This is a genomic window from Streptomyces sp. NPDC005752 (assembly GCF_040630715.1).
GTDB lineage: Bacteria > Actinomycetota > Actinomycetes > Streptomycetales > Streptomycetaceae > Streptomyces.
Genome location: NZ_JBEXYB010000008.1, coordinates 173,015 through 220,835, shown reverse-complemented (window position 1 = coordinate 220,835; position 47,821 = coordinate 173,015). Strand labels below are relative to the sequence as shown.

The following is a 47,821-nucleotide window of genomic DNA, read 5'->3' as shown; positions in this document are numbered from 1 at the left end:
GCCAGCAGTCCCCGCAGAAGAGCGAACCCGGTCCCCTGCGACGTCGCGACCAGGACCACCGGACCCCGTGAGCACGGGGTCCGCCGCCGTGCGACCTGTCACCGCAGGGGGCGGGAGCGAGGGAGGTGACTCAAGGTGCGAAGCCGGCCTGGGCTCACCAGCCGGCGGGGGCGTAGTCCTTCAGGAAGCAGCCGTACAGTTCCTCGCCCTGTTCACCGCGCACGATCGGGTCGTAGACCCGGGCGGCCCCGTCCACGAGGTCGAGCGGGGCGTGAAAACCCTCCTCGGCGAGGCGGATCTTGTCGGGGTGAGGCCGCTCGTCCGTGATCCAGCCGGTGTCGACGGCCGTCATGAGGATGCGGTCCTTCTCGAACATCTCCTGGGCGCTGGTGCGGGTCAGCATGTTCAGCGCGGCCTTGGCCATGTTGGTGTGCGGGTGTCCCGCGCCCTTGTAGCCACGACCGAAGACCCCCTCCATAGCGGAGACGTTCACCACGTAGGCGCGGTCCGCCGCGGCCCTGGCCATCGCCGGGCGGAGGCGACTGATCAGAATGAAGGGCGCCGTCGAGTTGCAGAGCTGGACCTCGAGGAGCTCGATCGGTTCGACCTCCTCGACGGTCTGGATCCAGCTGTTCGTGTCGTGGAGGTCGGGGACCAGACCGCCGGCGTCGATCGCGGTACCCGCGGCGATGCGGGCAGGTGAGGCGGAGCCGGTCACCAGCGCGAGATCCGTGACGTCCTGCGCGCTGAGGCCTTCGCCCTCCTTGCGGGCGGCCGGCAACGCCGCGACGCGGTCGACGGTGCCGCTGCCGAACGTGCCGATCACCTGGGCGGAGGGCAGCTCGCCCGCGGGCAGCGGGGCCGACTCCGCGGCGAGCAGTTCGCCGTAGGCCTCCGGAGAGCGGCGGACGGTCTGCGCGGCGTTGTTGATCAGGATGTCCAGCGGACCCTCGGCGGCGACCGAGTCGGCGAGCGCGACGACCTGGGCGGGGTCACGCAGGTCGATGCCCACGATCTTCAGGCGGTGGATCCAGTCGTCGCTGTCCGGCATCGCCTTGAAGCGGCGGATGGCGTCGCTGGGGAAGCGTGTGGTGATGGTGGTGTGCGCACCGTCACGCAGCAGCCTCAACGCGATGTACATGCCGATCTTGGCGCGGCCGCCGGTGAGCAGAGCCCTGCGTCCCGTGAGGTCGGTGCGCGCGTCGCGCCGGCTGCGGTTCTCCTTGGCGCACTGCTGGCAGAGCTGGTGGTAGAAGGCGTCCACCTCCACGTACCTGGTCTTGCAGATGTAGCAGGACCTGGGGCGCTGCAGTACCCCCGCGATCTCGGCGGTTGCCGAGGAGGACGGGAGGACGCCCTGCGTCTCGTCGTCGATGCGCTCGGCGGAACCGGTCGCCGTGGCCTCGGTGACGGCCTTGTCGTGCGCGGTCTTGGCGGCGCGCCGCTCCTGACGGCGACGCTGCTTCACGGTGCGGTAGATACCGGCGGTCGCCCGCCGCACGGCGACGGCGTCCGGGTGGTCGACCTCGATGGTGTCGAGCTCGTCGAGCACACTCAGGCAGACGGCCAGCCGCTCCGGGTCGATACCGGGACCGAACTCGTCGATACCGGGAGCGAACTCCTGGCTGTCCTCTGTCACCGTCATTGCCGTTCCTCTGTCACTCGTCACTCATGCCGCTGCCGGGCTTCGAAGTGGGGAGTGATCCGGCCGGGAGCCGGCGAGGGCAGGCGCGCACGGGCGGAATGCCCCGGTCAAGTCTGCCACGAGTCGCGCGCTGCTCCGTTCGGCTGCCGCCCCCGGCTCCCGCCCGCCCGGGGGAAGCCGCTACGCGCCCGCGGTCGTACCAGCGGGAGCAACGCCGGAGGCGCGACCCCGATCACGGAAAGCCCTCGGGCGAACACCGAGCGTCATGACCGACGGTGCCCATCCGGCCCTCTCTGGGATCTCCACAAAAAACTTCGGCATCCGGTGGCATTACTTCCGGATTCCCGGGAATGCGCTCGTCACTGCAGTGGACACCAGGGAGGGCGACATCATGACGGCCATGTCAGCGCGAACCACCGAAGCGATCGACACGGCGGCCACGCGGTGCAGCGAGGCGGAAGCGGTTTCCGACACGGCTGCGCTTCCCTGGATCGAGGACGCCGGCAAGGTGGCCCCTCAGGACGCCCGGGCCATGTCGAAGCTCTTCTTCGACCGGCTCCAGGTCCTCGAGGAGGGCACGCGCGAGCACCAGTACGCGCGGAACACCCTCATCGAGATGAACCTCTCCCTGGTGCGCTTCGCCGCCTCGCGGTTCCGCAACCGGGGCGGTGACGACACCGAGGACATCATCCAGGTGGGGACGATCGGCCTCATCAAGGCGATCGACCGGTTCGACCTCTCGCGCGAGGTCGAGTTCGCCACCTTCGCGGTGCCCTACATCGTCGGCGAGATCAAGCGCTTCTTCCGCGACACGACCTGGTCCGTGCACGTGCCGAGGCGGCTGCAGGAGCTGCGGGTCGAGCTGGCCAAGGCCAAGGAACAGCTGTCGGCGAAGCTCGACCGCGACCCGACGGTCGCCGAGCTCGCGGCGCACCTCGACCTCCCCGAGGAGGAGATCATCGAGGGCCTGGTCGCCGCCAACGGCTACTCCGCCGGCTCGCTGGACACCCCGAACGCCGACAGTGAGTCGGGCAGCGACCAGCGCGCCTACGCCGACCTCCTGGGCGAGGACGACCCGGGGATGGAGAGCGTCGAGAACCTGCACGCACTGGCCCCTCTGCTGCGCCAGCTCGACGAGCGGGAGCGGAAGATCGTCAACATGCGCTTCGGGCAGGAGATGACGCAGGCGCAGATCGGCGCGGAGCTCGGCGTCTCCCAGATGCACGTGTCGCGCCTGCTGAGCAGGATCGTCCAGCGTCTGCGCGCGGGCATGAGCGTCGAGGCCTGATCAGCGGCGTACACACGGATCAGCGGAGGCCCGGCCTGGTGCCGGGCCTCCGTCACATATGCTTCCTGCCGATACGGCCATGGGTGAGCCGTCCGTCGGAAGGGGTGGAGTGTGGCCGAGTCGCCGTTGGACACCTCTGCGCGCGTGCAGGAACTCAACGGGATTCCCGGGCAGCAGAGCGTGACGACCGCCACCGACACGTCCGTCTGGGACGTGGACGCGGTCCTGCTCCTGGTCGAGGACGACTCCGGGGACGCCCTGCTGGTCGAGGAGATGCTCACCGACAGCGAGCTGGACGCCCCTCTCACGTGGTGCAAGACGCTCGCCGAGGCACGGCGGTTCCTGCTGGGCCGCCACACACCCGTCTGTGTCCTGCTGGACCTGCATCTGCCCGATGTGAACGGTCTCGACGCCGTCCGTCAGCTGGTCGAGTCCGCCCCCGACGCGGCGGTCATCGTCCTGACGGGGCTGGACGAGTCGGAGACCGGGCTGTCCGCGGTGGCGCAGGGCGCCCAGGACTACCTCGTCAAGGGCCGGATCGATCCCGAGGTACTGGGCCGCGCGGTCCGCTACGCCCTGCAGCGCAAGCACGCCGAGCGGTCGGCCGCCGCGATGCGGACCAGTCGGCTGATCGCCCAGGAGAACGCCCGCCTGGAGCGCGCTCTACTGCCGATCCCGCTGCTGCTGGACGACGGCTTCCAGGTGGCCGCACGCTACGAGGCCGGACGTGCCCACGGGCTGCTGAGCGGCGACTTCTACGATGTGGTGCAGACCGCCGACGGTGCGGTGCACGCGGTGATCGGCGATGTGTCCGGGCACGGTGCGGCGGAGGCCGCCCTCGGCGTATGCCTGCGGGTCGCCTGGCGCACGGCCGTACTGACCGGTGTCTCGCAGCGCGAGAAGATCAGCCTCCTGGAGGGCATACTCGTCGCCGAGCGGTCCGATCCCCATGTGTTCGCCACGCTGACCACGCTCGTCTTCCCGCCCGGCAGGGACAAGGTGTTCATCGCACGGGCCGGGCACCCCGGACTGCTGCTGCGGCGCGGCACGGACGTCAGCTGGGTCGAGCCTGACGCGGGCATGGCCCTCGGTCTCCTGCCCGGCGCCGGCCGCTGGTCGATCACTGAGCTGGAGCTCCTGCCGGGCAGTGAGCTCATCCTGTTCACCGACGGTCTGTTCGAGGGGCGTACGGGGCCCAAGTCCCGGCTCGGCGAGGACGGCCTGCTGGCCATGGCAGGCAGGCACGGCGCCTTGGAGCCGCGCGCGTTCGTCGACGCGCTGATCGCCGAGGCCACCGAGAGCGCCTCTCCTTATGGCGGTCTGGCCGACGACGTCGCCGTTCTCCATCTGGGCTGGAAGGCCGACTCATGAGCACGACGCGTACGACCTCCGAGCGGCCCGGACGGATAGCCCGGCTGTCGGTGCAGAACTGGGTCCATCTGATCCTGGCCGGCTTCGTCCTGGTGGTCTGCGGGTGCCTCGTCGTGGGCGGGCTCGTCCTGTCCCGCATCTCCGACCGGACCACGGACCTGGTGGACCGGATTCAGCCCGCCCGCTCCGCCTCGTTCCAGTTGCAGAACTCGCTCCTGGACCAGGAGACCGGTGTACGGGGCTTCGCGCTCACCGGTGACGCCTCGTTCCTCGAACCCTACGAGTCGGGCATGCGGGCAGAGCGGGAGCGGCTGGCCCGGGTGCGTGCGCTGGTCGGGAACGAGCAGCCGTACGCCGACGACCTGGACCGGATCGAGAATGCCGCGCGGGAGTGGCGGACCCTGCAGGCGGAGCCGCTGATCGCCGCGGTGCGGGCGAACGGACCCACCCGTGCGTCATCCGCTCCGATCCTGCGGAGCAAGTCGGAGTTCGACACGCTGCGCGCTCTGTACACCGTCGAGCAGCGTCATCTGGACGACGCCCGGGACGACGCACGCGCCCAGCTGGATGACGCGCGCACCACTCGGGACCGGGTGCTCATCGCCCTGGTGGCAGGCTTCGTGCTGGCGGTCGTGTCCCTCAGTCTGCTGCTGCACCGCATGGTGGGCCGGCCGCTGGACGCTCTGAGAGCGGCGTCGGACAAGGTGCGGTCGGGTGCCTTCACAGGAAAGATCGAGGTCCGCGGCCCCTCGGACGTCAGAGCGGTGGCGGCGGCGGCCGAGGACATGCGCCGGCGCCTGGTGGCGGAGCTGGCCGAGTCCCAGGACCGGGAGACGCTGCTGGCCGAGCAGACCACGGAGCTGCGGCGGTCCAATTCCGAACTCGAGCAGTTCGCCTACGTGGCTTCGCACGACCTCCAGGAACCGCTGCGGAAGGTCGCTTCCTTCTGCCAACTGCTGGAGAAGCGGTACGGCTCGGTGCTGGACGACCGCGGCCGGCAGTACATCGACTTCGCGGTCGACGGCGCCAAGCGGATGCAGGTACTGATCAACGACCTGCTCACCTTCTCCCGGGTGGGCCGGGTGCAGCAGAGCTGGAAGCCGGTCGACCTCGACGTGGCACTGGACAGGGCCCTTTCCAACCTCACGCTGGCCGTCGAGGACGCCGGGGCCGTCGTCGCACGCGAGGAACCGCTGCCGGAGCTCCTCGGCGACTCGACGTCGCTCACCATGGTGTGGCAGAACCTCATCGGGAACGCCGTCAAGTTCCGCCGCGCCGACGTGCCGTGCCGGATCACCGTCGGGTGTGTCCGGGAGGACGACGTCTGGCATCTGACGGTCGCCGACAACGGCATCGGGATCGCGCCGGAGTTCGCCGACAAGGTGTTCGTCATCTTCCAGCGTCTGCACGCCCGCGACGAGTACGAGGGAACCGGCATCGGGCTCTCCCTCTGCCGCAAGATCATCGAGTTCCACGGTGGCCGGATCTGGCTGGACCCGGAACCGGCCGAGGGCACACTGATCCACTTCACCCTGCCCGTACTTCCTGAGGCACCCACGCACACCACGGCGGAGCTGCTCGCCCCCGCCCCACCCACCCCCCGGTCGGGAGACACCCAGTGAACGACGACGTCAAGCCCATCGAGGTCCTGCTCGTCGAGGACGACCCCGGCGACGAACTGATGACCCGTGAGGCGTTCGAGGACAACAAGATCCGCAACACCCTCCATGTGGTGCGCGACGGACAGGAGGCGCTGGACTTCCTGTACCGCCAGGGTGAGTACGCCGATGCGCCGCGCCCCGACCTGGTACTCCTCGACCTGAATCTGCCGAGGTACGACGGCAGGCAGGTGCTCGAGCGGATCAAGACCGACCCCGACATGGCGCTGATCCCGGTGGTGGTGCTCACCACCTCGTCGGCCGAGGAGGACATCCTCCGGAGCTACAAGCTCCACGCCAACGCCTACGTCACCAAGCCGGTCGACCTGGAGCAGTTCATCGGGGCGGTGCGCCAGATCGACGACTTCTTCGTCAGCGTGGTCCGGTTGCCTCCGCGTGCGTAAGATCTGGAGGGATCCCCCGGAGTGGGATCTCTCGACGCGGGTAGACGAACGGCGAGAAAAGGTCTGAGACCTCCCCTGCGGCGCTTTGGCTGGAGCACATGAACGAACAGGCCACCTCACGGTCGGACGGCCCCCTGCGGGGGCCCCCGTCCACGGAGGTTCTGCTCACCGCCGAGGTTTTCGACGGCGAGCCGGGGTGCATCGCGCAGGCCCGGGCGCTCGCCGACCGCTTCCTCGCGCGGTTGGTGGCGGAGTGGCTCGCGGTCCTCGGGGAGCACACCCGCAGCGACCTGATGCTGGCGGTCAGCGAGCTCGTCACCAATGCCGACCGCTACAGCCACGGTCCGTACCTCCTGGAGCTGGAGGGCGACGCCCGGCGCATCAGTGTCACGGTGTACGACAGCAGCACGGCGCTCCCGGTGCTGTACTCACCGGACCCCGCACGCCTCGGCGGTCACGGCATGGAGATCGTGGTCGCCCTGTGCGACCGGGTCACGGCCGAGCGGGTGCCCGTCGGAAAGCGCATCCGCGCCGAGTTCATGCTCAGCACCTGATCGACTCCTGGGCCCGTCCCCGGCACACTTCCGGTTCGACGGCGTTCCGGAAACCCCGCGCAGCGGGAGAACAGCACCGGGTGACCTCCGCGACGAACTTCTGAGCCTTCGGGCCAGGAGGACTACCGTCGAGAGGAGGACCCAGGAGTGCTGGACGTACTACTGGAGCAGTACGCCGAATCGCCGCCTCAAGGACGACGACGCGGCGGCTTTGACGGGACATCGTGGTGTACATGAGTTCCCTCGCGTTTTCCGTGCTGCTGTCCCTGGTCTCCGCGGTCGCCTACGCGGCCGGTGCGATCGTGCAGGAGCGCGTGGCCGCGGCCGGTGACAGCCGCCCGTACGCACCGCTGCGCAACGGCGCCTGGTGGGTCGCCGTGGCACTCAACGGTGTGGGAGCCGTGCTTCACGTCGTGGCGCTCGCCTACGGGCCGCTCAGCCTCGTGCAGCCTCTTGGGGCCCTGACGATCGTCTTCGCGCTGCCGATGGCGGCGATCTTCGTCCGCCGCAGGGCGGGGCGGACCGCGTGGCGTGGCGCCCTGATGGCCACGGTCGGACTGGCCGGGCTGCTGGCCCTCACCGGGAGCGCCGGATCGCACACGCTGGCCGGGCCGGAGCAGCTGGTGCTCGCGGCCGGGACCTTCGGCGCCGTAGCGCTGCTGATGGTCCTCGCCCGGGGACTGCACCGGCCGATGCTGCGCAGCGTGGTGCTGGCCACCGGCGCCGGCGTCGCCTTCGGCATGGCGTCGGTGTTCACGAAGACGGTGGCCGTGGAGTGGACCTCCGGCTCGGTGACCTCCGGTCTGCCGACCCTTCTGGTCATCGCCGGGCTCGCGGCGTCGGGGCTGCTGCTCTCCCAGGCGGCGTACCGGGGCGCAGGGCTGACGGCGCCGCTGGCGACGGTCACCGTGGTCAACCCCGTCGTGGCCGCAGCCGTGGGCATCACCATGTTCGGGGAGCAGTTCCGCTACGGCCTGACGGGCACCCTGCTCGCACTCGGCTGCGGGGCGCTGGCGGCGGCCGGCCTGGTGCTGCTGACCACGGAGCGGGTGGGTGCGGAGCGGCGCGGTGAGGAGGGGCCGGTAGCCGGGCGACGGACGGCGGAAGGAGCGGGGGCCGGGAAGGGTACGCGGGAGGGGCACGCCGACGTCCCGGCCGAGGGCGCGGGGGTGCCGGTGCCTCGCACGGTCGTGCTGCCCGAACCGGCCAAGCCCGCCGTCCCTCAGGGGGCGGCGGTGCTGCCGGACCCTTTTCCGGCGCCCACGGCGCTCTCCCTCCCACTGACCCTGCCGTTGGACCACGGCGGCGGGCGCGTGGAGTTCGGCGCCGGACGGCCCGCTGCCGACTCGGCCCGCCGGGGTGACTTAGAGGGCCCGGCGGGAAGCGTTCAGACGCTGGCGCCGCCGGCCCTGAGGTAGGCCAGCGGGTCGATGTCGGACCCGTACCCGGGACCGGTTCGGATCTCGAAGTGGAGATGCGGGCCGGTGCTGTTGCCGGTGGAACCCGAGCGTGCGATGCGCTGACCGCTGCCGACCTGCTGACCCGCGCGCACGTGGAGCGAGGAGAGGTGGGCGTACTGGCTGTACCTGCCGTCGCCGTGCCGGACGACTATCTCGTAGCCGTAGGCGCCCGCCCAGCCGGCGGAGACGACCTTCCCGGACGCCACGGCCTTCACCGAGGTGCCGGTGGGGACCGGGAAGTCGACGCCCGTGTGGTAGCCGCTGGACCATGAACCGGCCTGATGGTACGGAGTCCCGGTGCGGGCCGACACGGGAGCGGTGAAACCGGAACGCGGCTTGGACGCCTTCTTCTCGGGCTTGGCGGCGGGCTTCGCCGCCTGTTCGCGAGCGGCGGGCGCGGGCTTCTCCTTGGCCCTGGGTGCGGCGGGCGCGGGGGTCGCCTTCTCCTCGGCCCTGGGTGCGGCGGGCGCGGGGTCCGCCTTCTCCTTGGCCTCGGGCGCGGCGCTCTGTGACTCGGCCTTCTCCTGAACCTTCGGGGTGGCTCCCTCGGGCTGGGCCTTCTGCCTGGGGGCCGTGCGGGGCGCGGCGGCCACGTCGAGGGTCAGCCGCTGTCCCGGGAGGATGAGGTCGGGGTCGGCACCGACCACGGTGCGGTTGGCCGAGTACAGCCGCTCCCAGCCGCCCTCGACCCGCTCGGCGGACGCGATGCCGGAGAGGGAGTCGCCGCGCGCGACGGTGTACGAATCACGCGGGCCGGGCACAGCGGTGGGTGATGCCTTGGACGCCACGGCACCACGGGTGGTCCTCTCCGAATCTCCGGACTCCCCCGCCTCGTCCTGACGGGCGTCGGCGGCCACCTGACGCTTCGACTGCGGGGCGAGGCCGGGTGTGCCGCCGCCCTGCTTCAGGCCTGCCCGCACGGAACACGTCGGCCAGGCTCCCGGTCCCTGCCCGTCGAGCACCTTCTCGGCGACGGCCACCTGCTGGTCCTTGGTCGCGAGATCGGCCCGCGCGGCGAACGCCGTACCTCCGTAGGCCGCCCAGGTCGACCGGGTGAACTGCAGTCCCCCGTAGTGGCCGTTGCCCGTGTTGACGTGCCAGTCGCCGGTCGACTCGCAGGCGGCGACCTTCTCCCACACATCGGTCGTGGCAGCACCTGCCGAGGCAGCCGTGAGAAGCGGGAGCGCGATGCCGGCGCCTCCCACCGTCACCGTGAGCGAAGCACGGTTGATACGGCTGGGCTGGTATCTGCGGTGCCGTCCGGTCGCGGCCATGATCGGGCTCCCCCACTGCTGTAGGACACGTCGCAAGCGGCCAACTTATGTGCACACAAAGGGTGATGACAAGTGAACAGTCAGCACGCGCCACCCGTGCACCCGGCGCACCACCCCGGGGGGCGAGCCCCGCGGGCCCTCGGCCGGACCTCGTCGTGCTCTCCGGGAGAGCGCTCCATCCCGTCTGCTCCCCTCCTGTCTAAATGCGCTCATGACGGATGCTCTGCGACCGCCCGGTGCGGCTCCCACCCTGGAGGACGTGGCGCGGGCCGCCGGTGTCGCGCGCGACGGTCTCAAGGGTCGTGAACCGGGTGCGCAACGTCGACCCCGCGATCCGGGAGACCGTGCTACGGGCGGTCGCGGTCACGGGGTACACCCCCAACCGCGCGGCACGCTCCCTGGTCACCCGGCGTACGGACGCCGTCGCGCTGGTGGTGTCGGGCGCCGGGGTGGAGCCGGACGGACAAGGACCCGCTCATGCGGGGTCCTTCACCGCTCAGGTCTTCGCCGACCCGTTCTTCAGCCAGGTGGTGACAGGGGTCGTCGACCATCTGCGTCCGCGGGGGATGCACCCGGTGCTGATGTTCGCAGAGACCTCGCGGGCCCGCGACGAGGTGCTGGCGTATCTGCGACAGGGCAGTGCCGACGGGGCGCTGATCGTGTCGACCCACGCACTGGACCCGCTGCCGGGCCTGATCACGGAAGCCGGACTGCCGGCCGTGCTGTACGCCCGCCCGGCCGGACCGGTGCGGATCAGTTACGTGGACCTGGCTCATCGGGACGGCGCCGCGTTGGCCGCCGACCACCTGCTGGCACGCGGCTGCCGCAGGATCGCCACGATCAGCGGGCCGTTGAACATACCGGCGGGGCAGGAGAGGCTCGCGGGCTTCCGGAACAGGCTGGAGCGGCATGGCCGTCTTGATGTCCCGGTGGCCGAGGGTCAGTTCACCCAGGAGAGCGGCGAGGCCGCCATGGAGCGGCTGCTGGCCGAACACCCCGACCTGGACGGAGTGTTCGCCGGGAACGACCTGATGGCGACAGGCGCGTGCCATGTACTGAGGGAACACGGGAGGCGCGTACCCGAGGACGTGGCCGTGATCGGCTTCGACGACAGCAGCGCCGCTTCGGCATGCCGGCCGCCGCTCACGACGGTGCGGCAGCCGGTGGAGGACATGGCGGCGGAGATGGCCGGACTGCTGCTCGACCGGCTAGCCGCACCGGGCGGACCGGCTACTTCGGTGATCTTCGAACCGGTGCTGGTGGTGCGGGACTCGGCGTAGGGCCCGCCGGCCGCTCAGCCCCCCGTGGCCCGGCCGCGGGCCGGTGCCGCCCGGTCCGGGGCCGCGCCCGGCAGGGACGGCGGCGCCGGGCGGGTGCCGCCGCGGGCCAGGAAGTCGGAGAGGGGCAGGGTCGCGGCGCCGACGGTGACCGCGTCCGGGCCCAGGTGTCCCAGGTCGATCGTGGTGCGGGCGGCCGCGTGTTCCAGCGCGTACGCCCGGGCGTACCGGCGGATCTCGGGGAGCAGGTGCGGGCCGATGAGCAGGCCGGCCCAGCCACCGAGCAGGATGCGTTCGGGCAGGAAGAGGTTCACCAGGTCGGCCAGGGCCGCGCCCAGGCATTCGGCCGTCTCGTCCAGGATCGAGACCGCGACCGGGTCCGGGGCGGCGCCACCCCGTGGCGGGTAGGCGGCTGCGAGCAGCGCGGCGAGGGCGGTCTCGTCGTCGGTCTCCGGGGACAGCGGACCCCCGGCCTCCTGCCAGCGCTCCCGCATGGCCTCCGCGCCCGCGTACGCCTCCAGGCAGCCCCTGGAACCGCAACGGCACCGTCGGCCGCGTAGCTGCACCGTGGTGTGGCCCCATTCCAGGGCCGCGTTCGAGACGTCCTCGTCGAGGATGTCTCCCCGGTTCACGCTCGCGCCCACTCCCGAGCCGATCAGCGCCACGGCGGCCGCTCCGGCACCCCTGCCGCCGCCGAACCACATCTCGGCCTGCCCCAGCGTCCTCGCGCCGTTGTCGACGAAGAACGGCACTTCGGGCGGCACGTCCACGACTTCGCGGAGCAGCCGCTCGAAGGGGACGGCGCGCCATCCGATGGTCGGCCCGTGCACGATCGTGCACGGGCCGCCCGCGGCCGTCGGGGCCTCGCGCTCGATGATGCCGGGCACCCCGATCCCGATGCCGAGCAGCATGCGGAGGTCGGCCCCCGAGTCACGCAGGACGTCGGCCAGACCCGAGCGGACGTGGCCGACGATCCGCTCGACGTCGTAACCGTGCTGCGCGAGCAGGCGGTCGGTGCGGGCGAGTTCGGTCAACGCGAGGTCGAAGAGTTCGACGCGCACCCGGGTCTCGCCGATGTCAATGCCCACGAACAGCCCACCGCCGGGGGCGACCCGCAGCAGGGTGCGGGGGCGCCCGCCGTCGGAGTCGACGATGCCAGCCTCCTCCAGGAGTCCTTCCGAGGCCAGCTCGGTGACCACATTGCTGATGGACCCGGAGCTCAGCCCGGTCGCGGGCCCCAGCTCCTGACGGCTCAGCGGACCGTCGAAGTACAACCGTTGCAGGACCCGCGCCCGATTGCCCCTTCGCAGGTCACGCACGGTCCGTCTGCTGCGCTCAGCCATGTTGCTCCCTTCGCCCCGGCAACATACCCCGGCCACGGCTCTTGACCGTGACTTTCTTCACATCTTAAATTATGTCTTGAATTAGGGCAGGGATTCCAGCTCCCAGGGCTCCCGGTTCTCCTCCGGACCCGGCACATCGTCCTGCCCCTGGACCGTGCAGCAGTACGTCGACATCCGGGACATCGTCCCGCTCTCCGAGCACTTCGTGAACTCGCCGATCGTGGCGTGACAGGGGCGGCGAACGTCTGCCGGAGCCAGTTCATGGCCGCCTCGCTCGTCGTCGGCAGGGCCGTCGTCACAAGAATCCCGCCGTTGCGGCGCACCTCGTCGCCGCGCTCACCACAGGAGCCGTCAGGTGACCGGTACGGGACTGCGACGGCCCGGTGGACGATCATGGCGTGGGAGTTCCGGCGCCTATGCTCGCCGTATGGAGCAGAGTGAAGTCCTCAAGCGAGTGATCGGCATCCTCACGGAGGCGGGCGAGATGCAGCGCCATGCCGAGGAGGACGCGGGCGGCGACCTGGACGCCGGCGGGAACATGGTGACGACCCTTCTCAACGAGACGATGCCGCACATCGCCATTTCGGCCGACGCCACCGTCGAGGAGATGGCCGCCCTGGTGGGGCGCGAGGTCGGCGGCGCCGTCGAACAACTGGTCGGAGCGTTCACACTGGCCTTCATCGCGCTCGCACAGATCCACGACTCCGGCCAGGAGGACGTGACTTCCGCCGATGTGCTTCAGGACCTGGCGCTGCGTGCCGAGGAGCTGAGCTCGGGCGACGAGGGTACGGAAGGGCCCCTCTGAAGGTGCCGCGGAACAGGCGAGGCCGGATTCCCGGCGCAGGCGGCCGTCCTGCCTCTCGGAGTGGGCCACGCCCGGCGCGGTGGGTGCCGGGGTCCCGACGGGCCCGAAGCCTCAGGGCCCGGTAGGCCGAGGGCGGTGCGCGTCGAGGACGGGGCCGATGTGACCGTCACACGATTGGCTCGTTTGCCGAGGTGACGGTTCTCTTCCCACGGCTCGGAAGGCACACATCACCATGCCGCTCCATCCCTCGCCGCTTCGCCACCCCGGTCCCGATACCCGCATCGGTGTGAAGGAGGCCGAGGCCGCGCTCGTCGAGCACTACCCGCGTCTCGTGCGTCTGGCCTACCTCACGCTGCCACCGGGCCTCGGCCGTCATCGCAGGGTGCTCGCCGCTCACGCCGTGGTGCAACGTTCCCTGTACGGCAAGCCGCCCTCCGCACCTCGACCCGCGGAGGGCGTCCCCGCTCCCCGGTCCGGCGGTCCCGTGGCCGCCGCCACGCAGGCACCCGCGTACGCCGGGGTCCGCCTGCGGGTCGTACGGTCCGCGCTGGCGTACGGGCGGAGGCCGCGCTGGTGGCCGGGGCGGGTGCCCGCACCGGCGGCGCTGCGTCCCTCGGTGCCGGTGGTGCGGGGGCTGAGGCTGTTTCCCCGGGCCGGCGGGATGGACGAGTTCGCCCTGGACCGCGCCCTGGCGGATGTTCCGGCCCCCGTCCGTGCGGCGCTGGGTCTGCGGCTGCTGGAGTCGCTGCCCGCCGACGGTACCCGGCTGCTGCTCGCCGAAGCGGGCGTGGACGACCCGGCCGATGCCGTGCGGGCCGCCGCGCTCGTCGCCGGAAGCGACCACGAGCGGGTCCGGCGCATGCTGCGGTCGGGCGAGTTCGATCCCTGCACGGTGCAGACACGCCCCGGTGACCTGCTGCGCCGCCGGCACCGGGGACGAGCCGGCGCGGCCTGTCTGGTGCTTCTCGTGGTGGCCGGCGGGCTGGCGCTCTCCGCGGACGGTGGAGCCGAGGGGGCCCGGCCGCAGGTCTCGCCCCTGCGGAGAACGCTGCCTGGCGGCGCCCTTGACCCCGCGGGTCTGGTACGGACACCGCCCGCTCAGTGGGCCGACACCTCACGCGTGGACTTCAGCGCCTGGCCGCCACGTGGGGACCGCACCGACGACACCGGGCTTCTGGAGCGGGCTCTCGGCAACTGGGCCGGTCCCACGGCAGACGTCGCCGTGACCACCACCCCCGGCACGGCTGTCGTGCCCCCCGCCCAGCCCCCTCAGCTGCTGTTCGCGGGCGAGGTGGGTGACGAGGCCGTGGTGCTGTTCCACGACGGCGGGGTGCGCGTCGTCCGGTACGCCGAACCGCTGTCCGGAGAGGGAGCCCCCGACCTGGACTTCGCGCGGGTCGATGACGCGGACGTCACCACGGCAGCGGCACTCGCCGTCAGCCGCACCGGCACGTCGGTGCGGTATCTGCTGGCGCCCTGGGTGGCGGAGTCCGCGACGCGGGACCTTCTCGCGCCCGACGCACCGGCGCGGGCGCTGGACGTGGGCGGCGACGGAGTCACCGCGGCGGTGCCCCGCCCGGAAGGGGGCGGAGCATGCGACTCCTGGCCCGCGGTGCAACTTCGGTCGTCGGAGAAGATCGTGGAGAAGCACGCGTTCCTCGTCGCGGATCTCGGCGACCTCGCACCGGCGCACCTCACCCACACTCCCAGGCCCGGATCCGGCGCCCCGGCAAGGCAGCCGCGCGAGGCCACGGGCACCGATGGCCTGCTCAGCTGGGCCCGTACAGCGTGTTCACTACGGGATCTCAGGGATTCAGGGGTACGGGCGGTCAACAACTGGCAGTTCGCACAGCAGCGGTTGCCCGGCACCCGGTCCACGGCGGACTGGGTCTGCACGCGGGCGGACACCTGGCGCGGGCCGGGCCGCGTACTGGTGCAGTTCGTCCCGCCCTCCGCGTCTCCCTCCGCGTCTCTTTCGGCACGGGGCGAAGTGGTGTCCGACCGCCGGAACACGGCTCTGTGCAGCCGGTTCGGCCAGCACGTCGTCGCAGGCACCCACTGGAAGTCCCCCACCGGGGCCTGGTACGTACTCGCCGCCGGCAGCCGCGCTGTTCACCGGATCGAGGTCACAGGTTCCGCGCGCGGTGTGTCCGAAGGCCCGACGCTGGCGGTGCGCGCACCGCGGAACGCCGCGTACCACGTGAATGCGAGGCTGCACGACGGCGGCACCCTGTCCGCGTCCCCGTGACGGGGCTTCACCGACGGGCCCGCCCCTGCGCATGACCGCCGGTGTCCTGCCGCACACACGAGTCCGTGGTGGGCCACGGCCGCATTCTCTGAGGGTAACCGTGTGGCGCGAGGCGAGTGGAGACACTTTGTGCAACTCGGCGGACGGTGCAGATGACCCCATCGCGTGCAACACCTGTGGCGCTACTTGTGATTGAAGCGGCTGCCGGAACTCCCGAAGAGTAAGCCGCGGTCACCCACGCGGCGCGAAGGGCCTGACCGTGGCGCCGAGTGCATGGTCAAGTGGTGCGGCACAGAGCGTGGTCGATGAGGTTGCGCAGTGCGTCTTCCTGACGGGCGGCGGTCCGCGGGTCCGCGGTGCGGCTGTGCGCGGAGACTGTGATGGTGCGCCGGCCGTCCGTGGTTGTCGCTGTCCGGATGACATATCCGAAGCCGCTTCCTCCGTGCCCCAGGTAACCGCCGCCGCAGGACAGGGGTGTGAAGAACAGGCCCAGGCCGTCCTGGGTGCCTGCCGGGTGGCCGCTGGCCTGCGGCACCGGGACGGTGGTCCGCATGGCAGCGAGCTCGGTGGGCTTCAGCAGCTGCCCGTTGACCAGGGCGGTGAAGAAGCGGTTGAGGTCGCGGCCTGTGCCGGTCATCGAGCCGTCGGCCCCGCTGTCGAAGGGACGGTAGGGGGTCGTGGTGTCGACCATCGGGCCGTCCACGGTGAACTGCTGATAGTTGGCCGTGCGCGGTTGCGGGAGGAAGGGCCAGGTGCCCGGGGTGTCGGTGTCCCGCAGGCCGAGGGGGCGCAGGATGCGGTCGTGGACCTGCTGTTCCCAGGTGCGGCCGGTGATCTTCTGGATGATCATTCCGGCGAGTACGTAGTTCGTGTTGGAGTACGCCCAGCGGGTGCCTGCTGGGAAGGCAGGCTCATGGCGCATGGCCAGGGCGACCAGCTCTTCGGGCTGGTAGGCACGCCACCGGTTGGCGAAGTAGGTCTGTGCACTGGGGTTGGGGAAGACGTCGTAGATGTAGTCGGACAGGCCGCTGGTGTGCTGCAGCAGGTCGCGGACGGAGATAGTCCTGCCGTCGTTTCCGGCTCCGGACACCACCCCGGGCAGCAGTTGCTCCACCGTCTGGTCAAGGGAAATCCGCTTCTCGCCTACCAGTTGCAGCATGGCGGTGGCGACGAACGTCTTGGTGGTACTGCCCAGACGTAGGTAGCCGTCCGTCGAGACCGGGCGGCGAGTGACCAGGTCCCCCACCCCGGAGCGGGCTGTGACTGTCCCGCGCGGGGTTTCCAGGCGGACTGCTACGCCGGTAACCCCGGCAGCGTGCAGCGCGTCAGCGTCACGCTGCACGGACCAACCCGTGCCCGAGGGGTGCGGTGCGGCCGACGCCGCAGCGGACGGCAGAAACGACACAGCCAGCGCCAGCACTACAGCTGATAACCGTAAACGACGAGAGATCATGACCCGAGGCTAGGAACCGCAAGGGCCACCAGCCATCCGGGATACGCCCTTCTCGGACGGGTGCCAGCCGGATGGACAAGCGTGCCAGGCACCTGCCACATCCACTGGCCTCAGCACCTGATAATGCCCCGGAACAGTGGAAAGAGGACCTAGCTTCTGACTCAGCCGCGTTGGTTCAAAGCTCTGGTCAGGTCCCGGTTGGACTCACGCGCGGCGGCGATGTCGGACTGAGCCTCCTCCGACACGGCGGTCAGCTCGACGTGGCGCTGTTCCAGCCGGGTGATCTTTCGTTGCAGTTCGTCGATGTCCGTCGGGGCTCCGAGCCCTGACTCTCGCCATGCTTGGGCTCCCAGCGCCTGCGACAGCCGTTTCTCCAACTGCTGGACGCGGGTGGCAAGGCGGGTGTTGCGGGCCTGGGGGTTGGCGAGGTCCGCCTGGAGCGAGGACCGGCTCACCGGTGAACCGCCCTCGGGGTCCTGAGCTGCCGGTTCGAGCTCAGCGGCATGGACGAGTTCCAGGAGGTCGCGGTGACGGTAGAGGAACGTGCGGTCTACTCCGGCTTGCCGGGCGATGGCCGAGACACTGAGCGGGGTGCCGTTCTTGGCGGCGCTCTTGATCGCGGTCGCCACTCGCTGGCGGCGACGCTCGGTGTCGGCCCGGCGGCCGTCACGCATGGTGAGGATCACGGCAGTCTTCAGGGCCGGACGTCGGGAAATGGCTGGCCGACGCGAGGCATGCCCACGCCTGGTATGCCCAGCATCACCCTGCGGCCGCGGCGGACCACAGCGACGGCTTCTTCTATCTGGGAGCGTTCCTCGACGGACAAGCCGTCCAGATCCGCCTTGACCCGGTTGATGAGGCGGCGGACCCGGCGTATCTCTTCCTCGGAGGGCACGGCTTCGCTGCGGGCCCGGTCGTCGGCTTCCGACATCAGCCGCTCGCGGCTTTGCAGCAGGTCAGACATGTATCGTTCCAGGTCTGGAAGGTAGGAGACGTCGGTGCGGAAGTGGTTGCAGCCGACGCAGCGGAACCGGATCGGGCAACTCTGCCCCCGGCCCGCGACGTTGTGGGGCTCCAGTCGGTCGCCATAGGCCGTGGCGACCTCTCCGATAGCTCGCCGCACGTGCTCGGAGTCGGGCAGTCCCTGGACCTTGCGCCAGACGCGGTTGCCGTGCCGGTCGAACTGCAGGGCGGTGACCCGGTCGACCGCCTCGCGTCGTCGCTCCTGGCCGACCCGTAATGGTGGGCTCGGGTATGGGAACTCCCGGAATACTCGAGGTACCGACGATATGGGCCTCACCGAGTGACGAAACGCAGGCAAGGGCCGGTCGGGCACCGGCAGGATGTGCCTACGTTCGTCTACCGACCCTCGTGGAAGGGAATGCGGGCTCACCTGCGCGGGAACTCCACGCGTCGGAGCTCACGTTCCTGCAGGTCAACAAAATCCGTCGGTTGTCCGGACCCTGAGCCTCGCGGACACCCGGCGTCACGGCATGCCCGCACCGTGACGCCGCGGCTGCACACTGCGGACGGGCTACGTCATCAACTCGATGTGCGGATGCTCGGGCTTCGCCGGGCAGACGAACAGATGCTGCCGGTAGCCGCTGCCTATCTGGACCCCGGTCGCGTTGTAGCCGCGGTGGCCGGGGTACGGTCCAGCACCTGGGTGGGGGTATGGAGACCAGCTGTTCCCGGCGTCGTCCCCTTCCTCAAACGTGGCGACGGTCATCAGGACCTCCATGCCGGTGCCGCACTCGGAGCAGGGCTGCGGGCTGGGGTCGGTGGAGTTCCAAGCGGGCCAGCCGCCAACCTTCCAGCCGGGTGCGTTGGACAGCACACAGTCGTAATACGTGTCCGGGTCCATGTCTTCATCTGCTGTCTGCGGCACACTCCACTGCTTGAGCTGCTCCTGCAGTTCGTCGCTCAGGTCCAGATGGTCGGGGTACTCGGTGATCTGCTCCGGTTCGAGCACGCACGGTTCCGGTAGATAGCCGTCGAACTGCACTGCGGGCGGCTCGGGGGGCGCGTCGAGGATGTCGGTGACGGCGGCTGCGGAACGCCAGAAGAGCAGGGTCCTGGGCATGATCGGATGATCGAAGGGGCACCACAGAACCTGTAGCAGGTCCTTATCCTCCGGCGGGCTCAGATCGGGCACATCCCGTACGTATAGCTGCGCGACGGGCAGCATCGCTATGGGGCCGTCGTACGACTGGACCGCCAGCCTCACCGGATAGGTCTGAGGGGGCCGGATCCGCTCGAGAGTCTCCCGTTCCTCCGGAGTCAGGTCCCGGCCGTGCGAGGCGGCGAAGATCCGTCGTTGCAGCCGCAGATCCGCCGGGGACCGGGCTGGGTTGATGCCGTCAACCACATGCGGTTCCTCGCAGTGCGGCCATGGTTCCTCAGCGGGCCACAGCAGCGGCCCACCGATCGAGCTGTCGTGCCACGTCGGCGCCCCAGAGCGGGGGTGCAGGCGGGTCGCCGTGCGGGCCAGCGGGGCAAGTTGGGGAAAGACCGCGACAACGTCGATCGGCCGTGGCGGAGTGACAGGAGTGGCATTCATGGCCGCAACCTTGCCAAGCGTCTCTGACAACGGCCCTCGTGGCCGCCCCACGAAGAGCTCCGCCACGGGCGCCACCCGGGAGAGCCCTGCCGCCGGTCCGTCGCCGGTAGATGGCCCGCGGCCGGGAACTGCACCCACAGAGCTCGGGATCCCACACACGTGAATGGAGTCATCACAGCAGGTCAGCGCATTTCGTCGGTGGCCCTACCCCACTGTCAGGTGCTGTTCCGGCGGCTGACCTCGGCTGCGTAGGAATGTTGGGAGAGCGCTCTCTCCAACGCTGCCAGTGTTGCGTCGCCGCTGAAAGCATGTCAAGAGTTGGTGAACGGTACTCATTCCGGGAGGAGTTGACACTCGACGCACCGGAGCCGGGTCGGCAGTCGGCGCAGCGGACGGTGTTCGGCTGCCCCCTGTTCGGTGGTGGGCCGGCGGTGATCACGAGACAGTCGGCGGTGCTGACGTCCGGTTCGGCGCGACTCCCACCGGCCTCGCCTTCCCCGGCGCCGTGCATTCGACCTGCCCACGGCGGTGGCGGCGAACGCCGTAGCGCGCAGGACAGACACCACCGCGCGTCACATTCGAGCCGGCTGTCCCCGACGCCGTGGCGGCGGGCACAGGATCGTCCTGTCTCCACTGGAAAGCCGCTGAAGACAAGGCCGGCGCCACCCGGCGGAAGCACACGAAGGTCGGGCTACGCCTATGCGGGTCGGCCGCGATGACGGGGAGCACGTCCGTCACTCAAGGCGCCCCTCGCCCTCCACGTGCGCGTCGACCAGCGCGCCCAGGTCAGCGGTTACGAGGTCCGGCGGGGCCTTGACGGTGACCGGCTGATTGATCTCGAGGAAGGTGACAGTCATGTCGAGGGGGTCACCAAAGACTCGCTCGGGCAGCAGCCCCTCGGAGTTGTAGCGCGCCTTGAGGGTCTCGCAGCGCATGCGGAACTGCCTCGCACTGCCGTCCTCGTCGATCCAGAGGTCCATGGTGAGTGTCTCGTCGACCTGCAGCGCCATGAAACTGTCGAGGCTGTCGGTCCGACGGTCCCTGGACGCTTTGTCGGTGGCGTCCGCCTGGGCCTCTCGCAGACCGTCGAAGGGGACCGTTCCCCTGTAGTGCGTGGTCCGGGTGCCGCCGATCGCCTCGGCGCCGACCTCTTTCACGTCCTTCGAGCCGGACAGGATGGTGGACTGAACGACGGGGTTGCCCTCGATCTGGCGTGGCAGCACACCGTGGGTGTTGTTATCCGCCGTTCCACGACCCCAGGAGACGGCTCGGCCCGGAGCCAGCTCTTGCCGTCCAGTTCCGCGGCTTCCCCCACTCCGGCGCCCAGCGCATCGATGTCGAGTGCATGACCGCTCATATACAGCGACTTGCCGACGAACCGAATCTCCGTCGGACTGCCTGCGAGCCGGTCCGCGATGGTCAGATGCATGCGCATGGCCAACGGCGCGGTGCGCATGGATGCCGCGACCGTCAGCCGCCCCCCGTCCGGAACGCTGCCAGCGATCCGGTAACGAAGGGAGGTGGTGTCCTGAGCGCGTTGTGCAGCAGCCACCACGGCTTCGGCAGGTGGCCGAGAACCCGCCGTCGTCTTCTCTCCGGACGCGGCGGAGCCACCACTTCCGCCCTCCTCCCCACAGGCCCCGGCACCCCCACCCACCAGCACGGCTGCGCAGAGGACACTCAGCGTCCTCCGCGCCGATGAGCGGCGTACAGAGATCCCCATGGTTCCCCCCGGAACTGGCGGTTGATCACGCAAAGGCTGTGAGCGCATCCCGGGCGGAACCGTGTTCCGAACGATTGTGCGCAGGTGGCAGAAGCTCCGCGGGATGCCCACCCGCACGCCCCCGGGGCGGGGGCCCCGGGGTGCCTGGCGTCTCCGCGTACACCCATGGCCCGTGGTGCCGTCGGCCCAAAGCCCGGGCGCCCGAGTCCAGCGTCGTGGAACACACCGGCGAGCGTACGGGCACACGGAGGTCGCTTTGATCATCCTCCCTGTTCCACGCGGGTCGCGCTGTCTGCGCAGCGGGGGCTGGGATCTGCTGCGGCAGGGGGCCACCCTGCCGCAGCAGACCGGTGTTCCCGCCGATTCCAGCGGGTCTCGGCGGAATCAGCCGTCAGGCCGTGTGGAGGGTCAGACCGTAGCGGTTGAGGATCTCGTTGATCGGCTGGTGCCAGGTCTCACCGCCGCCGCTGCAGTTGCCCCAGCCACCCGATGTGACACCTTGGGCCTGGTCGCCGCTGATGAACGAGCCGCCGGAGTCGCCCGGTTCGGCGCAGACGCTGGTCTTGGTCATCTGACGGACGGCGCCCTGGCTGTAGTTCACCGTCTCGTTCTTGGCAAGGACGTTGCCGCAGTGCCAGTGTGTCGTGGAACCGGAGCGGCAGATCGAGGCGCCGATCGGGGCCTCGTTGGAGCCGCGGACCAACTGGTCGGAGACGGTGCCCCAGCCGAGGACCACGGGGACGGTCCACCAGCCGCTGCCCACGTTCACCCAGGCGTAGTCGTTCTCGGGAAAGGACGAGCCCTGGAAGGAGCCGATGGCCGAGCCGTCCCAGCCCCTGACCGCTCCGCCCGCCTGGCCGCAGTGGCCCGCCGTGACGAAGCCGCCGTGCACGGAGAAGCCTATGGAGCAGCGGACGTTGCCGGTGTAGTACGGGTCGCCGCCGACCGTACCCGCGGCGAAGGTCTGCGGCGCCTCGGCGGTCTGCTTCACCGTGACGGGGCCGGCCTCGCGCGCTTTCGCGACGAACACGCGGACATCGTTGTCACCCCGCTCGGAGGCGACGACGTTCACGACGACTTCGTTCGCCCGGGGGTCGACGTGCCAGCTGCTGACGCCGCTGGGTGCGGAGAGTGCGTCCAGCCGGCCCTTGGTCGCGTCGAGCTCCCGCGCCGTGTGGTCGACCACACGGACCTCGGCCCCGGCCGCCCGTACGGCACCGGCCTTCGCACTGTCCGTGACGGCGACCGTCAGCCGGCCACTGTCGGCGTCGAACCACGAGCCGCCGAACGACGTCCCGGCTGCGCTCCGCGCCTTTCCCTGCAGTGCGGTCGCCGCCTTCTCCGCGGTGAGCCGCTTCTCGGCCTGACTTTTCGTCAGCCCGAGGTCACGCTGCATGGCCGTGATGATTCCGGCCGAGGCCTGGGGTTCGGCGGAGGACCGGGGGTCGGCTGCGGCGGCCTGGGTCAGGCCGGCGGTCGCCCAGGTGCCGATGATGAGCAGTGCGGAGAGACCGGTCCGCACCATCGTCGTATGTCTCAAGGGAGTGCCCCTTCTGTTGTTCCAGCATCGTGGGGATGGAACAGGAAGCATCCGAGAGCCGTCTGAGAGCGCTCTCAGAGGTGCCGCCACGGACTGTAGTCCAGTTCGACAGGCAGGTCCATGCCAATGACGGGGCCGTGGGTTCACCTTCGGTGCCCCGCAATCGGGATGCGAGCGGTGGACGCCCGTCGGCCCACCGGCAGCCGTCGTGACATCCGCGCCCCTCCCCCGTGTGCGCATCACTCGGGGTACCCACGGCCTGTCGGACCCGGCGCCGCGCCTCCGGACGCCGATCCTGGGGACACCCGTCCCCTTCCGTCGCGCAGAAAGCCCGGTGACGCCATGACAACCGATCCGCCCCCGGCGGCCGGCGTACACGTGCCCGACACGGCGCTCGCGAGGGAGGCGACGGAGCTCGTACGCGACCTGACCGACGAGCTCGTCTACCACCATTCCCGCCGGGTCTTCCTCTTCGGAGCCCTGCGGGGCCGCCGGCGGGATCTCTCCTTCGACGCGGAACTGCTGTACATCGGTGCCATGTTCCACGACCTCGGGCTCGGCCAACGCTTCCGCTCCAGCGGCCGGCGCTTCGAGGTGGACAGCGCCGACGAGGCGCGCCGCTTCCTGCAGGCCCGTGGGGTGCCCGAGGACAGCGTGCGGCGGGTGTGGACGGCCATCGCCTTGCACACCACACCGGGCATCCCGGCCTTCATGGAGCCCGAGGTGGCGCTCGTGACCGCCGGCGTGGAGTACGACGTCCTCGGCATCGGCTACGAGGACGTCTCCGACACCGAGCGCGCTGCGATCGTCGCGCTCCATCCACGGCCGGACTTCAAGCGCCGGATCCTCGCCGCGTTCACCGAAGGCATCCGCCCGAAGCCGGAGACGACCTTCGGCAACGTCAAGGCCGACCTTCTCCAGCACTACGTTCCCGGCTTCGAACGCGGTGACTTCGTACGCACCGTTCTCGAATCGCCGTGGCCGGAGTGACGGCGGCCGGCCGTCAGAACCCGCCCCCGCCTCTTCGCCCTCGACGGCATCGACCACGCCGATCTGAAGGAAACAGGGCAGCGGTGTTCCGCCGGACCCGGATCCGGCGGAACAAGCACGGCCGATATTCGCTTGCGCACCGCCGTCACGCGGGTCAACGTCGCCTGACACCTCACAAAGGCAGAGAAGATGACCCCGCAGACCCATCACGTCGACCACGAACTCGTCGAGGCCGCGGCCCACGTCGCACGTACTCGCTGCCGGGGCGACAACCACACCATGGCGGCCGCAGCCCGGGCCCAGGACGGCCGGATCGTCACCGCGTTGAACGCCTACCACTTCACCGGCGGCCCCTGCGCAGAGCTGGTCCTCCTCGGCGCGGCAGCCGCCCAGGGCGCCTACGACCTGCACACGATAGTCGCCGTGGGCGATCGCGACCGAGGGGTCACTCCCCCGTGCGGACGGTGCCGCCAGGTGCTTCTCGACTACTTTCCGGCCCTGCGGGTCATCGTCGGGGAAGGCGAACGGCTCCGGACCGTCTCCCTCACCGATCTGCTACCCGAAAGCTACGTCTGGGCCGACCACCAGCTCGACACCCGGAACATCGGCAGTGAAGGCCCTGCCTGGCCCAGTTGAGGGAGCCTCTCAGGCGGGTGCGGGCGTACTCGGTGGACCAGGCGTCGATGTCGGCCTGGCCGCATGACGCGAGGGCGGTGCTCCGCTCGCCGAGCCATTGCAGCAGGGCGGTCGCGCACTTGATCTGTTCGCCGGCGATGCGGCGGACGCCGGGTGTGATGTGGCTCCGCTCGGCTCGGGCACGCAGTCCGGGGAGGACGTGCCAGGTCGTGAACGCCGTGCGCACCGACCGACCGAGTTCCTCGATCGCCCGGGTAGGCAACGGGCGCGTCTTCGACCAGCCGGCGACCTGGGACCCGGAGCGGTAGTCCGAGTCGATCGAGGCGGACACCATCCGCCCAGGTCCTCCTCGCCCACCGGCCGCCGCGCACCACCCGCCGGCCCTGGCTCGGGCTGACGGAGGCTGCACCGGCAGCCTCCTCGAGCACTCCCTCACAGCCTCGCTCCGGTCCGTCCGGACGGAGGGTCATGATTCCGTTTCAGGGACGTACGGCGGCTCCCCACCTGTGCGACGCACTGAGCAGAGAGACCGTGAACGGGTGCCGAGGCGCGGTCAGGATCTGTTCTGCGGGGCCCTCTTCGACCACCTCCCCGCCGTCCAGCACGGCGACGCGGGTGGCCGGTGCGGCGGTGTCGAGGTCGTGGGTGATGAGCACGACGCCGGGGCCGTCCTTCCGGCGGACCAACGTGGCGAGCTGGTCCAGCAGGGAGCGCCGGGTCACCGGGTCCAGCCCTGAGGTGATCTCGTCGCAGACCAGCACCCGCGGTCGCGCGAGGAGCGCTCTGGCGAGGGCCGCGCGCTGGAGCTCGCCGCCGGACAGCCGGCCCGGCAGCCTGCGGACGAGGCTGTCGTCCAGTCCCAGGTCCGTCAGCACACGTCGGGCCTCCGCCGTCGCCTCCTGGGTTCCTGCCCCGTGCAGGCGTACCGCCGTGCGCGCCACCTGGTCCAGGACCGGCCGGTGTTCGTCGAAGGCGGCGCGCGCGTCCTGGAAGACGTACTGTACGGCGGCGAGTTGCTCGCGGCTGCGGTCCCGCAGACTGTGCGGCAGCGGCTTGCCGTCCAGCAGGATCTGGCCGGTGTGGTCGCGGTGGAGGCCGGCGAGACAGCGGGCGAGGGTCGTCTTGCCGCTGCCCGAGCGTCCGACGACGGCGAGGCATTCGCCGCTTCGGAGGGTGAGCCGGTCCACGCTCAGCACCGGCACACGGGTTCCGCCGGTCCTGTGCCGGGCGGTGAGACGGCTGACCGTGAGCATTTCCGCACCGGCGTGCTCGGGGTCGGCGTACGGCAGGGCCCTCGGTTCGGCGAGGAGCTCCTTGGTCCACGGGTGCGCGGGGGCATCGAGGATTCGGTGGCCCGGGCCCTGCTCCACCACACGGCCGCCTCGCAACACCACTACCTCGTCGGCCAGTTCGCGTACGACGTCGAGGTCGTGGCTGAGCAGCAGCACGGCGATGCCCCGGCCCGCCACCTGTGCCAGCTGGTCGACGATGCGACGTTTGGTCAGGGCGTCCTGTCCGGTGGTGGGTTCGTCCGCGATGATGACGCGGGCACCGAGGAGCAGCGCCTGCGCCAGGACGACGCGTTGCTGCTGGCCGCCGGAGAGCTGGTGCGGGTAGCGGCTCAGCACCTCCTCCGCAGCGTCGAGTTGGGCATCGGCGAGTGCCTCGGTGACACGCTGCCGTGCAGCGGCACGGCGCCGTGAGCGGGGCAGGTCCCGCGCGTGCTGCCGCGCCAGATCGAGCAGCAGCGCCCCGGTGCGGCGGGCGGGGTTGAGCACCGCCGCGGGGTGCTGGGGGACGTAGCCGATCCGGGCACCGTGCACGGCCACCTCGCCCGTCACCCTTGCGCCGGCGGGGTATTCGCCGAGCAGGGCGAGGCCGGTCGTGGTCTTGCCGCTGCCGGACGCGCCGACCAGGGCGGTGACGGTGCCGGGCCGGATCCTGAGCGACACACGGTCGACGAGCGTCCGCCCCTCGACCTCGACGGTCAGCCCGTTGACGGTGACGATCACGGGGTCCTCCTTCATCGGCGACGGCCCTTGCGGGACGGTTCGCGGCTTTCCATCGCGGCGTCGACGAGCAGGTTGCTGCCCATGGTGAGCGCGACGATGAGCAGGGCGGGTACGACGACCGCCCAGGGCTGGATGAGCAGTCCGGTGCGGTTGCGGTCCACCATCACGGCCCAGTCGGCGGCGTCCGGGGCGACCCCGATGCCCAGGAAGGCCGCGGTGGCCACCAGGTAGAGCACCCCGGTCAGCCGGATCCCGGCGTCGGCTGCCAGGGTGCGCAGGATGGACCGGCCCACGTATCCCACGGCGAGGCGCCACCAGCTCTCCCCCTGCATCCGCAGCGCCTCCACGGCTGGTCGGGAGGCCGCCTCCGCCGCGGCCGCGCGCACGATCCGCGCCGCGTCCGGGATCGAGACGAAGGCCACCAGGAGGGCCAGGCCCGCTGCTCCGGGAGGGAAGACGGCGGCGACCAGCAGGATCATGAGAAGCGAGGGGACGGCGAGAAGCACGTCCGGTGGACGCATCAGCACTTCCTCCAGCCACTTTCGGTGGGTGAGCGCACTGATCAGTCCCAGCGGCAGAGCGACGAGGTACGCGAGCAGCGTGGCAGCCAGCGCGACGAGGACCACGGGCCGCCCGCCGAGCAGGACCTGGTGAACGACGTCCCGGCCCACGAAGTCCGTGCCGAGCAGGTGACCGTCGCCCAGGGTGAAGGAGGCGGCGCGGGCCGGAGGTTCCCCCACGAGCAACGGCCCGGCCAGGGCGAGGCCGAGCGGGATCGCGGCAACGGCCAGCCCCGGGCCGTATCCGCGGAGCCGCTTCACGCCGCGACCGCTCGGGCCGTATCCGCGGAGCCGCTTCACGCCGCGACCGCTCGGGCCGTATCCGCGGAGCCGCTTCACGCCGCCACCTCCGAGCGTGGGGCGAGCTGGTGGGTGACGAGGTCGGCGCCCAGGTTGAGCACGACGGTGGCGAGCCCGAAGACCACCGCGAGTCCCTGCACGACGGGGATGTCGCGGTCGGCCACCGCGTTCATGAGGACGGTGCCGAGTCCAGGGATCACGTAGAGGGCCTCCACGACGATGACGCCGCACAACAGCCAGTCGATGGTGCGGGCGAGTTGCTGTGTGGCGGGCGCGAGGGCGTTGGGCAGGGCGTGTGTGTAGCGGATGCGGGCCCCGGAGATCCCGTACCGCTCCGCATGGGCGGTGTAGGGGGCGGCGAGCGCTTCGATCATGCCGGCCCTGACCAGTCGGGCCAGTGAGCAGACGGGACGGGCGAGCAGCACCAGGACGGGCAGGACGAGCGCGGACGGATGCTCGAGCAGCCCGGTGCCGTACCCGACGGCGGTCGGCGGGAGCCAGCCGAGCCGCAGGGCGAAGACGCTCACCAGCAGGACTCCCAGGGCGAACTCGGGCACGGCGTAGACGCCGAGGGTCGCGGAGCTGATGAGCCGGTCGGTGAAGCGCCCTTCGTGGCGGGCGGCGAGGACACCGAGGCCCACTCCCACCGGGACCAGGAGCAGGACCGTGAGCGTGGCGAGGATCAGGGTGGGGCCGAAGCCGTCGGCGAGGTATCCGGACACGGGCCGCCCGGAGGTGAGGGAGGTGCCGAAGTCGCCGTGGAGAAGGCCCGTGACCCAGTCGGCCAGACGCTCGTGTGCCGGACGGTCGAGTCCCATCGCCTCGCGAACGGCCGCGATCCGCTCCGGGTCGGGCTGGTCTCCGGCGAAGGCCACCGCGGCGTCGCCCGGCAGTGCCTCGGTGAGCGCGAAGACCAGCAGCACGACGGCCGCGGTCTGCACGGCGCCGAGGATGAGCCGTCGGGCGATCCAGGGACGCAGTCCGTTCACGCCAGCCAGACCTTGTCGAAGCGCGCCCAGTCCAGGGTGTTGGCGGGTGCTTCACGGGCGACGCCCCGCAGGGAGCGTGCGGTGCCCAGGATCCAGTCGCCGAAGCCCCAGACGAGGAAGCCTCCTTCGGAGTGCAGCTGTCGCTGCATCCGCCCGTAGAGAGCGGCCCGTGCCGTCGTGTCCCGGGTGGACTGGGCCTGCCGGTAGAGCGCGTCGAAGTTCGCGTCCTGCCACTTGGTGGCGTTGGTGGTGGAGTCGGTGAGCAGCCGCTGGGAGATGTGGGACTCGATGGGCATGGCTCCGGAGCGGTAGCAGCACAGGGTGCCGGAGTCGAGGATGTCCTTCCAGTAGGAGTCCTTGCTGCCCATCCGTACGTCGACGGTGACTCCGGCGCGTGCCGCCTGGTCACGGAAGATCCCGGCGGCCTCGGTGAAGCCGGCGGCGACGGCGGAGGTGTCGAGGGTGACCTTCATGCCTTCCGCACCGGCCTGCCGGAGGAGGCGACGGGCACGGCCGATGTCCTGTTCGCGCTGCGGGAGTTCGTCCGCGTAGTACTCGTATCCCTTGCCGAAGAGGTCGTTGCCGGTCTCTCCCGCACCGGAGAGGGCTCCGTTCACCAGTTCCTGACGGTCGGCGATGAGGAAGAAGGCCTCACGGACCCGTGGGTCGTCGAAGGGCGGGCGGTCGGTCTTCATGGCGAAGGCCTGCATGGCGCTGTTACGCAGCCGGACGATCTCGATGCCGCCCGCCTTCTCGTGGGCGCGTCCGGTGGCGGGGGCGAGCTCGTGGGCGTACTCGATCTGGCCGCCGAGGAGGGCGTTGATCCGGGCGGACTCCTCGTTGGCGACGAGGAACTCGAGCTCGTCCAGGTGCGGGGCGCCGTCCCAGTGGGTGTCGTTGCGCCGTAGGACGGTGGAGCGCCCGGGGCTGAAGGAGACGAAGCGGAAGGGGCCGGAGCCGATGGGTGCGCGGTCGAACTCGGCCGCGCCGTCCTGGACGATGTAGGTGCCGAAGGCGGCAAGCACGTTGGGGAATTCGGCCGTCGGCCGCTTGAGGACGAACTCGACGGTCCGCTCCCCCGTCGCGCGGCTGGCCTTCAGGTCGACGGGTTCGAGGGACGCGCGGGCACGGTAGGCCTTGTCGGGGTCGGCGATCCGGCGGTAGCTGTACAGGACGTCGGCCGCGGTCACCGGTTTGCCGTCGTGGAACTCCGCCTGCCGCAGGGTGACGGTCCAGCGGTCGAGGCCCGCGTTCGGCTCCCATGTCCTGGCCAGACGCGGCACCGCGGACAGGTCGGCGCCGTAGTCCGCGAGCTTGTCGAAGAGCGCCTTGCTACGGGCGGCGTCGGCGAAGAGGTTGCCCAGGTGCGGGTCGAGGGTTTCGCTCGCGCCGCCACCGGCGAAGGCGGCGCGTACCCGTCCGCCGCGCCGGGGAGTGCCGGCCCCTTTGCCGGTGGAAGCCCCGGTGTCACTGGAAGCCCTCGTGTCGGCGCCCCCGGAGCATCCGGCGAGCGTGAGCGCGCCGAGGCCGGCCGCTCCCCCGGCAGCGGCGAGGAAGCCGCGCCTGCGCAGGCCGGGGAAATATGTCTGTCTGTCGGCGGATGCGGTCATGACTGCTCTCCTGTTGCTGGGTGTGCTGAATGGCCGGCGGAGATCCTGACCGTCTTCCGGGCGATCAGGTGGAGCCGGTCGCCGTCGGCAGTTGTCCCGGGGTCGGCTCCCGGCTGCCAGGCAGGTTCGGTGCGTGGTCCGGGGCCGTCGTACAGGGCGAGGACGTCGAAGCCGTGGACGGTGAGGAAGTGGCGCAGTTCCTGGGGCAGGAGCAGCCGCCACGCGGAGTGCTCCACTACGGGTGGAGTGCCGTCGTCGGCGGTCCAGCGGCGTGTACGCCGCAGGAGTTGGGCGGCCCGGTCCACGCCGAGCGTGGTGGTCGAGCGGTACGTCGTGCCCTGCCAGGTGAAGCGGGAGACCGCGGGCGTGCCGGGAGGTTCGTCCCGGCCGAGGAAGTACGCGCCGTTGCGCATCTCCGCGACGAGCAGGCCCCCGGGCACCAGCGTGCGGTGGCACGAGGTCAGGAAGCCGTCGAGCTGTTCGTTCGTGTGGCAGTACAGCATTGAGCTGTCCAGGCACACCACCGCGTCGAAGGTGCCATGACCGAAATCGAACCGGCTGAGATCGGCCTGTACGTACGTCGGCCCCGGGTGGTGGGCACGGGCATGGGCGAGCATGGCCCCGGAGAGGTCGGCGGCGGTGACGCGGCGCCCGGCGCTCTGGAGACGGGCGGCATCGCGGCCGGTGCCGCAGCCCAGGTCGAGGACGGCCGGGCCTGCGCCGTACCGTTGCAGGAGGTCCTCGGCCCAGTGCCCGGCGATGCGCTCGGGGTCGGGGAACCGGGCCTCGTAGAGTTCCGGACGGTCGGTGAGCAGGTTCCCCGTACGGTGCTTCACGCCGTCACCACCTCGGGGGCGGGCTGCTTCCGGGGCAGGGTGCCGTTGCGGTGCAGCCAGGTGACCGCTGCGGCCGAGGCGAGACCGGCGGCGACGCAACAGACCCAGGGGAGCAGCGCGGCCGGACCGTCCCCGCCCTGCCGGCCGGTGTCCATGGCCCAGCCGACAGCCGCGTTCCCCACGGCCGCGGCGATGCCCGAGACGGCGTAGAAGACTCCGAAGTACGTCCCCGTGAGCGCCTGCCTCCCGAAGCCGGGGATCAGCTCCATGACGAAGGGCTGCGCGGTCATGACTCCCAGGTGCAGCAGGAGGGCACCGGCCAGCACGGGCAGGGCGCGCAGGGTGGCGTCCTGGGCGCCGTCCGGGGGCGTGTCCGCGCCGGCGACGAGCATCGGCGGTACGAACGCGAGCCCCATCAGCACCAGTCCGGTGGCGATCCAGCGCCCTCTGCTCCCCCGGCCCTGGAGAGCTCGGGTGATCCTCAGCTGGAAGGCGACGCCCGTGATCGTCCCCACGAGCAGGACGAGTCCGGCGGCACCGTCCCAGCCGGTGGCCTGCCGGGCCGCGGCGGGCAGCAGCAGATAGAGCTGGTTCTCCAGGGTGAACATGCCGACCATGGCCAGTGCGAAGGCGAGGAAGGAGCGGTTTCCGGCAACCTCGCGCCAGTCGGCTGTCACGCTGCTCCCGGCCGGTGGCACGCGCCGGGCGGGGAGAACCAGGGCCTGGGCGACGGTGAGCAGGGCGAAGATCCCGGCGGCGGTGAGCGCGGAGGCCCTGAAGTCGACGAGCAACAGGGCGCTGCCCAGAACCGGGCCGATGAGGGCCCCGGTGGTCGCGAAGACGTTGAAGAGGGCGAAGGCCTCCGCCTTGCGCTCCCCCGCCTCCTGGGCGAGGTACGTACGGACAGCGGGGTTGAACAGGGCGCCGGCCACTCCGCTGAGCACGGAGGCGGCGAGCAGGACGGGCAGTCCGTCGCCGAGCGCGAAGAGGGCGAAGCCGACGGTGCGTATCGCGCAGCCGGCGATGATGACGCCTCGCGCGCCGAGCCGGTCGGCGGCGGAGCCGCCTATGAGGAAGAGGCCCTGCTGACTCAGGTTGCGTACACCGAGGACGATGCCCACGACGGCCGCCGACATGCCCAGGTCGTCGCCGAGGTGGGTGGCCAGGTAGGGGATGAGCAGGTAGAAGCCTGTGTTGACTCCCAGTTGGTTGACCAGCAGCAGGCGGACGGCGAGCGGGAATCCGCGGATCTCGTGCCAGGTCTTCATGAGACCGCCCTCCCGGCCTCGGCGCGGGGCCGCACGCCGAGCCCCGGCGATCCGTCGGCACCGACGAATCCGTCGTCGCCGCCGATTCCGGTCCAGGGGTCGTGGGCGAGCAGGAGGTGCCCGTCCAGGTCCGTCCACCGGGCGCGGTCGGCGATGTGGACAGCCGGCGCGATACCGAGGGTGCTGGCGGTCAGGCAGCCGAGCATCAGGTCTGTGCCACTGCCCTCGATCAGGGCGGCGATGCGGAGCGCGGCGTGCACGCCGCCGCATTTGGCCAGTTTGACGTTGATGCCGTGGACACGTCCGGCGAGCCGTCGGGCGTCCTCGTAGGTGACCGCGTCCTCATCCGCGATGACGGGCACGGGCGAGTGGGCGGCGAGCCGTGCGAGGGCTTCCGGGTCGCCGGGGGCGAGGGGTTGTTCCACAGCTTCGATACCGAGATCGGCGAACCGTGGCAGGAGCGCGCGTGCCTGTCCCGCCGACCAGGCCCCGTTGGGGTCGAGGAGGAGCATGGCGGCCGGAGCCGCGGCGCGGACGGAGCGCACCCGGTCCAGGTCGGCCTCCTGGTCCCGGTCGCCCGCCTTGATCTTGATGACGGAGAACCCCGCCTCGGCCAGGCCGCGGGCCTGGGCGGCTGCCCTCCCCGGGGAGGTGAGGGAGATCGTGCGGGCCGTGGCTGCCCTCGGCGCCACGGGGGCTCCGAGGAAGCTGTGGACGGCGGTGGCGGTGCGCTTGCCGACGAGGTCCAGGAGCGCCGCCTCGGTCGCAGCGGTCACGGCGCCCGGGGTGCCGGGCGGAAGGAGTTCACCGACGCGCAGGGCGTGCAGCGCGGTCTCCGGTCCGGCGAAGCGGGTGAGCCGCTCGCCGGTCCGGGCCGCGAGGCGTTGCAGAGTAGGTGTGTCGAGTCCGTAGAAGACGCTGGTGACGGCTTCGCCGTGGCCGCTGAGACCTTCGTGTTCGACGGTGAGGCGCACGGCGTCGCGGGCCGTCATGGTCGATCGCGAGATGCGCAGGGGCTCGGCGAGGAAAAGCCTCACGGTGTGCTGGGTGAGCTTCACGGCTGCCTGCCGCTTCGTTCGGCGAGCGGGTCGGTGACTGTGGTGCACCTGGTCCATCCCCCGGTCTGCGGGGTGCGGGGGTGCGGGACGTCGACGGGGTGGTCGGCCGCGCGTCCGGGGTCCAGGTGGTGGGCGGTCATGAAGTCGTCGTCGTAGACCGTGCCGAGATAGCGGTGGGGTCCGTCGGGGAAGACGGTGGCGACCGCTGCCCCGGGGTGGGTGCGGGCGGCCCAGGCGGCGACCCGCGCGACGGCGCCGGTGCTCCAGCCGCCGCTGACGAAGTTGCCCCGGGCGAGCCGCCGGCAGGCGTCGGCGGCTTCCGCGGGGCCGATCCAGTGGACCTCGTCGAAGGCGTCGTAGGCGACGTTGCGCGGATGGATGCTGCTGCCGAGACCGCGCATCAGCCGTGGGCCGGCGGTCTGGCCGAAGATGGTGGACCCGTCGGCGTCCACGGCGACGAGGCGCAGGCCGGGCCAGTGCCTGCGCAGCGGCCCGGCGATCCCTGCGCTGTGCCCTCCTGTGCCGACACTGCAGACAAGGATGTCGAGGTGGTCGAGCTGGGTCGCCAGCTCGGCCGCGAGTGATGCGTAACCCGCCGTGTTGTCGGGGTTGTTGTACTGGTCGGGCCAGTAGGCGCCGGGCAGTCGGGCGAGCACGTCGTGCAGCCGCTCCAGGCGTGCGCCCTGCCAGCCGCCGCGCGCGGCGGGACGGTCCACGAGCTCGAGACGCGCCCCGTACGAACGGAGCAACTGCCTCATGGAGGGCTCCAGTTCGCTGTCACCGACGAGCACGACGGGATGTCCGAGGGCCTGTCCCGCGAAGGCGAGTCCTACACCGAGGGTGCCGGAGGTCGATTCCACGACCGGTGCGCCGGGGAGCAGTTCGCCACGTTCCTCGGCACCCAGAAGCATGGAGACGGCCGCTCGCGCTTTCATTCCGCCGACGGCGTGTCCTTCGAGCTTGGCCCAGAACCCCGGGTGTTCGGTTGGCAGTCGGGTGGTGATCCTGGCCAGCGGGGTACGCCCTATGAGGGCGAGGAGCTCGCGGTTGGGGGCGAGGGCGGGCAGGGATGCCGTGGTCACGAGGTGCCTCCGTCGTCCGCGCGGTAGCGGTGGATGGTGCCGGGCCCGCCGTCGAGCCAGAAGAAGGGGTACGGCTCCGCGCACACCGCTGCCACTCCGGCGTCCAGGAAGCGGGGCAGGACAGCACTGCCGGTCTGGGCGAACATGACGAGTGGCTTGCGGTGCTTCCGGGCGCTGCGGCGCAGCGGGTCGAAGGTCCCGTTGCCGAGCGTCATCCCGGAGGCCAGCACCGCGTCGCAGCGATCGACCTCCCGGAGGGCGTCCGTCCCGATGGGCTCGCCCCACTCGGTGGTGCCGCCCTTCAGGTCACAGGGGATCCCGGTGAGCCCGCGCAGACGCAGCTCGGCCAGCAGGGAGTTGACGACACCGACGACCAGGACTGTGCCGCCAGGTGACACGTCCAGCAGGTCGACGACGGCCGCGGCCCGTGCCCGCGACCGCTCCAGCGAGCTTCCGGCGGGGACGGTCACCGGCTGCGCACCGTGGGCCGGTACGTGCGGCATGACATCTCCCAGATAGGCGTCCAGTGCCGCGACCCGTACCGGCAGCAGCGGGTGGGCGAGGAGCGCGGCCACATCCGCGCCGGCGCAGTCCTCGACGGTCCCGGCGGGGAGCGCGCCCGGTTCGACCGCACAGGAGCCGACGGCGCGGTCGACGCGGAGGCTGAGGACCTCGTTGCGGTATCCGCCGTGCCGCCCGTCGTGCCGTGCAGCCTGGGACGTCGTGAAGGCCACGGCGGTGCGGCGGGTGCTTGGGTCCGGGCCGAGTTCGCCGTGGAGGGCCTGGCCGAGGAGTGCGTCGAAGCACGGGGCCGGGGCGCGCGAGACCGTCGTCATGAGCGCACCAGGAGGGGGCGTACACCCGCGAGGAGCGTCTCGACGCGCTGCCGGGCGCCGAGCCCGGTGGTATCGCCGGCCATGACGTGTCCGAGATACGCGTTGTTGCTGTCCGCCGCTCGCACGGTGCGGCCCGCCTCGGCGACCTGCAGCTCCAGTACTCCGTCGGCGTTCCGCACCACCTCGAGGCCCTCGACGGACGTGAGTGTGCCCGCGGTGTCGGGGACCAGGAATCCGATGGCCGCGCTGCGCAGTCCGGTGTCGCGGCGGCGGAGGTCGGGTTCGCGGCCGAGCGCCACGTCGACGCAGGCGGCGGCGAGGTCGACCCCGGTGACGTGGCGGACCAGTTCGGTGATGCGATTGCCCGCGGGGCGGGGGTTCACCTCCACCACCCGGGGGCCGTCGGCTGTCAGCTTGATCTCGGTGTGCGCCACCACGTCGTCGAGTCCCAGCGCTGCCCCGGCGCGCACCGCGGTGCCGCTGGCGGAGGCGAGGTCGTCGGGGTCGAGGTCGGCGGGGAACATGTGCCCGGTCTCCACGAAGGCCGGCGCCCCACCGACGCTCTTGTCCGTCACCCCGACGACATGGGTGACTCCCCCGTACGTGACGGTCTCGACGCTCACCTCGGGGCCACGGAGGAACTCCTCGAGCAGGATGTGGGGCGCTCGCCGCTGCCCCCTGGCGTTGAGCGGAAAGGCCGCAAGAGCCCGGCAGGCGTCGGCCAGCTGTTCCGCGTCGTCGACCCTGCGTACGAACATGCCCGCACAGAGATCCACCGGCTTGACCACCAGCGGATACCCGATGCCGCGGGCGGCGACAGCGGCCTCCTCCCCGTCCGCGCACACCGCGAAGCGGGGGCCGGGGACGCCCGCGGCGGCCAGGACACGGCGGGTGGCGTCCTTGCGGCAGGCGTTCTCCACAGCCTCGGCCGAGGGACCGGGCAGGCCCAGCACAGCGGCGATCCGGGCTGCGGTCGGCAGATAGTAGTCACAGGAAGTGACCACACCGTCGAAGTGAAGCGCACCATGCAGTCGCTCCACCTGCGGAAGCAGCGAGCCGGTGTCATTGGTGGGCCCCGTGACGACATTACGCGCAGTGAGCAGTGGATGCCCCGTTCCCTCAGGCGCTGACCGGAGGTAGTGGTGCAGGTCGCGGGTGAGGAAGGTGAAGTCGTGCCCTCCTTCATCCAGGGCCCGCGGCAGCAGCCTGCTCATCGATCCGATCCAGCTCTCGACCACCAACAGATGAGCCACGAACTCCCCCTATGCACAGTGAGGTTGGGATTGCGGGCAGGCAGAGCCGACCCCGACAGGGGCCGTCCGGCCCGACCACACCCACGTTATCGATAATCGTTTTCATTGTCATCTGATGCCACGTCACTGCTTCCGGTGAGCCGTCTTCCGTTGCGCCCCTCGCCGGACCGGAGTGGAATTGCGTACAGGGGGACCCGGAGGAAGGGACACGCCATGAGCGACAGCGACCGGGGGGACGACGTCTACCAGCCGCAGGAGCCGGAGGCCTCCGACCCTGTTGAACAGCTGGACCTGGAGGACACCCTGGACACGTCCGGGATCGCCGACGTCCTGGATGAGGGCTATTCCCCGCCGGACCGCCCCGTGGCGGTCGACGACGAAGGCACCACCGCCTCCGAGCAGCACACGGGCGAGTCCCTGGACAGGCGCCTGACCAGGGAGGTTCCCGAGAACTCCGACCCGCCCCAGGACGGTCCCGGCGACCTGGCGGACGGCGACGGGGAGCTCTACGACACGGAAGTGGGAACGGACCGTGCGGGCAGGCTCACGCAGGAGGGCGACGGGCATGTACCCTCCACGCTCACCGCGCAGGACGTGGGAATCGACGGTGCGGCGGCGTCCGCGGAGGAAGCCGCGATGCATCTGATCCCCGAGGAGGAGGACCTGTTCGGGTAGGGCCAGGCGCGCCGCCCTCTACCGGCTTCGCCTCCTGCCTGGGCCGTCACCGGCTTCTCCTGCGGCCTGGGCCGTCATCGGCCTCTCCTGCGACCTGGGCCTTCGCATGCGTGCGCGTCAGCCGGGCGCCTGTCCGTCCGGGACCTCCGCACACGGGTGCAGATCCATCCCTTTTCCGCTTGCGCCGCGCGCCGGATGGTGCGACGGCGCGCGAAGGTGATGCCTGAAGACACCGGTGTACTGCCGTTGTCCCCGAAAACGCTTGGACGCCGACCGCACAGCCACGGAAGACTTCCTCCCCCGGGCCCCTTGCGGGTACGCGCGGTGAGCGCTTCCGCCCGGTGCTGTGCTGCGCCCTCGGGCGGAGACCACCACCGGGTCGGGCCCCGGAGAAACCGCCCGCGCAACGACATGAGGTCGGCATGGGATCGCAGCATCCGCAAGGCACCGGACCGGACAGGGGCCCGGTCCGGCTCGCACTCCGCCACTACCTGAAGGAACTGTCCCGCCAACGCGGGCTGTCGGCACCGGCACTCCTTCTCCCCGCCCTCGGCAACATCGGAATCACCTACCTGGCACCGCTGGTCGTGGCCAAGCTGGTGGGGCGGATCGCGGAGAACGGGTCCGTCGGCTTACGCGAAGCGCTCCCCTACGTAGCCGTGTTCACCGCCGTACTGCTATTGGCAGAGACCTCGTGGCGGGTGGGTGTGCACTGCCTCAACCGTGTCGACGCCCGGGGTATCGAGCACCTGTACATCACCGGCATGGACGCCCTGTTCGCCAAGGACGCCTCCTTCTACCAGGACAACTTCGCCGGATCGCTGACCAAGCGAGTGCTGAGCTTCGCCTCCCGCTTCGAGGAGTTCGTCGACACGCTCACCTTCAGCGTCGTGGGCAGCGTCGCCCCGTTGCTGTTCGGGACGGTGATCCTGTGGCACTACGACCCCCTGCTGGTCGTCGGGCTGCTGACGATGATCACACTGACCGCCGTGTGCGCCGCCCCTCTGATCCGGCGCCGGCAGAGGCTGGTCAACGAACGCGAGGAGGCGATCGCCAAGGTCTCGGGGCACGTGTCCGACGCCCTGACGAACATGGACACCGTGCGCGCGTTCGCGGCCGAGGAGCGGGAGGCCGCAGAACACCGGACCAGGGTGGCGGAGTCACGACGGCTGACGCTGCGCTCGTGGGACTACGGCAACCTGCGCATCGACACACTGGTCGCGCCCCTGTCCGTGCTGACCAACGGACTCGGGCTGCTCCTCGCCGTGTCGTTCGGCGCGGGTGCGGGCAACGTCGAGGCGATCGTGGTCGCGTTCACCTACTACACCGGTTCGACCCGCATCATGTTCGAGTTCAACCAGATCTACCGGCGTCTCGAGAGCTCGATGACGGAGGCCGCCCAGTTCACCGAACTGCTCCTGGATCCTCCCACCGTGCTCGACCCACCGACGCCGGAGCCGGTGCGCCACGAGTCCGCCGGCGTCCGCTTCGACCAGGTCACCTTCGCCCACAGCGGGAGCCGGCCCATCTTCGAAGGGCTCGACCTGGACGTGCCGAGCGGGACGAGGCTCGGCCTCGTCGGCCGGTCGGGCGGCGGCAAGACGACGTTCACCCGGCTGCTGCTTCGGATGGCGGACGTCCAGTCGGGGCGCATCCTGATCGGCGGTCAGGACATCAGCCGTCTGCGTCAGTCGGACCTGCGGAGCCTGATCGCGTACGTCCCGCAGGAACCGGCCATGTTCCACCGCACCCTTCGCGAGAACATCCTCTTCGCCCGCCCGGGAGCCACCGACGCAGAGATCCGCGCCGCCGCAGACGCGGCCCATGTGACCGAGTTCGCCGACGAACTCCCCGCCGGCTTCGACACCATGGTCGGCGAGCGAGGCGTCAAGCTCTCCGGCGGTCAGCGTCAGCGGGTCGCCCTCGCCAGGGCGATCCTGCGCGACGCTCCCGTGCTGCTGCTGGACGAGGCGACCAGCGCACTCGACTCGGAGAGCGAGACGCTCGTACAGCAGGCACTGTGGCAGCTGATGGAGGGCCGGACCGCACTGGTCGTCGCACACCGCCTGAGTACGGTCGCGGCGATGGACCACCTCATCGTGCTCGACCACGGCCGCATCGTCGAGCAGGGCACGCATCACGAACTCCTGCACACCGACGGCGCCTACGCCAAGCTCTGGCACCACCAGTCCGGTGGCTTCCTCGTCGACACCATGGGTGCGAAGAAGACGGTCACCGCGGCTGAACGGACCGGGTGAGACCTGGGAGTCCTGTCGCCATCACCGTGATCACGCCCGGTCCGGGTCGTCGGAAGCTTCCGGCGAGCCGGACCGGGCCCCCGCGAGCGCACGGCCGTCGCGGGAGGTGGTGAATCGTCGGGACACGCCCCGGCACGCGCCCGCGCGCATCGGCCGCTCCCGGGCCGGGCATGCGAACATGACCGGGCTGCGTACGGATACCGGCCCGGGCGCCGCCCGTCCGTCCCCGGCGCGGGCTCTCCCGGCGCAAGAGCTCGTCGATCGCACAGGAGTGGATCACCGCATGACCACCGCCCCCTCGTCCGAAGCCACCGCACAGATCGGCGTCACCGGACTCGCCGTGATGGGCAGCAATCTCGCCCGCAACTTCGCGCGTCACGGCCACACCGTCGCCGTCCACAACCGCACCGGGGCACGCACCCGGGCGCTCGTCGACGCCTACGGCAAGGAGGGGGACTTCGTCCCCGCGGAGACCGCCGAGGAGTTCGTCGCCTCGCTCCAGAAGCCCCGTCGCATCGTGATCATGGTCAAGGCCGGCGAGCCGACCGACGCGGTCATCGAGGAGTTCGCCGCGCTGCTGGAGGACGGCGACGTCCTCATCGACGGCGGCAACGCGCACTTCGAGGACACCCGGCGCCGTGAGAAGGCCATGCGGGAGCGGGGGATCCACTTCGTCGGGACCGGTATCTCGGGGGGCGAGGAGGGGGCGCTGAACGGGCCAAGCATGATGCCCGGCGGTTCGGCCGAGTCGTACACCTCGCTCGGGCCCCTCCTCGAGAGCATCGCCGCCAAGGCCGACGACGGAACGCCCTGCTGCACGCACATCGGGCCGGACGGCGCGGGGCACTTCGTCAAAATGGTGCACAACGGCATCGAGTACGCGGACATGCAGCTCATCGCGGAGGCGTACCACCTGCTCCGGTCCGTCGCGGGTTACTCCCCCGAACGGATCGCGGAGACCTTCCGCTCGTGGAACACCGGCCGCCTCGACTCCTATCTGATCGAGATCACGGCCGAGGTGCTCGCCCACACGGACGCGGCCACCGGCAAGCCCTTCGTCGACGTGGTGCAGGACCAGGCGGAGCAGAAGGGGACCGGGCGCTGGACGGTCCAGATCGCGCTCGACCTGGGAGTCCCGGTGTCCGGCATCGCGGAAGCCGTCTTCGCGCGCTCCCTGTCCGGGCACGCCGACCTCCGGGAAGCCGCGCGCGGCCTGCCGGGCCCCGCACCGGCCGCGCTCCCGGAGGCCGAGGCCGCGGCGTTCGCCGACCGGGTCGAGCAGGCTCTGTACGCGTCCAAGATCGTGTCGTACACGCAGGGATTCCACCAGATCAGGGCGGGCGGCGAGCAGTACGGCTGGGACATCGACCTAGGTGGCGTGGCCGCGATCTGGCGGGCCGGTTGCATCATCCGCGCAGCGTTCCTGGACCGGATCAGGTCGGCCTTCGACAGTCGCCCCGACCTGCCGAGCCTCCTGTCCGACCGGCAGTTCGCCCAGGAGATCGGCGCGGCGCAGGACGACTGGCGTGCGGTGATCGCCGAGGGGGTGCGGCAGGGCGTGCCGACCCCCGGCTTCGCCGCCGCGCTCTCCTACTACGACGGGCTGCGGGCCGAGCGGCTGCCGGCGGCGCTGACCCAGGGGCAGCGGGACTTCTTCGGGGCACACACCTACCGGCGTACCGACCGCGAGGGGTCCTTCCACACCCTCTGGGGCGGCGACCGGTCGGAGACCGCCACCGACTGAGGACGCGGGGTGTCGCCCGGCCGGGCCGGTCCGGCGTGCGACCGGGGCCGCGGTGTGGATAAGTGGCAGGGAGCCCGGTCCACCGTTCCACGGAGTGCGCCCATGCCCGATGCCGTACCGGAACCCGTAGTGGTCCAGCCGGTCGTAGCACCGCTGACCAGTGCCGCCGTGGTCCTGGTCGCGACCATCGAGCCGGGCGGCGAACCAGCCGTACGCGACGTGCTGCCCGATCTCGCGGCGTTCGCGCGGTCCATCGGCTTCCGGGTGCCGGGCGCCGGACTCGCGTGCGTGACGGGCTTCGGCTCGGAGGCCTGGGACCGGCTGTTCGCGGGCCCACGGCCGGCCCTGCTCCACCCCTTCCAGGAGTTGCGGGGCCCCGTCCACCGTGCGCCGGCCACACCGGGCGATCTGCTGTTCCACGTCCGCGCCGAGCAGATGGACGTCTGCTTCGAGTGGGCCTCCCAGCTCCTCGGGCGGCTCGGGGGCGCGGTGAAGGTCGTGGACGAGGTCCACGGCTTCCGCTACTTCGACCACCGGGATCTGCTCGGTTTCGTCGACGGTACGGAGAACCCGGTGGGCGACGACGCGCGGGCGGCGGCCATGGTCGGTCCGGAGGACCCCGCCTTCGAGGGCGGCAGCTACGTCGTCGTGCAGAAGTACCTGCACGACCTGACCGGCTGGAACGGGCTGAGCACCGAGGAGCAGGAGCGGATCATCGGCCGTACGAAGTTCACCGACATCGAGCTCCCGGACGACGTCAAGCCGGCGGATTCCCACGTCGCCCTGAACACGGTCACCGCGGACGACGGCACCGGACGGGACATCCTGCGTGCCAACATGCCCTTCGGCAGCTTCGGACGGGGTGAGTTCGGTACGTACTTCATCGGATACGCGGCCGACCCCGGAGTCACCGAGCAGATGCTCGGCAACATGTTCCTGGGCAGCCCGCCCGGCACCCACGACCGTATTCTCGACTTCTCCACGGCGGTCACCGGCACGCTCTTCCACGCCCCCAGCGCCGGCTTCCTGGACGCTCCCCCGCCGCCACCCGCCCCCGCCGGAACGACGGCCGCCCCGGAGCCGCAGCCCACACAGCTGCGCTCCCCGGCCCGGGCTGTGGCCGACGACGGTTCGCTGCGGATCGGCAGCCTGCAAGAAAGCGCACCGCGATGAACAACCTGCACCGTGAGCTCGCCCCCGTCACCGACGCCGCCTGGGACCAGATCGAGGAGGAGGCCAGGAGGACCTTCAGCCGTCATGTGGCGGGCCGCCGGGTCGTGGACGTCAGCGACCCTCAGGGGCCGCGGCTTTCGGCGATCGGTGACGGGCATCTCCGTGACATCGACCCGCCCACCCCCGACGTGATCGCCCGCGCCCGCACGGCGACGCCGGTCATCGAGTGGCGGGTGCCCTTCACCGTGAGCAGAGCGGCTGTCGACGACGTGGAACGCGGCTCCGAGGACAGCGACTGGCAACCGGTGAAGGACGCGGCACGCACCTGCGCGTTCGCCGAGGACATGGCGGTGATCGACGGGTACGCGGCGGCCGGCATCACGGGCCTGCGGGACGGCTCATCGCACACTCCGCTTCCCCTGCCCGCGGACGCGCGCGACTATCCGGCGGCGGTGAGCCAGGCCCTGACCCGTTTGCGGCTCGCGGGGGTCGACGGGCCGTACCGGCTGCTGCTCGGCGCCGACGCGTTCACGGAGGCGACCGAGACCTCCGACCACGGCTATCCGGTGGCGACCCATCTGGCCCGGCAGCTCGACGAGCCGATCCTGTGGGCTCCCGCCGTCACCGGCGGGGTCCTGCTCTCCACCCGAGGCGGCGACTTCGAGCTGTGCCTGGGCCAGGACCTGTCCATCGGCTATCTGGACCACGACGCCCTGAGCATCCGGCTCTACTTCCATCAGGCGTTCACCTTCAGGATGCTGACGCCTGAGGCAGTGGTCCCCCTCATCGCCTGAAAGCGCCGACCTGCGAGGCTGCCATCAACGACATCGGCCGTATGCCACCGTCGGATTCCGCGGCGACCGGGGGATCCCCGTCCCCCCTCACATCGCGCTCCGACAGATTCGCCGAGGCGCTCCGCCTCGCGGTGGGGGAAGGACTGCTCGGCGAGCAGCGGCCCCTCGCGGGCTTCCTGGACGCGGACGGGATCCGCTCCGGTGTCGCCGCGCTGCGGGACGCTTTCGCGGCCGAGCCGGGTGTGAAGGTGCTGCACACCTTCGCAGCGAAGGCCGCGTCGCTGATCCCGGTGCTGCGGTTGCTGGCCGACTCCGGGATGGGCTGCGAAGTGGCCGGCCCCGGCGAACTGAGGCTCGCGGTCGAGGCAGGTTTCGCCCCGGCCCGGATCGTCCTGGACTCGCCTGCCAAGACCCGCGACGAATTGCGGCTGGCGCTGGCGCTCGGTGTCGCCGTGAACGCGGACAGTTTCGGTGAGATTCGCCGGATCGATGAGATCCGCTCCCCCGGCTCGGCCTCGGTCCTCGGCCTGCGGGTCAACCCGCAGATCGGAGGCGGTTCCATCGAAGCCATGAGCACGGCGACGGCCACCTCGAAGTTCGGGGTGGCCCTGCGTGACCCAGGCGCGCGAGAGCAGGTCGTCCGGACCTTCGCCGAACGCCCCTGGCTGACACGCTTGCACGCGCACGTCGGCTCGCAGGGCTGCTCGCTGGAGCTCATAGCCAGGGGCATCGCCGAGACGTACCGGCTCGCCGAGGAGATCAACGGGGTACTGCGAGCGCGCCGGATCACCGGGATCGACATCGGCGGCGGGCTGCCGGTCAACTTCGCCGACGACGAGACGCGCCCCGACTTCGCGGACTACGTGGCGGCGCTCCGGGCGGAGGTTCCGGGTCTGTTCGACGGGCGTTACGACCTGGTCACCGAATTCGGCAGGTCCCTGCTCGCCAAGAACGGCTTCATCGGGGCGCGTGTCGAATACACGAAAGACGCGGGCGGGCGCCGCATCGCGCTCACCCACGCCGGGGCCCAGATCGCCACCCGCACCGTCTTCATGCCCGATGCCTGGCCGCTCCGGGTCGGCGCGTTCGACGGGGAGGGCCGCCCCCGGAACGGGCCTTCGATGGTCCAGGACATCGCGGGACCGTGCTGCTTCGCCGGGGACGTCGTGGCCCACGCCCGGGAGCTGCCGGAGCTACGGGAGGGCGACTACGTGGCCCTCTACGACACGGGTGCGTACTACTTCTCCACCCCGTGGGCCTACAACAGCCTTCCGCGACCCGCGGTGTACGGCTTCGCAGGGGAGACCGGCGGACTTCGCTTCGCCGCTGTGCGCGAGGCACAGTCACTGGACTCGGTGGCGGCGGAGAGCGGTCTCCGCCAGGCCGATGCGCTGACCGGACTGTACGGGAAGCCTTAGAAAAGCCCAGCTCACCCGGCCGGCTGAGGCGACGGCTCCGGCTCGGGTACCGGTTCGGGGTCAGGGTTCGGCGGCTGCGGAATCGGGTCGGGCGCGGGGCCGGGCGGCACAGGGCCCGGCGGTACGGGTGGCGGGGAGGGAACCGGTGTCGGCGGCCCCGGAACGGGCGGGGGCGTCGGCGCGGGTGGCACGGGATCGGGGCTGGGGTGCGTCATCTCGGTCCTCCAACTGCGACGAGTGGATCCGGACGGGCGGATCGGACGGTGGATCCGGCGTGTGGATCTCTTTCCACCGTCTCCCCGTGCGGCTGCCCTCGCCTGCCGAGTCCACACGTACACACCGCGACTTCGCCCCGGATGCCCCCACCCGGCCCGGAAACACCTCGGAACGCGGCCGAGCCTGCGCTCGGCCCCCGCGGATCAGCTCCGCGCGGGGACGGCCTGCGGGCTGCGCTCGGTGCGCGTGCCTGGTACGGGGGCGGAGGCGTCGGCCCCCAGAGCCACGATGCGGTTCCCGGCGTCGACATGCACGACGCTCGGCACGAGGGCACGCGCCTCGGCGTCCTCGACCTGGGCGTAGCTGATGAGAATGACCAGGTCACCGGGGTGCACGAGGTGGGCGGCAGCGCCGTTGATCCCGATGACGCCGGAGCCGCGCTCCCCCTCGATGACGTACGTCTCGAGGCGGGCGCCGTTGTCGATGTCCACGATGTGCACGAGCTCGCCGGGCAGCAGGTCCGCGGCGTCCATCAGGTCGGCGTCGACCGTCACGGAACCGACGTAGTGCAGGTCGGCCTGGGTGACGGTGGCTCGGTGGATCTTGGACTTGAACATGGTGCGCATCATGGAGGTACTCCCGGACTAGGCTTCCTGCCTGCGTCTGTGCAGGTCAAGTGCTGTTTCCCTACCTTACAACGAGTCGCAGGCGCGGTCAGCTCCCACCGCTCTCGCGAGGTTCGGTGCTGGCCCGGCACTCGGACGGGCCGCTCGGATCACATGGTCCGGCCCCGCGCCCGGGTCAGCTGCTTCCGTTCGATGATGGTCGCGACGGAGCGCAGCCAGGTCGCCGCGGTGTCGTCGGCGACGATGCCACCCACGAGTTCGGCGCCGGCCCGCAGCCACTCCCGTACGAGGGCGGCCGCCTCCGTGCCGGGCAGGGGCTCGGGAAGCTCCACGGCGCGGGCGAGTCCGCCGGCGCGCACGGTGTCGGCGAGGAAGGCGACCGATCGCGGCTCGGTGCCGAGGCGGTCGAGGACGACAGCTGCGGCCGCGGCGCCGTCGCCGATCAGGGCGGTGCGCCGGGTGCCGGGATCAGCGGTGAGGCCGTACCGCAGCAGGACGGTGATGTCGAGCCGGGCCAGTTCGTCGTCCGTGCGGTCCGGCGGGTGGTGCGGGGCGTCGTTCATGGCGGGGCCTCGGGTATCTCGTCTCAGCTGTCCGGTCCGCTGCGGTTCAGTCGACTGTGACGGTGTAGGTGATGCGCTCGGGAGCAGGGGAGGCGGACGGCGTCCCCGTGGTCGGGGTGGCGGAGGGTTCGGTCGTCTCGGGGGGAAGCGTGGAGGTGTTGCCCTGGCACGTGGTGAACGTGCAGTGCAGCAGCGTGAACCGGGTGGTCCCCTTGCCCTTGGCCTCGAAGGTAAAGGTGAGCCGGCCTCCGGCACCGGCCACCGGCTCGTCACCGGAGTCCGACGCGTAGTCCCGGCCGCGGCTGACCAGCACCGAGCTGTCGGGCCCGGGATCGACCAGGTACCAGTACTCACGCGTGGAGGCGTTCTGGTCGACGGTGAGCGTGAAGCGCTCGCCCTGCTCGGCGGTGATGGTGGTGTCCTTCACCGGGTGGCTGGTGGTGCTCGCGGAGCGGCCGGCCGGTTCGTCGGCGCCCGAGCCGCAGCCCGTGGTGAGAGAGAGGAGCACGGCCGCCGCGATCGCGACACCGCCCCTGCTACCGCGGAAGATAGACACTGTACGCGTTGGGGAGATCACTTTTGGAAGCCTTGCCCATGTGGCCGTTGATGAAGTCGTCCTCGCTGACCCAAGTGGTCGAGCCCCAGGGGTTGTACACCTGGAGCATGTCACCTTCCTGGGCGATGATGGTCATCGCGTGGGCGCCGTCCTTGCCCGAAACGTCGACCGGCACCGGATGCCCCTGCGCGACCGACTTCTCGACTTCGGTGAGGACCGCCCTGCGGTCTGCGGCACTGTTCAGGTCCTGACGCTGGTAGTCACTGCCGGTGGCACTGCCGACGGCGGTGTCATTGATCCGTTCCTGCCCCTCGGGCCCCATACCGCCCCAGTTCTCGCCGCCGTCACCTTCGGTGTGCAGCCGGTGTTGTTCGGCGACCAGCCGTTGCTTGAAGGCGTCGGGGTCGTCCTCCTGCCCGTCGGGGCCGCCGGTGAGTTCGAGCGCGTACAGGGGGTCGACCATGGCACGGGACGTGACGGTGGACGAGGCCACACAGGTGCCCTCGGAGCCGTCGCCGCCCTGAATCCACCGCTGGCCGTCGAACGTGGCGTAGTCCGTGTTCTTGTTCGAGCCGTTCGCCGCCAGGCCCTCGTCGTTCATGCTGTCCGCGGCGGTCACCACCGGGGTGAGGTGGCGCCGCATCCAGTCGGGGTCCTTGCCGTGAATCTTGTCCTGGAACGTGCCGATCTCGGCGACGCTGTGGCCTGCGGCCAGGGCTTTCATCAGGTAGGCCCGCTCCTGCGGGGTGTCCGACTTCGCCAGCATGCGCTCCATGGCCATCTCGTCGTCGAGGCTCAGCAGGTCCATACGCGTCGACGCGCGTTCCAGCTCGCCGGCCTTGAGGATCTCGTTCAGCTCGGTGTCGGCGCCCGCGACACCGGTGTCGGCGAGCATCAGCTTGTCCACGGCACCGAGTTCGCTGGTCTCCATCTTCCCGGCCCGTGCCTCCGCGGCCCACTTGTTCAGGTCCCTGGCAGCTACGCGGGTGGCCTCCTGCGCTTCGGAGACGGCTTCGTGCATCAGGTCCACCGCGTAGGAGCCGAAGTGGGCGGCGTTCTTGCGGTCCCACTCCTCCTCGTCGTTCTCGTGCAGGCCGTCGAAGAACCCGTCCTTGCCACCGAGCATCTTCCTCTGCTCCAGCAACTGTCCCCGGCCCTGCTCGTCCTTGCGCTGCGCGGCACCGATCGCGTCGGCCAGCGTCAGCAGCGCCTTCGCGCAACCATGGAACGCCTCGCTCATCTGGGTCGCGGCCCGCCCGGCGGCGTTCACAGCGTCGGAGGCGAGGACGCTCGTGTCGCCGACCCACACCTCCGGAAGTTTTTTGCGGCCGACCCTGTCGACCTGGTCGAAGACACTGCCGACGTTCCCGAGCTGGCCTTGGTAGAGCCTGGCCACGCCCTCCAGTACGCCCTGGTCGCCGCCTGGTTCGGGCACCGAGAGCGCGTTGCCGATCAGGTCGAGGAGCTCGTTCTTGCTCCCGGCACCGAGCATCTTCTTGGACAGACCCGCGAGCCACGAGAGGCGGAAGGAAGGGGAATCGAGAGGGGAGGAGAAGAGTGACACCGGCGCGACCTCAGTAACTCGACAGGACGGAGGCGCGCCCGCCCTGCGTCGGTGCGCCGGTGAGACTGCGCGTGTCACCGACGGGGACACTGTCCACGCTCGACCTCACCAGACCGTCGGTTCCGCGGTAGGCGTTCTTGGCCAACTGCACCTTACCGCCGAGCTCGTGCAACGCCGACGCCAGCGTCTTGGCCTCCGCCT

General features: G+C 70.8%; 40 protein-coding genes and 1 pseudogene (1 of these 41 only partly in view). 17 read left to right on the top strand and 24 right to left on the bottom strand.

Annotated elements, in window-relative coordinates; translation table 11 throughout:
* Positions 1-154: 154 nt before the first annotated feature.
* Positions 155-1,645 (bottom strand): SDR family NAD(P)-dependent oxidoreductase, encoded by a 1,491-nt coding sequence (locus ABZ441_RS09720; RefSeq protein WP_358970203.1) that lies wholly within the window; start codon positions 1,643-1,645, stop codon positions 155-157.
* 391 nt (positions 1,646-2,036) lie between these two features.
* Between ABZ441_RS09720 and ABZ441_RS09715 the strand changes: the two genes are divergently transcribed.
* The 6 genes from ABZ441_RS09715 to ABZ441_RS09690 all read left to right on the top strand — a co-directional run bounded on the left by ABZ441_RS09715 (position 2,037) and on the right by ABZ441_RS09690 (position 8,338).
* Positions 2,037-2,933 carry an RNA polymerase sigma factor SigF gene (locus ABZ441_RS09715; RefSeq protein WP_358970202.1) on the top strand — a complete coding sequence of 299 codons (897 nt, stop codon included), beginning with the start codon at positions 2,037-2,039 and terminating at the stop codon, positions 2,931-2,933.
* 144 nt (positions 2,934-3,077) lie between these two features.
* The gene (locus tag ABZ441_RS09710; protein WP_358970235.1) at positions 3,078-4,304 is read left to right on the top strand and encodes a fused response regulator/phosphatase; all 1,227 of its coding nucleotides are present in this window, start codon (positions 3,078-3,080) and stop codon (positions 4,302-4,304) included.
* On the top strand, positions 4,301-5,926 hold the full coding sequence (locus ABZ441_RS09705) for an ATP-binding protein (RefSeq protein ID WP_358970200.1): 1,626 nt from the start codon (positions 4,301-4,303) through the stop codon (positions 5,924-5,926). The genes ABZ441_RS09710 and ABZ441_RS09705 overlap by 4 nt, the downstream gene beginning before the upstream one ends.
* Positions 5,923-6,366: a response regulator gene (locus tag ABZ441_RS09700; RefSeq protein ID WP_358970198.1), complete on the top strand. Its 444-nt coding sequence runs from the start codon at positions 5,923-5,925 to the stop codon at positions 6,364-6,366. The genes ABZ441_RS09705 and ABZ441_RS09700 overlap by 4 nt, the downstream gene beginning before the upstream one ends.
* 98 nt (positions 6,367-6,464) lie before the next feature.
* The gene (locus ABZ441_RS09695; RefSeq protein WP_358970196.1) at positions 6,465-6,920 is read left to right on the top strand and encodes an ATP-binding protein; all 456 of its coding nucleotides are present in this window, start codon (positions 6,465-6,467) and stop codon (positions 6,918-6,920) included.
* A gap of 233 nt (positions 6,921-7,153) precedes the next feature.
* Entirely contained in the window at positions 7,154-8,338 is a 1,185-nt protein-coding gene (locus ABZ441_RS09690) for a DMT family transporter (protein ID WP_358970194.1), read from the top strand.
* On the opposite strand, the gene ABZ441_RS09685 is transcribed toward ABZ441_RS09690, so the two are convergent.
* Positions 8,308-9,654 (bottom strand): peptidoglycan DD-metalloendopeptidase family protein, encoded by a 1,347-nt coding sequence (locus tag ABZ441_RS09685; RefSeq protein WP_358970192.1) that lies wholly within the window; start codon positions 9,652-9,654, stop codon positions 8,308-8,310. The two genes, ABZ441_RS09690 and ABZ441_RS09685, sit on opposite strands and share 31 nt — an antisense overlap.
* A 211-nt stretch (positions 9,655-9,865) precedes the next feature.
* Here ABZ441_RS09685 and ABZ441_RS09680 point away from each other — a divergent pair.
* Positions 9,866-10,934, top strand: a pseudogene (locus ABZ441_RS09680) (LacI family DNA-binding transcriptional regulator).
* A 14-nt stretch (positions 10,935-10,948) separates the two neighbouring features.
* On the opposite strand, the gene ABZ441_RS09675 reads toward ABZ441_RS09680, so the two are convergent.
* The gene (locus ABZ441_RS09675) at positions 10,949-12,274 is read right to left on the bottom strand and encodes an ROK family transcriptional regulator (RefSeq protein WP_358970191.1); all 1,326 of its coding nucleotides are present in this window, start codon (positions 12,272-12,274) and stop codon (positions 10,949-10,951) included.
* A gap of 427 nt (positions 12,275-12,701) precedes the next feature.
* Between ABZ441_RS09675 and ABZ441_RS09670 the strand changes: the two genes are divergently transcribed.
* Positions 12,702-13,079 (top strand): hypothetical protein, encoded by a 378-nt coding sequence (locus tag ABZ441_RS09670; RefSeq protein ID WP_358970189.1) that lies wholly within the window; start codon positions 12,702-12,704, stop codon positions 13,077-13,079.
* A gap of 232 nt (positions 13,080-13,311) precedes the next feature.
* Positions 13,312-15,327 carry a hypothetical protein gene (locus ABZ441_RS09665; protein ID WP_358970187.1) on the top strand — a complete coding sequence of 672 codons (2,016 nt, stop codon included), beginning with the start codon at positions 13,312-13,314 and terminating at the stop codon, positions 15,325-15,327.
* 277 nt (positions 15,328-15,604) lie between these two features.
* On the opposite strand, the gene ABZ441_RS09660 is transcribed toward ABZ441_RS09665, so the two are convergent.
* The 6 genes from ABZ441_RS09660 to ABZ441_RS09635 all read right to left on the bottom strand — a co-directional run bounded on the left by ABZ441_RS09660 (position 15,605) and on the right by ABZ441_RS09635 (position 22,588).
* Entirely contained in the window at positions 15,605-16,669 is a 1,065-nt protein-coding gene (locus ABZ441_RS09660) for a serine hydrolase domain-containing protein (protein WP_358970185.1), read from the bottom strand.
* Between the two features lie 272 nt (positions 16,670-16,941).
* Positions 16,942-17,466, bottom strand: coding sequence for a DUF6262 family protein (locus ABZ441_RS09655; RefSeq protein WP_358970183.1), 525 nt, complete (start codon positions 17,464-17,466; stop codon positions 16,942-16,944).
* Positions 17,467-17,474: 8 nt separating this feature from the next.
* Complete coding sequence (locus ABZ441_RS09650; protein WP_358970181.1) at positions 17,475-18,080, bottom strand: hypothetical protein; 606 nt, start codon at positions 18,078-18,080, stop codon at positions 17,475-17,477.
* A 234-nt stretch (positions 18,081-18,314) separates the two neighbouring features.
* Positions 18,315-19,148: a hypothetical protein gene (locus ABZ441_RS09645; protein ID WP_358970180.1), complete on the bottom strand. Its 834-nt coding sequence runs from the start codon at positions 19,146-19,148 to the stop codon at positions 18,315-18,317.
* A gap of 926 nt (positions 19,149-20,074) precedes the next feature.
* Entirely contained in the window at positions 20,075-20,563 is a 489-nt protein-coding gene (locus ABZ441_RS09640) for a hypothetical protein (protein ID WP_358970178.1), read from the bottom strand.
* An 891-nt stretch (positions 20,564-21,454) separates the two neighbouring features.
* Positions 21,455-22,588 carry a S1 family peptidase gene (locus tag ABZ441_RS09635; protein WP_358970232.1) on the bottom strand — a complete coding sequence of 378 codons (1,134 nt, stop codon included), beginning with the start codon at positions 22,586-22,588 and terminating at the stop codon, positions 21,455-21,457.
* Positions 22,589-22,945: 357 nt separating this feature from the next.
* On the opposite strand from ABZ441_RS09635, the gene ABZ441_RS09630 reads away from it, so the two are divergent.
* Together ABZ441_RS09630 and ABZ441_RS09625 are read left to right on the top strand one after the other, a co-directional pair.
* Positions 22,946-23,593: an HD domain-containing protein gene (locus tag ABZ441_RS09630; RefSeq protein WP_358970177.1), complete on the top strand. Its 648-nt coding sequence runs from the start codon at positions 22,946-22,948 to the stop codon at positions 23,591-23,593.
* 189 nt (positions 23,594-23,782) lie between these two features.
* The gene (locus tag ABZ441_RS09625; RefSeq protein ID WP_358970175.1) at positions 23,783-24,229 is read left to right on the top strand and encodes a cytidine deaminase; all 447 of its coding nucleotides are present in this window, start codon (positions 23,783-23,785) and stop codon (positions 24,227-24,229) included.
* Positions 24,230-24,708: 479 nt separating this feature from the next.
* Here ABZ441_RS09625 and ABZ441_RS09620 read toward each other — a convergent pair whose 3' ends face one another.
* The 10 genes from ABZ441_RS09620 to ABZ441_RS09575 form a co-directional block, all read right to left on the bottom strand.
* The gene (locus tag ABZ441_RS09620) at positions 24,709-26,256 is read right to left on the bottom strand and encodes an ATP-binding cassette domain-containing protein (RefSeq protein WP_358970173.1); all 1,548 of its coding nucleotides are present in this window, start codon (positions 26,254-26,256) and stop codon (positions 24,709-24,711) included.
* A complete protein-coding gene (locus ABZ441_RS09615; protein WP_358970229.1) occupies positions 26,253-27,062 on the bottom strand; it encodes an ABC transporter permease subunit in 810 nt (269 codons plus the stop codon). The genes ABZ441_RS09620 and ABZ441_RS09615 overlap by 4 nt, the downstream gene beginning before the upstream one ends.
* A gap of 74 nt (positions 27,063-27,136) precedes the next feature.
* Positions 27,137-28,090: an ABC transporter permease gene (locus tag ABZ441_RS09610; RefSeq protein ID WP_358970171.1), complete on the bottom strand. Its 954-nt coding sequence runs from the start codon at positions 28,088-28,090 to the stop codon at positions 27,137-27,139.
* A complete protein-coding gene (locus ABZ441_RS09605) occupies positions 28,087-29,700 on the bottom strand; it encodes an ABC transporter substrate-binding protein (RefSeq protein ID WP_358970169.1) in 1,614 nt (537 codons plus the stop codon). Before ABZ441_RS09605 ends, ABZ441_RS09610 begins: the two co-directional genes overlap by 4 nt.
* Positions 29,697-30,536 carry a class I SAM-dependent methyltransferase gene (locus ABZ441_RS09600; RefSeq protein ID WP_358970168.1) on the bottom strand — a complete coding sequence of 280 codons (840 nt, stop codon included), beginning with the start codon at positions 30,534-30,536 and terminating at the stop codon, positions 29,697-29,699. Before ABZ441_RS09600 ends, ABZ441_RS09605 begins: the two co-directional genes overlap by 4 nt.
* Positions 30,533-31,804: an MFS transporter gene (locus ABZ441_RS09595; RefSeq protein ID WP_358970166.1), complete on the bottom strand. Its 1,272-nt coding sequence runs from the start codon at positions 31,802-31,804 to the stop codon at positions 30,533-30,535. The genes ABZ441_RS09600 and ABZ441_RS09595 overlap by 4 nt, the downstream gene beginning before the upstream one ends.
* Positions 31,801-32,862: a dipeptide epimerase gene (locus ABZ441_RS09590; RefSeq protein ID WP_358970164.1), complete on the bottom strand. Its 1,062-nt coding sequence runs from the start codon at positions 32,860-32,862 to the stop codon at positions 31,801-31,803. The genes ABZ441_RS09595 and ABZ441_RS09590 overlap by 4 nt, the downstream gene beginning before the upstream one ends.
* Entirely contained in the window at positions 32,859-33,944 is a 1,086-nt protein-coding gene (locus tag ABZ441_RS09585) for a pyridoxal-phosphate dependent enzyme (RefSeq protein WP_358970162.1), read from the bottom strand. Before ABZ441_RS09585 ends, ABZ441_RS09590 begins: the two co-directional genes overlap by 4 nt.
* Positions 33,941-34,780, bottom strand: coding sequence for a DUF364 domain-containing protein (locus tag ABZ441_RS09580; protein ID WP_358970160.1), 840 nt, complete (start codon positions 34,778-34,780; stop codon positions 33,941-33,943). Before ABZ441_RS09580 ends, ABZ441_RS09585 begins: the two co-directional genes overlap by 4 nt.
* Positions 34,777-36,033, bottom strand: a complete 1,257-nt coding sequence (locus tag ABZ441_RS09575; RefSeq protein ID WP_358970158.1) for an ATP-grasp domain-containing protein — start codon at positions 36,031-36,033, stop codon at positions 34,777-34,779. The genes ABZ441_RS09580 and ABZ441_RS09575 overlap by 4 nt, the downstream gene beginning before the upstream one ends.
* A 213-nt stretch (positions 36,034-36,246) precedes the next feature.
* Here ABZ441_RS09575 and ABZ441_RS09570 point away from each other — a divergent pair, with 213 nt between their 5' ends.
* From ABZ441_RS09570 to ABZ441_RS09545, 6 genes are all read left to right on the top strand, one after another.
* Positions 36,247-36,708 carry a DUF5709 domain-containing protein gene (locus tag ABZ441_RS09570; RefSeq protein ID WP_358970156.1) on the top strand — a complete coding sequence of 154 codons (462 nt, stop codon included), beginning with the start codon at positions 36,247-36,249 and terminating at the stop codon, positions 36,706-36,708.
* Positions 36,709-37,130: 422 nt separating this feature from the next.
* Positions 37,131-38,966 (top strand): ABC transporter ATP-binding protein, encoded by a 1,836-nt coding sequence (locus ABZ441_RS09565; RefSeq protein ID WP_358970154.1) that lies wholly within the window; start codon positions 37,131-37,133, stop codon positions 38,964-38,966.
* A 283-nt stretch (positions 38,967-39,249) separates the two neighbouring features.
* On the top strand, positions 39,250-40,710 hold the full coding sequence (gene gndA / locus ABZ441_RS09560) for an NADP-dependent phosphogluconate dehydrogenase (protein ID WP_358970152.1): 1,461 nt from the start codon (positions 39,250-39,252) through the stop codon (positions 40,708-40,710).
* A 102-nt stretch (positions 40,711-40,812) separates the two neighbouring features.
* Complete coding sequence (locus ABZ441_RS09555; protein ID WP_358970150.1) at positions 40,813-41,883, top strand: Dyp-type peroxidase; 1,071 nt, start codon at positions 40,813-40,815, stop codon at positions 41,881-41,883.
* On the top strand, positions 41,880-42,677 hold the full coding sequence (locus ABZ441_RS09550) for a family 1 encapsulin nanocompartment shell protein (protein ID WP_358970148.1): 798 nt from the start codon (positions 41,880-41,882) through the stop codon (positions 42,675-42,677). Before ABZ441_RS09555 ends, ABZ441_RS09550 begins: the two co-directional genes overlap by 4 nt.
* 41 nt (positions 42,678-42,718) lie before the next feature.
* Positions 42,719-44,095, top strand: coding sequence for a diaminopimelate decarboxylase (locus ABZ441_RS09545; protein WP_358970146.1), 1,377 nt, complete (start codon positions 42,719-42,721; stop codon positions 44,093-44,095).
* Between the two features lie 419 nt (positions 44,096-44,514).
* On the opposite strand, the gene panD is transcribed toward ABZ441_RS09545, so the two are convergent.
* From panD to ABZ441_RS09520, 5 genes are all read right to left on the bottom strand, one after another.
* Complete coding sequence (gene panD / locus ABZ441_RS09540) at positions 44,515-44,940, bottom strand: aspartate 1-decarboxylase (RefSeq protein ID WP_358970144.1); 426 nt, start codon at positions 44,938-44,940, stop codon at positions 44,515-44,517.
* Between the two features lie 146 nt (positions 44,941-45,086).
* Complete coding sequence (locus ABZ441_RS09535) at positions 45,087-45,500, bottom strand: hypothetical protein (RefSeq protein WP_358970142.1); 414 nt, start codon at positions 45,498-45,500, stop codon at positions 45,087-45,089.
* A 46-nt stretch (positions 45,501-45,546) separates the two neighbouring features.
* Positions 45,547-46,056 (bottom strand): protease inhibitor I42 family protein, encoded by a 510-nt coding sequence (locus tag ABZ441_RS09530; protein ID WP_358970140.1) that lies wholly within the window; start codon positions 46,054-46,056, stop codon positions 45,547-45,549.
* Entirely contained in the window at positions 46,037-47,620 is a 1,584-nt protein-coding gene (locus ABZ441_RS09525) for a peptidoglycan-binding protein (RefSeq protein ID WP_358970138.1), read from the bottom strand. The genes ABZ441_RS09530 and ABZ441_RS09525 overlap by 20 nt, the downstream gene beginning before the upstream one ends.
* Positions 47,621-47,630: 10 nt before the next feature.
* On the bottom strand, positions 47,631-47,821 hold the end of the coding sequence (locus tag ABZ441_RS09520; protein ID WP_358970136.1) for a hypothetical protein. 202 nt of this gene lie beyond the right edge of the window; only the last 191 of its 393 coding nucleotides appear in the window; its start codon lies off the right edge, out of view; it ends in the stop codon at positions 47,631-47,633.

What these genes read in the sequence shown, in the direction of transcription:
- ABZ441_RS09720 (WP_358970203.1), bottom strand. Translation starts at nt 1,645, where the DNA reads ATGACGGTGACAGAGGACAGCCAGGAGTTCGCTCCCGGTATCGACGAG.
- ABZ441_RS09715 (WP_358970202.1), top strand. Translation starts at nt 2,037, where the DNA reads ATGACGGCCATGTCAGCGCGAACCACCGAAGCGATCGACACGGCGGCC.
- ABZ441_RS09705 (WP_358970200.1), top strand. Translation starts at nt 4,301, where the DNA reads ATGAGCACGACGCGTACGACCTCCGAGCGGCCCGGACGGATAGCCCGG.
- ABZ441_RS09695 (WP_358970196.1), top strand. Translation starts at nt 6,465, where the DNA reads ATGAACGAACAGGCCACCTCACGGTCGGACGGCCCCCTGCGGGGGCCC.
- ABZ441_RS09690 (WP_358970194.1), top strand. Translation starts at nt 7,154, where the DNA reads ATGAGTTCCCTCGCGTTTTCCGTGCTGCTGTCCCTGGTCTCCGCGGTC.
- ABZ441_RS09685 (WP_358970192.1), bottom strand. Translation starts at nt 9,654, where the DNA reads ATGGCCGCGACCGGACGGCACCGCAGATACCAGCCCAGCCGTATCAAC.
- ABZ441_RS09675 (WP_358970191.1), bottom strand. Translation starts at nt 12,274, where the DNA reads ATGGCTGAGCGCAGCAGACGGACCGTGCGTGACCTGCGAAGGGGCAAT.
- ABZ441_RS09670 (WP_358970189.1), top strand. Translation starts at nt 12,702, where the DNA reads ATGGAGCAGAGTGAAGTCCTCAAGCGAGTGATCGGCATCCTCACGGAG.
- ABZ441_RS09665 (WP_358970187.1), top strand. Translation starts at nt 13,312, where the DNA reads ATGCCGCTCCATCCCTCGCCGCTTCGCCACCCCGGTCCCGATACCCGC.
- ABZ441_RS09635 (WP_358970232.1), bottom strand. Translation starts at nt 22,588, where the DNA reads ATGGTGCGGACCGGTCTCTCCGCACTGCTCATCATCGGCACCTGGGCG.
- ABZ441_RS09630 (WP_358970177.1), top strand. Translation starts at nt 22,946, where the DNA reads ATGACAACCGATCCGCCCCCGGCGGCCGGCGTACACGTGCCCGACACG.
- ABZ441_RS09625 (WP_358970175.1), top strand. Translation starts at nt 23,783, where the DNA reads ATGACCCCGCAGACCCATCACGTCGACCACGAACTCGTCGAGGCCGCG.
- ABZ441_RS09620 (WP_358970173.1), bottom strand. Translation starts at nt 26,256, where the DNA reads ATGAAGGAGGACCCCGTGATCGTCACCGTCAACGGGCTGACCGTCGAG.
- ABZ441_RS09605 (WP_358970169.1), bottom strand. Translation starts at nt 29,700, where the DNA reads ATGACCGCATCCGCCGACAGACAGACATATTTCCCCGGCCTGCGCAGG.
- ABZ441_RS09595 (WP_358970166.1), bottom strand. Translation starts at nt 31,804, where the DNA reads ATGAAGACCTGGCACGAGATCCGCGGATTCCCGCTCGCCGTCCGCCTG.
- ABZ441_RS09580 (WP_358970160.1), bottom strand. Translation starts at nt 34,780, where the DNA reads ATGACGACGGTCTCGCGCGCCCCGGCCCCGTGCTTCGACGCACTCCTC.
- ABZ441_RS09570 (WP_358970156.1), top strand. Translation starts at nt 36,247, where the DNA reads ATGAGCGACAGCGACCGGGGGGACGACGTCTACCAGCCGCAGGAGCCG.
- ABZ441_RS09565 (WP_358970154.1), top strand. Translation starts at nt 37,131, where the DNA reads ATGGGATCGCAGCATCCGCAAGGCACCGGACCGGACAGGGGCCCGGTC.
- gndA (WP_358970152.1), top strand. Translation starts at nt 39,250, where the DNA reads ATGACCACCGCCCCCTCGTCCGAAGCCACCGCACAGATCGGCGTCACC.
- ABZ441_RS09555 (WP_358970150.1), top strand. Translation starts at nt 40,813, where the DNA reads ATGCCCGATGCCGTACCGGAACCCGTAGTGGTCCAGCCGGTCGTAGCA.
- ABZ441_RS09550 (WP_358970148.1), top strand. Translation starts at nt 41,880, where the DNA reads ATGAACAACCTGCACCGTGAGCTCGCCCCCGTCACCGACGCCGCCTGG.
- ABZ441_RS09545 (WP_358970146.1), top strand. Translation starts at nt 42,719, where the DNA reads ATGCCACCGTCGGATTCCGCGGCGACCGGGGGATCCCCGTCCCCCCTC.
- panD (WP_358970144.1), bottom strand. Translation starts at nt 44,940, where the DNA reads ATGATGCGCACCATGTTCAAGTCCAAGATCCACCGAGCCACCGTCACC.
- ABZ441_RS09535 (WP_358970142.1), bottom strand. Translation starts at nt 45,500, where the DNA reads ATGAACGACGCCCCGCACCACCCGCCGGACCGCACGGACGACGAACTG.